Origin of the sequence: Aquirufa avitistagni (assembly GCF_042715545.1) — a bacterium.
In the GTDB taxonomy this organism is placed as follows: Bacteria; Bacteroidota; Bacteroidia; order Cytophagales; family Spirosomataceae; genus Aquirufa; species Aquirufa avitistagni.
Map to the genome: position 1 here is coordinate 234,040 of NZ_JBBKXZ010000004.1, position 45,969 is coordinate 280,008.

Here is a 45,969-nt window from a genome sequence, read left to right on the forward strand (position 1 = left end):
AAGTCGGTACTTTTTCTTTGCAACAAATCCTCAGTCGGAGTAAGGATCAGGCTCAAAGGTGTTTTGAATTCATGTGAAATATAGGAGTAAAACCTCATTTTGTCTTCTGTTGCTTTTTTTGCTAAAAGAGACACTTTTTCTATTTCATTTTTTTGTTCGAGAATTGCCAAATTCTGCTCTTCTAAAATTCGATTAGACTGCTGTTTTTCATTTAAAAGAAAATATAGAAAAACCCCTAAAACAACCATAACCGTAAGCAAAGCAGTTATAAAATATAAAAGGTTTCCTTGGGTTGAGTAGGTTTTATTCAAATCATTAATTTTTAATGTTTCCCGCTCAATTTCAACTTGTTGTTCTTTTATTTTCTGGATTTGGGATAACATAATATTGACATTATCCGATGTTATCACATTTGTCAAAAGCTTCGTTTCTTTATTATAGGCCTGTTTATTTAGAATTTTAACAGCGGTTTGGATTACCTCAGCGCCACCCGTAGGATACAATAAAGTGGCATTTAATGTGCCATTTTTAACCAATTGCATACCATTTATCACCGGAATTGCATCGATACCAACAAAGAATAAGTCTTTTGCTTTCCCTAATTTTTGGGCCGTCCGATAGGCAGATAATGCTAAAAAATCAGTGTGCGCGAAAATAATATTCGTTTCAGGGTGATTTTTTAATGTACCTGCTAATTTCTTATTTATATCTAATTCGATATTTTTGACTTCGAGAGTCGCCACTTTATTCAGTTCGGGATAAAGGTTAATAGCCTCATTAAATCCACGATTTCTTTCGATGGCAGGTGAAGAGGTCATTTCCAATTCTAATTCAATGACATTACCTCGACCTTTAAACTGACTAGCGATAAACTTGCCTGCCGTTTTTCCTATTTCATAGTTATCTGCTCCAATGAAGGCAGAATATTGTTCGGAATTAGTTTTTCGATCAACATAAATTACGGGAATCCCCGACTTATATATTTCATCGATAGCAGTGGAAAAGGACTTGGATTCGTTGGGAGAAATAATTAATAAGTCAATTTTTTGCTTATCAATTTCCTTAATCTGTTCTAATTGCTTTTTAGTATCACTATACGATTCAATGATTTCAAACTTAATATCTGGATGAAATGCCAACTCCCTTCTCATTTCACTATTCATCACATTTCGCCAATCATCGTGGCAGCATTGTAAAAAAACAATACGGTATTTGTATTCTTTTTTGAAGGAACATGAATTAGCAAGCAGAATAATAAAAGCTAAAAGAAGCGAATTAATAAAAGTCTTCATTCAATAAAGTTGGGGAATCCTTCCTAAATATACTTATGAAAAATAGACAAATACTATGAATAATGTTACAAAGTATGTTTAATCAGGAGACTTAGTGAAGGAATATTTACTTTAAATAAAAATAGAATTTATTTATAGCACCCCATTTAGCACCGGGCATAAAAAAAGTCCCTGAATATCAGAGACTTAAATTGTAGTTGGCGGTCCGGACGGTGGGAATGAAACAAATCTGACTGAACTCAAATCGGACTAAAACGTCAAAATATAATAGTATAAGTATTATATTGGTTAATCTGATTGTATCAAAATTGTATCAAATAAGGTCGTTCTGCTTCGGTTTTAGCACCGCCCCTATACTTCCAAAAAATATAAGTCCATTCTGGTTGATTAGGTTTTAAAAGAATTAATCACCCTTTTAATTGTAAGAAGTCTATAACCTCTTTTTGATTACTGCTCCTCTTAATAAGTAATATGTTCAACCATTATTTTTCGTACAACTCTTCCTCTATAACAGGATTCAGCCACACAGTAGATTCTTTTTTTGAAATACCATTCATCATGACACCTTGAATAAATTGTTTATTTAAAGAACCATGAGAATGAATGACACCAGGAAGAATTTCTACTAAATCCCCCTTTTTTAGTTGAATCATTGGCTTACCCTTTTCTTTAAAATATCCTTCTCCATCCACTCCAAAAATAATTTGTTTGCCAGTATGTTTATGCCAATTGCTTCGAGCTTTAGGTTCAAATAAAACCCTAGAAGCAAGGAAGTCACTTTCCGAATCGTTAACGAAATATTCTACCCAAACATCGCCAAAGAACCTTTCAGAGGGACCTTTTGACCAATTACCTTGCAAAGGTTTTTCTAAACTTTGAGCGGTAGTTTGAAATGATACTAAAATTGAAATCACCAAATGAATTATAATAACGACATTTTTCATATATCATCTACCCATTTAAATGTGGCTGAAAAGGCTGTTGGTAAAAACGCTTCCCCGTCGCCTGATACAATGCATTCGCCATCGCCCCAAAAATCGGAGGGAATGGAGGCTCTCCTAATCCTGTCGGATCAATTTCGTTTTTCACAAAATGCACTTCGATATTCTTCGGTGCCTCATTGTGACGAATCATGCGGTAGGTATCAAAATTACGTTGATCGGTGCGACCGTCTGTTAAAGTTAATTGACCAAACAAGGCATTTCCTATCCCGTCAATCGCCGCACCCTCGGCCATGTTTTTCGCCCCTTCCGGATTCACAACTACACCGCAATCCAAGGCTGTCGTTACTTGGTCAACCGTCACTTGGTCGCCTTTCACCTGTAAATCGATGACCTGTGCTGCATAGGAATTGTGGCAGAAATACGCTGAAACACCGCGTTTTTTACCCGCGTTTTCCTGTTTTCCCCAGCCTGATTTTTCGCGCACTAATTCCAACACGCCCATATAGCGGCTCGCATCGTAATCGTTGGTTTTGCCTACCGGGTTATCTTTAGCCCGCTGCAATAATTCCAAACGGAACACAATCGGATCCTTACCCATGTACTCCGAAATCTCATCCAAGAATGACTGTTCCGCCGCCGCGTTAAAGTTCGAACGAGGGGCACGGAAAGCGCCAATCGTAATGTTCGATGGAATCACAAAACTCTCCGCTAGGTAATTGTCAATCGCACCTGCCGGAAAACGATTCGCATGTAAAGGGGATTCAGGAACGCCACCACCTTTGGCATGAAAAGCAATCAGCTTCTTGTTTTCATCGAAAGCGGCGCGGTAGGTCAACTGGTAGGACGGACGGTAAATACCCGCACTCACATCATCCTCCCGCGAGTAAATTAATTTAACGGGTGCATTCGCTTGCTTAGAAATCAAGGCCGCCTCGATCATGTAGTGACCATACGCTCGCCGACCGAAACCGCCGCCCATACGCACTAATTCAATCGATATATTTTCTTTAGGGATACCTAAACGAGCCACGATCGATGGCATAATCCAATCGGGGATTTGGATAGGCGCAACGAAACGAACTTTGTCGCCCACATAATGCGCAAACGTATTCGTCGGTTCCATGATATTATGCGCCAAAAAAGGTGCGGTATAAGTCCGCTCAATCACGTGTTTCGCCTCCGCAAAAGCCTTATCTGGATCTCCATCTTTTCGCTCGATGACCCCCGGCTTTTTGCTCATTTCGAGCATTTGAGCATAATGTTTTGTCGTACTTTCTAGGCCCGATGGAACAGTCGTTTCACGATTATTCACGCCCATCTCTTTTCTTTCTGGCGCCACTTCCCACACGGCTTTGATTTTCTTTCGTGCGTTCATCACATCCCAAGTAGACTTACCCACGACGGCAATCACCTCGTTGAACGAACGCGTATCAAAACCCGCAAATTTATGGTCGTCTTTAAACACTTGGATCGGGAAAATATCCACGATTCCCGGCATCTTCTTCGCTGCGGTTGCATCGAACGATTTCAGTCGCATACCAAAAGCCGGGGGACGTTCGGTCATCGCAATTAACATCCCCGCCTCGCGGTAGTCCATCCCGAACAAGGGTTTTCCTTGTGCAATTTTGGGTGCTACTACATTCTTTTGTGGGGTACCGATTAAGCAGAACGATTGATTTCCTTTCAAGACGATGTCTTTGGGCACGGGTAATTTCGCAGCTGCCGTGGCAAAAGTGCCGTAGGTTTCAGACTTACCACTGAACGCATGCGTGACCATTCCGTTAGCGGTGGTCAATTCTGTTACTGGCAAATTCCATGCCTGGCTGGCCGCCGTCAAAATCATCTGACGCGCTGCTGAACCTACTGTCCGCAATTGCTTCCAAGCCATGCGAATACCTTGGCTACCTCCGGTGAATTGGCGCGGGAAAGCTTTTGGGTCGTAATTACCTTGTTCCACTTCCACTTGCTTCCAATCCACGTCTAATTCCTCTGCAATTAACATCGGTAAAGAGGTCATCACATTTTGGCCAAACTCTGGATTAGGAGAGAATATTTTGATCGAATTATCTGACGCAATTTTGATGAAACTAGTCACCTCTTGCCATACGGGTTCGATATTTAATTCCGCTAAGCTATCTTCTGGTTTCGCACTTGCGAACCAAGAAATACCTAACATCATGCCTCCCCCGGAGAGCGACGTTACTTTCAAGAACGAGCGTCTGCTGTAAGTTGAGTCTGTCTTTTTCATGATTTCGCAGCGGCTAGTTGAATGGCTTTTTTGATACGCGTATAGGTTCCACAACGGCAAATATTGCCCGTCATGAAGTTTTCAATATCTTCTTCCGTTGGATTAGGTGTGTTTTTCAAGAGAGCCGCGGCGCTCATGATTTGGCCAGACTGACAATAACCGCATTGCGCGACGTCCACATCCACCCACGCTTTTTGAACGGGGTGATCGCCTTTCGCTGACAAACCTTCGATAGTGGTGATTTCCATACCCGCTAAAGCCGAAATGGGCAATTGGCAGGAGCGAACAGCGTCGCCATTTAAGTGTACTGTGCAAGCGCCGCAAGAGCCGACACCGCAACCGTATTTCGTACCTTCCATGCCTAGGATGTCACGTAGCACCCACAAAAGGGGCATATTTTCATCCGCCTCTACCTGGTGGACTTTCTTGTTAATCTTAACGGAATATTTCTTGATCATAGTCGTGGTGAATTAGCAGGTTTGTGGTAAAGATATTCAATTTATCTTAGTGTTTAATCTGGTGCGTATCACGCACGCTGCTGAAGGTCAATGCAAGCAACTTCCAATCCTTGCCTTGTTTTTGATAAACCTCTGTAACCGTGAATTCAGTAACCGCCACTTGTTCCCGGACGATAGCATCTAATGTAATTCGATTCCAAACGATCGCTGTATTCCCTACAATCTCTATCGCAGTATCTTTCACTGTCGCTTTTTTATACCAAATGCGCCCCGTTTTAATGATGTCCAATTCTTCGTCTTTCTTCCATGTTCCGCTCATGTGAACGAATTTGGCTTTGGGATCGAACAGTTTTTCTAGTTTATCGACGTCCTTGTCTGACATCCATTGCCACTTGTCCATCGACAATTGGATCAATTCTTTTTCTGCAGCAGTCTGCGCAAAGGAAGATGAAATAGAAACGAGCAAGATGCTCAATAAAAATACTAGCTTTTTCATGTGTTTTATTGTTTTAATTTAACCGGTCGAGATAAATGAGAAAATGTTAATTGGGCCATTTTCCATGTATTATTATCCAATACATATACTTCAGTTACCATAAATGGATTCGTAACCACGTTGCCACCTACCTGCGCGACTAAATCGATATCGCTTAATAAAATGGCGGTATTCCGGTAGAATTTCACATTAGTAGAATAGACCTCTGCTTGTTTATACCAAATAAAACCGGCTTTGATGATATCCACTTCGCGCGCTTTCCCCCAAGTTCCTCCCATGTGCACAAACTCGCACTTTTCATCAAACAAATCCGCCAACTTATCGGCATCTTTGTTGGCCATCCACTGCCACTTATCTTTCGATAATTGTTTGATCGTTTCGTCCGAATTTGTTTGCGCGAAAGCATTGGTGAGTATCAAGAGCATAATACTCAAGAATAATGCGAATGATTTCATAGATTTATTGTTTAAGCTACAAATTTCAAACTTCCTTCGAACAACCAAGTAGATAAATTCCGGGATTTTCTACCATTTTTACGGATTGAGAATATTCGAAGTTTACATCTTTTCGATAATTGGTAAATTCGATCATTCTATTCAATTCCTATGGAAAAAAACTTACTCATTAATAATATTGCAGAATTCAACCACAATAACAATCATAAGACTCTTCATCCCCTAGTGTCTGTTTTGGACTATTCCAAAGCAAACCTCCGTGATTGGGGCGATGCAGATACCATTCGATTTCAATATGGTCTATATAGCGTTATATTAAAGGATGTCCAATGTGGCGACATTCGGTACGGCCGACATACCTATGATTACCAAGCCGGTACTTTAGTTTTTTTCGCTCCGGGTCAGGTGGCAGAAATCCAAAATACAAAGATTCCCTACCAACCCATGGGCCATGGATTAATCTTTCACCCCGACTTGCTGATAGGGACAAGTTTGGGTCGAAATATGTCCCAGTATAAATTCTTCAATTACGAATCCCACGAGGCATTACACTTATCCGATGATGAGCGCCAAATGATATTGGACTGTTTTGCCAAAATCGAATTCGAGCTCAAGCAACCCATTGATAAGCATTCGAAGAAGTTGATTGTCTCAAACATCGAATTGTTTTTAGGTTATTGCCAAAGGTTCTACGACCGCCAATTCATCACGCGGGAACATGTGAACAAGGGTATTTTGGAACGATTCGAAACCTTAATGAACAACTATTTTGAATCTGATCAAGCCCAAGTTTACGGCATCCCATCCGTTAGTTATTTCGCGAATGCCCTGCATTTGTCGGCTAATTACTTTGGAGATTTGGTCAAAAGAGAAACCGGTATAACGGCCAAGGACTACATACAAAACAAGACCATCGACGTGGCAAAAAACCGTGTATTTGAATCCGAAAAAACGATCAATGAAATTGCGTTTGAAATGGGCTTCAAATATCCACAACATTTCACGCGCCTGTTCAAACAACGCGTGGGTCAAACGCCCAATGAGTTTAGGTCATTGAATTAATTCTTAATACCTCATTTTACATTCTCCAATAAGGGATTCTGCTTTGATAACTACAGTTTAATGAGAAATTCAAATTAGGAAACCATATTCACAACAATTGTTAGATCGAGTGGGTAAATAGTTTATACTACATTAAATAAACTATCTTATAACTACCTTCATTCTCAAATTCCAGCATTCAATTATGAAACATACCTAATATCGAGATAAGATACATTAGGTCTTTCGGTGATCTTTCAATAATTCTATTTTCATTGGGGTCAAGATGAAAATATTCTTGCTGCCTAAACATCATACCATTGATGTAAATTAGAGTTAAATGATTTACATCGTTTTATTTTAAATGAAGTTCGATCTTTGGCAGGTTCAAACAAGGGTATCAAATTAGCTCTATGTTAATCAAATGATGTTTGTTTGTGTTAGTGGTGATAGGTTCGATAGAGTTATCAAATCTATTAACTTCTACATTATTTTATACTTCTAGTGATTTTGTTGAAATCCCATTTGTAGCACCCCATTTAGCACCGGGCATAAAAAAAGTCCCTGAAAATCAGAGACTTAATTTATAGTTGGCGGTCCGGACGGGACTCGAACCCGCGACCCCATGCGTGACAGGCATGTATTCTAACCAACTGAACTACCGGACCGTTTGGCATTTGGTGGCACAAAATTAGGAAAATTCTACTTGGATGCAATAGGTCTACTAAAAAAATAGTAAAAATATAGGCTTAAATTGAGCTAATTGCTTTATCCAATTGAAAATCACGGCTTTGCAAGATTACCAAATGAATGGTTACAGATCTAAAAAAAAATCAGTTACTCAATATTCTTTATCATTTAATCAAATCAAAAATTCCCTTTTCCCCCCTACCTTTGGCAAACCTTGGAGGATTGCCAAAGGTAAGTGAATAAAATAACTCGAGAAATGCATTTTCCTGCCACCTACGAATACCCGAATGCTCCATACTTTGCAGAATACTTGAATTTTCCCGCTGAGGCAAATCTCTTCGAAGTCTACGAAACGCAAACGGCTGAAATTCTCCATATCTACAACAAACTCAGCGAGCAAGATGGCAAGTATGCCTATGCCGAAGGAAAATGGAGTCTGAAAGAACTCCTCGGGCACATGGTCGACTCGGAGAGAATATTTACCTATCGGGCCTTGGCTATTTCCCGTGGAGAAATGCAATCCCTACCCGGTTTTGACGAGAATGAATACATGCAATATGCCGGTTTTGAAAACCAGACCTTGGCAGAAGTTATAGTACAATACCGCACCACACGAGCCGCAACCATAGCACTCGTTCAGTCCTTTACGCTTACGCAAGGGAATGCGATTGGGCTTGCCAATGGTCATAAAATCAGTGCCCGCGCATTAGCCTGGATGATCGCCGGACATGAAAAACATCATTATAACATAATTCAAGCAAGGTACTTGCCACATTTTTCTTAATTTTGACCATGCATTTTTATAAATACCAAGGAACCGGGAACGATTTCATCATCATCGATGACCGAAGCCAAACGTTTCAACTCGACACCACAGCAATTGCCCAGCTGTGCCACCGCCGTTTTGGTATTGGCGCTGACGGACTCATGTTGTTGCAAAATGAAACTGGCTACGACTTCCGTATGGTATATTTCAATGCAGATGGTACCGAAGGAACCATGTGTGGAAATGGCGGTAGATGTTTAGTTCGATTCGCAGCTGATCAAGGCATCGTAACAGATAAAGCACATTTTATCGCAATTGACGGTCCACATGTAGCACAAATATCAACAGATAAAATTGCGCTGCAGATGCAAGATGTGGCGAATATCGCCCAGCATGACGATGACTATTTTACCAATACCGGTTCGCCGCATGTGGTACGTTACGTCCAACAAGTACAATTCACGGATGTGAAGAACATCGGTGCCGCAATACGTTATTCGGAGGCTTATCTAGGCCAAAACGGAACGAATGTGAATTTCGCTGAGAAATTAGATCCCCAAACCCTCTTCGTTCGGACCTATGAACGTGGCGTGGAAGACGAAACCTACTCGTGCGGAACGGGCGTGACAGCAGCTGCTTTAGTTTCAAACGCCACCAAAGGCATGAGCAGCCCCATTCAAATCAAGACTTTAGGCGGCGAATTAGCCGTGCAATTCGAAGGTAATAGCACCGACGGATTTACTCAAATATTTTTAATTGGCCCAGCCAAACACGTTTTTACCGGAGAAATTTAGGATATGACATTTGACGCAACGACCCAAGCAAACATCGACCAATGGCTAAACGGCCCGTACGACGCCGAAACGAAAGCACAAATCCAAGCGATGGTCGCAGCCGGCGAACAGACCGCTTTGACGGATTCCTTCTACAAATCCCTGGAATTTGGGACGGGCGGGATGCGCGGCGAAATGGGCGTAGGTTGCAACCGCATGAACCAATACACCGTGGGTGCAGCGACGCAAGGTTTTGCAAATTACCTGAACAAATGTCTCCCAGGTCAAAAAATCAAAGTAGCCATCGCCCACGATTCCCGCAATAATTCCCCGGAATTCACGCGCATCGCAGCAAATATCTTCACGGCAAATGGCATTGAGGTTTACCTATTCCCTGCCTTACGCCCTACACCACAGTTATCGTTTACGGTACGCGAGTTGGGCTGCCAAGCTGGCCTAGTCATTACCGCATCTCATAACCCAAAGGAATATAATGGCTACAAAGCGTATTGGGCAGATGGCTCGCAGGTTGTAGCTCCGCATGACAAGAACATCGTGGCAGAAGTGAATGCCATTTCAACGGTTGCCGATATCAAATTTGAGGGCAATGATTCCCTCTTACACCTATTAGACGAGTCAAACGACACGGCCTATTTAAAAACCATCCAAGCGAATTGTCGGAAGCCAGACGTCATTCAGCGTCAAAAAGACCTCAAAATTGTCTTCTCTCCCATTCATGGAACGGGGATTACCCTAGTACCAAAAGCATTAGAACTTTTAGGTTTTGAGGCGGTAACGGTTGTGGAAGAGCAAGCGATACCCAATGGAAATTTCCCAACCGTCGTATATCCTAATCCGGAGGAAAAAGAAGCGATGACTTTGGCCTTGAATAAAGCTAAAGCTATCGATGCGGATTTGGTGATTGCGACAGATCCCGATGCGGATCGCGTGGGAGCTGCGGTGAAGAACCAACACGGCGAATGGGTACTGTTGAACGGTAACCAAATGGCCAGCTTGATCCTCTATTATCTATTAAAAGTGACGGATTTGAAAGGCAATGAATTTGTTGCCAAAACGATTGTAACCACCGATTTGATTGATAAAATGTGTGCGTCCAAAGGCGTCACATGCTATAATACCTTGACCGGATTTAAGTACATCGCACAAGTAATACGTGAGTTGGAAGGCAAAGAAAAGTTCATCGGCGGTGGCGAGGAGTCCTACGGCTACTTAATTGGCGATGCAGTCCGCGACAAAGATGCGGTTGCCTCGTGTGCCATGATCGCTGAATTAACGGCTTATGCCAAAGATCAAGGTAAATCGCTGTTCGACTTCCTGGCTGAAATGTACATCGAGAACAATTTCTATTATGAAGGCTTGATCTCATTGACCAAAAAAGGCAAAGCTGGCGCTGAGGAAATCAAGCAAATGATGATCAATTTGCGTTCGAACGTTCCTGCGTCTGTGGCTGGCTCTAAACCAGTAACGGTTCTCGATTACGAAGGGCTTGTTTCGACAGACCTTATCACCGGAAAGCAAACACCAATTGCTGTTGGCCGCGGCATCGAAGCCTCCAACGTGATCCAATTAATCCTAGCCGATGGATCAAAAGTCTCCGCACGTCCATCGGGCACGGAACCGAAAATTAAGTTCTATGTTTCGGTGAACGCGCCATTAGCATCAGCAGCTGATTTCGATATGACTTTCGCCAACTTACAAGAGAAGGTTGGGGTGATTCAGAAGGACTTAGGGTTAGTGTAAGCTCTTTGGCAAACCTTTCAGGATTGCCAAAGTTTGAGATGCGTAGCATCGATTCATATAAGTCACATGTACACAAACGAAATACTCGGCGCGAAAAGCGCCTCAAACTTTGGCAAAGCATCAAGCTTTGCCAAAGTTCTTACTCACCACCATATACGAGAATGAATAGCGAATTTATTTGGCAATGCGACAAGCTTTATTGAATGTTTACCACGCCAACAAACACCTCAAAAGAATACAAGCTATCAAAATAATCCATAAATTCAGCCAACAAAACCTATCCCTATGTTGACTGAATCTCAATTACTTGCTTATAAGCAAGATGGATTTATCCAGGTCGCCAACTTTTTTTCAAAGGACGAAATTGATTTATTATTTCAAGTAGCCACGGATGAATCCGTTGTTAATCACGCCTTTGACCTAAATGACCAATCAGGAAAAAAGACTAAACTCACGCTTTGGTTTACCGCGGGAGATGATTCTTTTGGATTGATGTCGCGCTGTAAACGGATGGTCACTTCCGTTCAAGGTATTTTAGGCGAAGGTGACGTTTGCCATTTCCATTCTAAAGTCATGCAGAAAGAACCGCGGGTAGGCGGTGCCTGGGAATGGCATCAGGATTATGGCTATTGGTATAAAAACGGATTCCTTTATCCTGAATCCATGGTTTCCGTGATGATTGCCTTAACGGATGCAACCGTCGAAAACGGTTGCCTGCAAGTACTCAAAGGGACACATCACATGCAACGGATCGAACATCACTTTGCGGGGGAACAACAAGGTGCCGACCAAGCATTCGTCGATGAAGCTGCCAAAGTTTCCGAACTTGTTTATTGCGAATTGAAAGCAGGGGATGTACTTTTTTTCCATCCTAATTTACTGCATCGCTCGGAGGCCAACTTATCCGATACGGCCCGTTGGTCCGTTATTTCAGCCTATAATTTAGCATCCAACATACCCTTTCGAGAAAAGAATCTTTCCTGCATAACGCCCATTTCAATGGTTCCGGATGAGGCAATTTTGGCGAGTGGAAAAAAGGCCGTTTTAGGGGCTGATTTCCTTGCCAAAGAAGAAGAAATTACACTAAACATCGACAAATAATGGCCAAAATATGTATTCTAGGAGGCGGGTTTATCGGCAGATTTTATGCTGAATCTCTGTGCGGTCGGCGCAGTAAAGACAGCGTCACCGTCGTTTATTCACGTAAAGAGGCGACCGCCTTACGCTTTGCGAAGGACTATAATGTCCCGCATTATTGCACTGAAATGGAAGATGCCATCGCCCATGCTGAATCCGAATTCGTTGTCATTGCCTTACCAAACTACTTACACGAAGAGGCAGTCATGCTTTGCGTGAAGCACAAAAAGGCTGTATTGTGTACCAAACCACTGGGACGAACCGCTGAAGAAGCCCTTCGCATGACCTTAGCTTGTGAAAAAGCCGGCATCTTTGCAGGGTATTTAGAGGACTTATGCTACACACCTAAATTTCTAAAATCAGTCAAAAGTGTGGAAGATGGCGCCATTGGACGGATTCTTTGGGCCAAATCCCGGGAGACACATCCAGGCCCACATGCCGAATGGTTTTGGGACATTGAAAAAGCAGGTGGTGGCGCCGTGCTCGATTTGGGATGTCACTGCATTGAAATTGCTCGGAATTTTATTGGCAAAGATGTCCTGCCTGTCGAAGTGATGTGTTGGGCAGATACCCAAGTAAAACCGATCGACGCTGAAGATCATGCCATCGGTTTAGTCAAATATGAAAATGGTGCGATAGGTCAATTTGAGGTATCCTGGACCTTCCGTGGTGGGATGGATTTACGCGACGAAGTGATGGGAACCGAAGGAACGATTTGGGTTAATTCATTTTTACGTACCGGTTTTGAGATGTTTACCAGTGGAAATTCGGCCAATTATGTGGCGGAAAAAGCTGAAACAAATGTGGGTTGGCAATTCCCCGTGGGCGATGAGGCGCATGAATTAGGCTACCCTACGATGTTCAATGATATGTTTGATGCTTATGAAAATGGCACCCAACCGCGTGAAACATTTTACGATGGTTATGTCGTAAATGCGATTATTGACGCAGCCTATAAATCGGCAAGAACAAAACTTTGGGAACCTGTTCAACTACCCGAATGGCGCGGAAAAAGAGGACTATCTAAACCATCTGTGTATCAATCTTACGATGAAAAACATTGGCTCATCAAAGAAGAGATTCTGCCAAACGGTGACAAAAAAATCATCTTAAAGGATAAGGAGAGTGGTGCAATTTCAGAGATAAATCAGTTGGCGGGATGATGTTTCACATCAAATCCCTAGGCTGAAGCCTAGGGTTACTAATAACCCCAGACTTTAGTCTGGGGAATCGGCGCGAAAAGCGCCTCAAACTTTGGCAAAGCTTGAAGCTTTGCCAAAGAAAAAACAAAGTCCAAAGGGATTATGCCAACTTAAACTCACTCGTAAAGTGGAATTCAATCTCGGGGTTATTCGTTTGGTTCATGCGCAAAATCCAGTCGGATTCCGCTAAGAACACGTAGTTACCGTCTTTGTCTTGCGCGATGTTTTGACCTTTCAAACGCACGAATTCTTGTAGTTTTTTCGGGTCTTCGGATGTAATCCAACATGCTTTGGTGACCGACATCCCATCGAAGCGACATTTGGCACCGTACTCATGCTCCAAACGGTACTGAATTACTTCATACTGAAGATCTCCTACCGTTCCTACGATCTTACGATTTCCCAATTGAGGTTGGGTAAACAATTGAGCTACACCTTCATCGGTGAGCTGATCAATCCCCTTTTCCAATTGCTTGGATTTCATCGGATCTAAGTTGATGAGTTCCTTAAAAATCTCTGGCGAAAAGCTCGGAATTCCTTGGTAATTCATCACCTCCCCTTCGGTCAACGTATCGCCAATTTTAAACGTACCCGTATCGTACAAACCAATTACATCGCCTGGGAATCCTTCCTCCACAACCTCTTTGTCTTGGGCCATGAAATTATATGGATTCGCAAAGCGCACATTCTTCTTTAAACGAATATGTTGGTAAAACGTATTGCGATGAAAAACACCCGAACAAATACGTAAAAACGCAATCCGGTCACGGTGCTTGGGATCTAAATTGGCGTGAATCTTAAATACAAAACCTGTAAACTTCTTCTCATTGGGTTCCACCAAACGAACATCCGTTCCACGCGCTTGGGTCGAAGGGGCGATTTTGGTGAACGTATCCAACAATTCTTGTATACCAAAATTATTGACCGCCGAGCCAAAAAACACCGGCGCCAACTCCCCACTTAAATATTCTTCTCGATCAAAAGTTTCGTAAACTCCTTCAATCAAATCTACGTCTTCACGCAGCTGATTCGCATCACGTTCACCCACACGCGCATCCAATTCAGGCGTTGCGATATCTACGGACACAACATTCTTTTCAATCTTCGTTTTATTCGCCGAGAACAAGTTTAAGGAGCGGTCCAATAAATGATAAACACCTTTAAAGTTTTGACCCATGTTGATGGGCCAAGTCAATGGACGCACAGAGATTTTCAATTTTTGCTCTAATTCATCTAGTAAGTCAAAAGGATTTTGACCCTCCCGGTCCATTTTATTGATGAATATAATCACCGGCGTCTTGCGCATGCGACATACCTCCATCAATCGTTCGGTTTGTTCCTCGACACCCTTGACACAGTCAATCACTAAGATCACTGAATCCACGGCCGTTAACGTCCGATAGGTGTCTTCCGCAAAGTCCTTGTGACCGGGTGTATCCAGGATGTTGATTTTGACATCATTGTACTCAAAAGTCATCACGGATGTCGCCACCGAGATACCTCTTTGGCGCTCAATTTCCATAAAGTCGGACGTTGCCCCCTTCTTAATCTTATTCGATTTCACCGCCCCTGCCGTCTGAATAGCTCCTCCAAAAAGTAGCAATTTTTCCGTTAGGGTTGTTTTTCCCGCATCGGGGTGAGAGATAATACCAAAGGTCCGTCGTTTGGCAATTTCCGCGTCAATCTTTTGCATAATGATAAATCAAGGTGCAAAAATACGCCAAAAATAGCTCTTTGGCAAACCTTTATCTCTTTGGCAAAGCTTAGCGCTTTGCCAAAGAGGCTTCGCGCTTCAAAAATAATCGGCGCACAAAGCGCCTCAACCTTTGGCAATCCTAAAAGGTTTGCCAAAGAGGCTTCGCGCTTCGCCAAAGAAAAAAACACCCCAAAGGTTTACCAAAGAGTACCCACAAAAAAAAAGCCCCTGCATCAGGGGCTTTTTCATTACTCTCTCGTATTCAAGTGCGACTTCGGTCGGCCGTACAAGAAGTAGACCACTAAACCGAACACCAACCACGCTAATGCGAAGACCTGTGCTGTCCGACCTAAATTTAAAATCAAAAAGGTATTCACAAGGATTCCCAAAGGAGCCACAATGTTTAACCCAGAAACCTTGAATGGACGATCACGATTCGGATCACGGAAACGCAAAATCCATACCGCTAAACAAACCATCGTAAAGGCAAATAGTGTACCAAAACTGGTCATATCACCCAATAAAGAAATTGGTGTGAAACCTGCAACAACCGATACCACCGCGCCTACTAAAATCGTCGATTTCCAAGGAGTCTTAAGCGTAGGATGAACCTCAGCGAAGAACTTTGGCAATAAACCATCTTTTGCCATGCCTAAGAAGACACGTGTTTGGCCTAACATCATCACCAACATCACCGAAAGCAAACCTGCCGTCGCTGCCGCTGTAATCACGAATACCGCCCAAGGCTGACCCGCTACATCAAATGCATACGCTACTGGCGCCTTTAAAGCATCCCCCGTGATATCCTTGTAATTCAACATACCCGTTAATACCAAGGAAACTGCGATATATAAAACCGTACAAATCAATAGAGACGCAATGATCGCAAATGGCATATCTTTCTTCGGATTAATCGCCTCACCCGCTTGTGTCGACACCGCATCGAATCCAATGTAGGCAAAGAAAATCGCAGACGCACCCGAGATGATACCACCCCATCCATACGCTGGCAACATTTCACCGTTCTCATGCTTCACTAAAGTCTCCTCAGGAATGAAAGGAGTCCAGTTCGCAACATCGATGTAAAAAGCTCCCATAATGATCACAAACAAGATCACGGCTACTTTCAAAATAACAATTAAGTTATTCGCACTTGCTGCTTCTTTGATACCTCGAACTAAAATCCAAGTCACAAACCAGACAATCACCAAGGCTGGCAAATTCACCGCTGCTCCCCCAAATGACACAGGGTCATTCGTTAAATTCGCCGGTAAATGAATCCCAAAGAGATGTAAAAGCTTATTGAAATAACCAGACCACGATACGGCAACGGTCATCGCTCCCATGGCATATTCGAGGATTAATCCCCAACCAATAATCCAAGCAAATAATTCACCTACCGTTCCATACGCATACGCATACGCGCTACCTTCTACCGGTAACATCGCTGCAAATTCCGCGTAACAAAGTGCGGCAAAAATACAGCCGATACCCGCAATAATAAATGAAATAGCTAATGCTGGTCCCGCATGAAAATGGGCTGCTGTTCCTGTTAATACAAAAACACCACCACCGATAATCGCACCGATACCAATCGCCGTTAGGCTCCATTTCCCTAATACGCGTTTGAGCTCACTTTTTTGCATGTCTTGCTCAAACATGTGCATGGGTTTCTTTCTCCAAATACTGTTGTCCATAGTCAATTAATTTAATGAAAAAGTAAAATGCCGGTCACTCTTTCAAGCAACCGGCATATGTCCTTATTTCTTTGGTTTAGATGATGTTCCTAAGTCAATTACAATAGGCGCCGCCACAAAAATAGACGAATATGCACCAAACACAACCCCGATAAACATGGCAAACGAGAAGCCACGTAATACATCACCTCCGAAGAACAACAACACCGTTACTACTAAGAATACCGTTGTTGCCGTCATCACCGTACGTGACATCGTGTGGTTAATCGACTCGTTAATTGTTTTGATCATCAAGGCCTTATTACCCAAATCTGGATTCACACCAATCTCCTCACGAATACGGTCAAATACAACCACCGTGTCATTGATTGAATAACCGATAACGGTTAACACGGCTGCAATGAATACTTGGTCAACTTCCAATTCAAATCCGAATAAACGAACGATACCCACCATACCCAATACCACTAAGGTATCGTGTAACAAGGCAACAATACCGCCCAATGAATACTGCCATTTACGGAAACGAATCAAGATGTAAATAAAGATGGCAATCAATGCATAGAAGATTGATACAAAAGATTGCATCAAAATATCATCCGCAACGGTCGCACCTACTTTCGATTCAGAAACAACTTTAGGCGCTGCTGATGCGAAGTCTTTCAATCCAGTTTCCAATGCCGTACGCACCGTGTTATTCGCAGTGATAGACTCATCTTCAACTAAGTAAGATGTAGTTACTTTCAATTTCGTATCACCGTTGAAGGTCTTCACCTCAACACCTTTTCCACCGAAATCATCTGCCAAAGCTTCCTTCACTTTGTCTGTAGGCACCGCTTGAGTAAACTCAACGACATACGAACGACCTCCTTTAAAGTCAACACCCAAGTTGAAACCACCTTGCATAAATACGACAATCGCTCCTGCAGCAATTAATCCCCAAGAGAACCAGTATGAATACTTACGCTTTCCAATGAAATCAAAATTCATGCCTTTGAACAAATCACGTGAGATAAATGTCTCAAACGTCATATCCTTCTCCTTACCTGCTTTGATTGCACGTTTTGCCATCCACTCCACAAGGATGTGTGAAATATATACGGCTGTAAATACCGACGTAACCAAACCAATACAAAGTGTTACACCAAATCCTTTTACCGAACCTGATCCGAAAATGATTAAGATAACACCAATCAAAATCGTCGTGATATTACCATCCAAAATCGCACTTAATGCTTTCTCGTAACCTACATTGATGGCATCCAACAAGCCTTTACCTGAACGTAACTCTTCACGAATACGCTCATTAATAAGTACGTTGGCATCCACCGCCATACCCAAGGTCAACACGATACCGGCGATACCTGGTAAAGTCAAAGCTGCTTGGATTTGTACTAATACGCCTGCAATAAAGAATACGTTGAAGAATAAGGCCAAATTAGCCATCCAACCTGGAGATCCATAGTAACCTACCATGAACACAATTACTAATACCAAGCCTAACAACATCGACATATATCCTTGGTTGATTGCCTCCGCACCCAATGATGGACCTACGAATGCATCTTCCACGATACGCGTTGGCGCTGGTAATTTACCCGCCTTCAATACGTTGGCTAAATCTTTTGCCTCCTCCACCGTGAAGCTACCTGAGATCGAAGAACGACCACCTGGAATCTCACCGTTGATAACCGGAGCAGAATACACATAACCGTCTAGCACGATTGCAATGCGACGACCGATGTTCGCGCCTGTCAAGTTTTTCCAAATACGTGCACCCGTTCCGTTCATGGACATGGTTACTTCAGCACGACCTGTTTGGTCAAAATCTTGTGCCGCATCTGTGATGACATCACCTTCCAATGGAGCCTTTTGGCCTTCCGCTTGCTTCAATGCTTCTAAAGATAAAATCTCATCTCCGTTCGTTGCCGGAATTCCTTTAGCCGCCCAAGCAAACTTTAAATTTGCTGGGAAGAATGCTCTCACATCCGCACGACGGAATAAAGCGTTCACACGTGCTGTATCTTTAACATACACACCAATACCGTTTCCAGTTTGAACGAATAATTTCGACAAAGCTGAACCTGTACTTGTATCCGCTTTTGCTTTCCCAGCTGAATCTTTCGCTGGAGCTGCTAATTGAGACGCCAATGCATTTGCAGTCGTATCTTTCGCTGCTGGAGTTGCTGCTGTTGCTGCTACTGCTGGAGCCTTTGCTTCGCGATCTAAAATAGCACCTAAGGCATTTAAACCTCCACCGTATTCGTTCAATTCATAACACTCAACAAATTCTAATTTCGCTGCACCTGATAATAATTTACGTGCACGCTCAGGATTTTCTACACCTGGTAATTCAACTTGAATACGGTTAGAACCTGGTAAACGCTGGATGTTTGGATTTGCAACACCAAACTTGTCAATACGTGCTTGGATAATCTTGTAAACGCGATCCACCGCACCGTCAATCTCTCCATCAATCACACGCTTCACTTGTGAATCCGTTGACGTAGATGAAATTTTTCCACGATTCACAGAATTTGAGAACACAGAAGCCAAAGTTTGATTTGGAGCAATACGAGCGAATGCCTCATAAAACAACTCGTTGAACGATGACGTCGACGTTGCTTGTGCAGCACTTGCTTCTGCCAAAGCCTTCTCGAAGTTTGGATCGTTTGATTGTCCTGAAAGTGCACGCAAGATTTCTACTGGAGAAACTTCTAATACCGCGTGTAAACCACCTTCTAAGTCAAGACCTTTTTGCAAGGCATATTGAGTAACTTCTTGTAACGTATATCCGATGTAAACCGGTTGCTTCCAAAGGGAATCAATGAAATGTAAACGCTTCGCAGCATCCACTTTGCCATCGGCAGTAGTGGCATACTTAATAGCTTGTTCTTTTAATTGGTTTGACTTCCATGTAAATGATAGGAAGAAAATACACAGGGCTGAAATAATGGTAGACAGCCAAATAATGGCACTTTTGTAACGCATAACTTTAAATTAAATGGTAAATAATAAATTGTAAATATTCTATTGGACGTTAGACGTTAGACAATAGACTTCTGACCACTGACCACTTATAACTGGTCACTGACCACTGCCTTTCAGGGCGCCAGCGTGGCTATAAATTGAGTTAATAAGATGCGCATGAACTGCGTCCGATGAATAACAGACGGCAATTTAATCGCTAATTGAGGAGCTAGCGCCGAGAAAATCTGAACACTCGGGAAGACAAAATCTTGTGGAAAATCAACGTTCGTGCTGGAGCTTGCTTGGTATACATGTTGCTCAGCTACCTGAAACGTCTTTTGATGTTTTTCTGTTTTTACCTGCGCATCATCTGCTTTTACCAAGGAAATTGGCTTTGCCACGAGCCAAAAAAGCACGGGCATAAACAAAATCAAATGAAAAAACTGAACCTTCTTTTGCATGATAGGGAGCAAAAATAGGATAATTTTCTCAGAAATCAATTCCGATGGGAATTTTCGTAAATTTGCCTCTCCAAAATCATACCATGTTCAATTATTTAGAACCATCCTATCTACATGCATTTATCCAATCGGCTTTAGCTGAGGATATCGGATCCGGAGATCACACTTCATTGTCCACCGTTCCTGCAGAGGCAAAAGGGGCGGCTCAATTGCTTGTGAAGGACCGAGGGGTAATGGCCGGTGTGGAATTATCTCTGCTGATTTTCAAGGAAGTAGATCCGGCTTTACAAGTTAATGTATTCATTCAGGATGGTACATGGATCGAACCAGGCCAAATCGTTTTAGAGGTTTCTGGTTCCTCTCAATCCATTCTAAAAGCGGAGCGTTTGGTATTAAACTGCATGCAGCGCATGTCGGGAATAGCGACCAAAACGCGTTCTATGGTACAAATATTGGAAGGTACACGGGCCAAATTATTGGATACGCGCAAGACGACGCCCAACTTCCGTTTGGCGGAAAAATGGGCCTGCAAGATTGGTGGAGCGGTGAATCACCGCTATGGTTTATTTGACATGATTCTTATTAAAGATAACCATGTTGATTTTGCAGGTGGGATAAAAGATGCGTTAGAAAAAGCATTCGCTTACAATGCGCAATTACCTAATCCACTCCCAGTTGAAATCGAAGTGCGCAATGAAGCAGAATTAGATGAGGTTTTGGCCATCGGTGGTGTGCAACGAATCATGCTCGACAACTTTAGTCCGGAACGCCTCCGCGCCGCCATCCGAAAAATTGACGGTCGGTTCGTCACCGAAGCCTCCGGCGGAATCAATGAAACTACACTACGCGCCTATGGTGAAACAGGCGTTGATTATATCTCGGTAGGTGCCCTTACGCACCAAATGAAAAGTTTAGACCTTAGCCTTAAAGCGAAATGAATTTAGTAGACGAAGCACAAGCTGTTGGGTATATCGCCCGCTCTACCCCGAAAGGTGTCGAATTGATTACAGAAATCCAGCGCCTGAAAAAGGAGAAAAACGCGGTGATTTTAGCGCATTACTATGTGGATGGTGAGATTCAGGAATTGGCCGACTATGTAGGCGATTCACTCGGTTTGTCCCAAGCCGCTGAAAAAACAGAGGCCGATTTAATCGTCTTTTGTGGCGTTCATTTTATGGGCGAAACAGCTAAAATCTTGAACCCTACAAAAAAGGTGGTAGTTCCTGATTTCAACGCGGGATGTTCTTTAGCGGATTCGGTACCGGTTGCGGAATTTGTGGCGTTAAAAGCGGCACATCCAGATGCGATTGTTGTTTCGTACATCAACTGCTCTGCCGATATCAAGGCGATGACCGACATCATTTGCACCTCATCCAATGCCGTTCAAATCGTCGAGTCTATTCCAGCGGATCGTGAAATCATCTTTGCACCCGATGCAAATTTAGGTCGCTACGTGGCACATAAAACCGGTCGGAATTTAATTCTTTGGGAAGGCGCTTGCATGGTGCACATCGACATTTCATTAGAGAAATTAAACACCCTGAAAAAGGAATATCCGGATGCGTTATTGATCGCCCACCCGGAATGCAAGGAAGTGATTTTAAAAGAGGCTGATTATGTTGGCTCGACTACTGCCTTATTAAAATTCGTAGAAACCTCTCCCAATTCAACTTTCATCGTTGCAACGGAAGCTGGCATCATGCACAAAATGAAGCAAGCGGTTCCGCACAAACATTTGATTCCGGCGCCGGCCAACGAGCAAAATACATGTGCTTGTTCCGAATGCCCCTACATGAAAATGAATACGCTGGAGAAGTTGTACAATGCTTTGTACTACGAACTACCTGAAATCAACTTAGAAGAATCCATCCGCGTTCCGGCCTATAAGGCCATGAAAAGGATGCTGGAAATTAGTCAATAGACGTTGGACTGTGGCCCTTTGGCAAACCTTTTAGGATTGCCAAAGGTTGAGATGCGCAGCATCGATTCCTAAACATGAGATTAAACCTCAGGCTGAAGTCTGGGAAATCGGTGCAGAAAAGCGCCTCAAACTTTGGCAATGCTGTAAGCTTTGCCAAAGAGACTAGCGACTAACTCGCTAGCTCAAACATCGCCTCAATCTCCACCGGAATATTATCTGGCAGTGTTCCCATCCCAACCGCGGAACGAACACCGATGCCATGTTCCTCTCCCCAAACTTTGGCAAACAATTCCGAACAGCCATTGATCACATAGGGATGACGCAAAAAATCATCCGTCGCATTGACCATGCCTAATACTTTAATGACACGTTTTATGCGATTCAATGAGCCCAATTGAGCCTTTAGCGTCGCCAATATCGTCAGTCCGACTTGTTGGGCCGCTAATTTCCCCGCCTCAATATCCATATCGGCACCGATCCGACCAATAATCAAGGATGCATCCGGCAAAACAGGTCCGTGTCCGGAAACATAATAAAATTCCCCTACCTGCAAACCGGGCTTGTAAACGCCCAAAGGTTTAGGAGCAGGAGGTAAAACAAGGCCTAAGGCCGCAAATCTTTCTTCTGGAGTACTCATGATTTGGTATGTAATTGTCTAATAATTTCAGCGATTAAGCCGGTCCAGCCTGTTTGGTGGTTTGCCCCTAAGCCCTTGCCCGTATCACCATCAAAATATTCAAAGAATAAATGAGAGTCCTCATGCAATTTTTCATGGCCATCATACATAGGCACGACGCCTTTGGCGTTGGGAATAAACATGGCCAACAACCTTTTGGAAACACCTTCGGCGGCGTCTTTGATGTTCATCATCTCGCCAGAATTCGTTGGAAATTCTACTTCATAATCCGTCCCATAATAAGCTGAAAACTTACTCAAGGAGTCTAGAATTAAGTAATTCATCGGAAACCAGATCGGGCCTCGCCAGTTGGAATTTCCACCAAACATATCTCCGGTAGACTCAGCCGGTGTGTAATCCACCTGCAATGTGCCTCCTTCAAAATTGAATTTATAGGGATTTTCTTTGTGGTACTTCGATAGGGTGCGTATGCCGTAGTCCGACAAAAATTCTGTTTCATCAAACATCCGTTTCATGATCATTTTCATACGGTGCCCGCGCAAGATGGACAACAACCGTGTCTCCCCTTTTCCAGGCTCATACCAGCGCGAAATCAAACCTGCCAAATCAGGGCGATTATTCAATACCCATTCCACACGCCGCTTAAATGCAGGCAGTTTCTCAAGCATTTCTGACGTTAAAACCTCAACGGCAAATAAAGGAATCAAGCCCACCATCGAACGCACTTTGAGCAATTCCGCACTACCATCCTCTTTGTGCAACATATCATAATAGAACTGATCATCCTCATCCCACAAATTCAACTTTTCCCCACCGATTGACTGCATAGCTCCTGCAATGTGCAAGAAATGCTCGAAGAATTTGGAAGCCATATCTTGATAAACTGGATTTTCAATCGCAATCTCACAAGCAATACGTAACATATTCAAGCTATACATGGCCATCCAACCGGTACCATCTGCTTGCTCCAAGTGTCCGCCCGTTGGCAATTTCGATGAACGATCAAACACCCCAATATTATCCATACCTAGGAATCCTCCACCAAAGATGTTGTTTCCACCCTCATCTTTCAAATTCACCCACCAGGTGAAATTCAGCAATAATTTATGGAAGATGCGCTCTAAGAAAACGACGTCTCCTTTGCCATTCATCTCCTTGTCGATTTCATACACTTTCCACGTCGCCCATGCATGTACCGGTGGATTCACATCGGAGAAAGACCACTCATACGCAGGAATTTGCCCGTTCGGGTGCATGTAATATTCGCGCAGAATAACGGCTAGTTGGCGCTTAGCAAAATCTGGATCCAACCGGGCCAGAGGCAAGGTATGAAAGGCTAAATCCCAAGCCGCAAACCACGGATACTCCCATTTATCTGGCATGGAAAGAATATTAGCCGCGTACATATGTCGCCAGGTACTATTTCTTCCCTGCCTCCGCGAGGCATCTGGCTTCGGCATCGCTGGATCGCCTTTGATCCACTCAAAGACATTATAGTAATACCATTGCTTCGTCCACAACATGCCAGCATAGGCTTGACGTTGTAGATTTTTTAAATTCGCATCTACTATCCCCGGTTGTAAATCCGCAAAAAAATCATCCGCCTCCTGCTTTCGCAAAGCAAAGATTTCATCAAAATCCGCAAATGGCTCGCGCAATGTTAGATTTGTCAAACGCAATCGGTACACTTTGGTGCCGCCAGCAGGAATCTTATCCGCATATTTAACCGAGGCTTTTGTCCCGATATGATTCGGATTTACCGTGTGCTTATTCTTATTGACAACATATTCATTAATCCCATCTTTGGTAAAATGTGTCAAATTGGGTGAATTGTATAATCGCTGAAAATTGGTTTCGTTTTCACAGAACAAAAATTCATCGGCCTCCTCCGCATAAAGTTTGAAGCGGCCCACAATGCGGTGGTCAATTTCAATAAATGAGTGACCTACGCCGGTCAACAACGGTTTGTAATTGTATTTTTCGTAACCCCAGCACCAGGTATTCCGGTACCAGATAGTTGGCAAAACCGTAATAGGAGCGGCTACCTTTGAGCGATTCACGACGGTTACTTGAATCAAAATATCTTGTTCATCTCCTTTGGCATATTCCATGGAGATATCAAAAAACTCATTATTGTCAAAAATCCCCGTATCCATCAGCTCATATTCGGGCTCATGGCGTGTGCGTTTCCGACTTTCATCAATGAGTTTTTGATAGGGGAAAGTTTGCTGCGGATACTTATACAGCATTTTTTGATAGGAGTGCGTAGGCGTCGAATCCTGGTAGTAATATAGTTCTTTTACATCCTCGCCGTGATTCGATTCACTGCCCGTCAAGCCAAAAAATCGCTCTTTTAAAATATGATCCCGGTGATTCCAAAAAGCAAAAGAGAAACACACATGTTGTTTATTATCTGAAATTCCACCGATTCCCTCCTCACCCCAGCGGTATGCTTTCGAGCGAGCCATGTCGTGCGATATGGTATTCCACGCATTTCCGTCAACTGAATAATCCTCCCGAACCGTGCCCCACTGACGCTCAGTCAAATAAGGACCCCACTTTTTCCAGCCTTTATTATCATTGCGAAGACTTAATCGTTCACGTTCGGCTCCTTGATTGGACATAAATTAAAAATGCTTAGGTGGTATGTGTATACAAGCTACAAATATAAAATTTTTGAGGGAAAAGTAATTTGGAGAAAAAGGACATTTGAAAACCGATGTAGCAGTTCTTCCGCTTTCTCATTATATTCGAAATTCAAAATCAACAACATGAAAAAACTAACCTATTTAATTTGTCTTTTGGCATTTACTGCCTGCCAAAGTGGAGACGCAAAAAAAGAATTGGCCACCCTCGTAGATACCTATTATGAGGAGCAATTAAAGTTGAATCCGGTGGCGGCCACTGCCAACGGTGACAATCGATACAATGATCAACTGAACATCGAATTCACAGATGGACATCGTGCCAAAATCAAGACACTTTTAGAGCAAACGCAAACAAGTTTAGCAAAGATCAATCGCGACAAATTGGACGCCAATGATCAAATCACGTTTGACATATTGAAACGCGACATCGAATTAGGTCTTGAAGGATTGACCTATCCAGACAACTTGATGCCGCTGAATCAGTTTTACGGTTTTCACTTAACCTTTGCGCAACTAGGAAGCGGCTCGGTGATGCAACCATTTGCCACGAAAAAGGATTATGAAAATTGGGAAAAACGGATGCATATCGGGGCAGCCTACATGGACTCTAGCATCGTTTATTTCAAAAGAGGTATCGCGGCAAATGTCGTTTTGCCAAAGGCCTTGGTAGAAAAAGTAATCCCACAATTACAGTCTTTCCAGGTAGTGGACGTTAAAAAAAGCACGTTTTACGGCCCTTTGAACGCTTTTCCAAAAGATTTTACGGAAGCCGACAAAGCTAAGTTCACCCAAGAATATACCCAGATCATCCAGTCGGAAATTATGCCAGCCTATGCGCGTTTGGCACAATTCTTACAAACGGAATACCTGCCTAAGTCGCGGCCAACCACCGGGATATCGGCGATTCCAAACGGAGCAGCTTATTACCAATACTTGATTAAAGTTTTGACGACAACCAATAAACCTGCAGATGAAATTTACCAAACAGGTTTGGCGGAAGTAAAGCGCATTCGGACGGAGATGGAGAAAACAAAGCAGGCGGTAGGCTTCAAGGGGACACTAGCTGAATTCTTTACCCACATGAAAACGGATCCTAGCTTTTATCCATACAAAACGCCAGCAGAGGTTTTGGCCGCTTTTCATGCCATTCACAAAAAGATGGAACCGTCATTGAAAACGATGTTTGGACGTGTACCTAAGACTCCATTTGAGATTCGTCAAACCGAGGCATTCCGTGCCGCATCAGCATCTGCCGAATATTTCCAAGGATCTGAAGATGGTAAAAGACCCGGCATTTTCTATGTACCTATTTTGGATGCGACCAAATTCAATACGACATCAGGCATGGAAAGTTTATTTCTACATGAAGCAATTCCAGGTCACCATTATCAAATTAGTTTACAGCAAGAAAATGGCGATTTGCCGAAATTCCGTCGGTTTGGAGGTAACTCAGCGTATGCAGAAGGATGGGCATTGTATACCGAAAGTTTAGGCAAGGAATTGGGGCTCTATACCGATCCATACCAATACATGGGCGCTTTGGGTGATGAAATGCACCGGGCGATTCGTTTAGTCGTGGACGCTGGAATGCACTCCAAAAATATGACCCGCGAAGAAGCCATCAAGTACATGATGGATAACGAGCCACTGAGCGAAGAAGGTACGATTGCTGAGATTGAGCGTTATATGGCCATCCCAGCGCAAGCCCTTTCCTATAAAATTGGCGCATTGAAAATTCGTGAGATTCGTGAACGCTTGAGCAAGGAATTAGGACCGAAATTCAAATTGTCTGATTTCCATGATGAAATCCTGAAGGATGGCAACATGCCATTGGATGTGATGGAAAACAAGATGAGCCGTTGGGCGAAGAGTTTGTAGGCATTTCGTTTTGATTCCCCAGGCTAAAGCCTGAGGTTATAAATAAAATCCGAAAACAACCACTTTATAACCCCAGGCTTTAGCCTGGGGATTTACCTATGATCAATCTAACCACAACATTTACCATCCCCCGTTCGCCCTATTTGATTCGGCCCAACAGCCGAATTCTTTGTATCGGATCCTGTTTTGCCGAAAACATGGGACAGCGGCTGGCTGATTTACCTTTAGAAGTTTCTAACCAAGCCTTGGGAACGCTGTTTCATCCCTTGAATATTCTAAGAGGCTTGAGTCCACAAACCCTGCAACATTCGGATTTGTATAAACAAGGTCACTTATTTGTCCATCCCGATTTCCATTCGCAATTCATGGGTGAAAATCCAGAAGAGTTTATTACAACATTGACCGAAATCAAAGCAAAGACCTTAACATTTTTAGCTTCAAGTCAATATCTGATTATCACCTGGGGCACTGCCTTTTATTATGAAGATCAGGTGCTGGGTAGGGCGATTGCCAACTGCCATAAACAGCCTGCCAACCGATTCATCAAAAAGCTAAGTACCGTAGATGAAATCTGTTTGGCTTACAAAAATTTCATACTTAAAAATCCACATCTCAAAATTATTATAAGCGTGTCGCCTGTACGACATACACGCGATGGGATGCCGGAAAATGCGGTTTCGAAAGCAACACTTCGATTAGCCGCAGATATCTTAGTGAGCAAATTTCCTGACCAGGTGATGTACTTCCCTGCCTATGAAATTATGCTCGATGAATTACGAGATTATCGTTTTTATCAAACGGATATGATTCATCCGACGGACCAAGCAATTGAATATATCTACAAGCGCTTTAAACAAACACATTTCGAAGATGGCCTGATAGAAATAGCGAAAAGGTGGCAAGAAATGATCGCCACCATTCAACATCGGCCGCATCTTTTGCAATATCCTCAACATTGTGAAATTTTAAGGCGACTCAGAAATGAAATTGAAATGGATCAATCAGGTCTGGATAAGTCCAAGCTTTACGCGAAAATAGACCAGCAAATATTGGCCTTATCTTGATAGAATGACGTATATTTGGCGTTTCAAAGGAAAGCAAGTTATATGGGCGAATTGAGTGTTACGAAAGAGATTATCATCGGTGCCTTAAGCACGGTACAAGAGCCAGATTTAAAAAAGGATTTGGTGACCTTGAATATGATTAAAGATGTGGAATTGGGCGTCGGCGAAGTTCGATTCACCGTTGTTTTAACCACACCAGCCTGTCCTTTAAAAGAAAAAATCCGCAAAGATTGTGAGGATGCCATTCATAATTTGGTCCATCCAGATTTAAAAGTGGTCATCAATATGACTGCGGAAGTAACAACGCTCCAGCAACAAGATCCCTTGATTCCAGGTGTTAAGAATGTGATTGCCGTTGCGTCTGGAAAAGGTGGCGTAGGAAAATCAACTGTTACGGCTAATCTAGCCATGGCCCTTAAAAAGGCTGGTGCCAAAGTAGGTATTTTAGATGCTGACATCTCAGGTCCTTCTATTCCTGTGATGTTTGGCGCAGAAGATATGCAACCCTTGGTGCAAGAAGTGAATGGAAAAAATCGCATTCAGCCGATTAACCAATACGGCATCAAACTCATTTCGATGGGTTTTTTGGCACCTACCGAGAGTCCAGTACCTTGGCGCGGGCCGATGATGACGCAAGCCTTACGTCAGTTTTTTGGCGATACCAACTGGGAAGATTTAGATTATTTACTCATCGATTTACCTCCGGGAACTTCGGATATACATTTGACATTAGTCCAATTGATTAAATTGACCGGTGCCGTTATCGTCACTACACCTCAAAAAGTTGCCTTATCCGATGCGACTAAAGGTTTACAATTTTTCAAGCAGGCAGGAATTAATGTGCCAATTTTGGGATTGGTAGAAAATATGGCTTATTTCACACCGGCTGAATTGCCGCAAAATAAGTATTACTTGTTTGGCCAAGACGGAGGTAAAGCACTTGCTGCGAAATACAATGTACCTTTCTTAGGTGAAGTGCCTTTGGTACAGGCGATTCGTGAAGCAGGTGATTCTGGAAAACCGATCGCCGCAGATAATAGTCCAAGTGCGGAAGCATTTACGTCTATTGCCGCGAGTTTGGCCCAACAAATTGCGATTACTAACGCACAATAACAACATGGAAAATCATCCTTTATACGCGAAAGTTCAAGGTGCACTCGATAGCATTCGTCCCTATTTAGTGGCCGATGGAGGCAATGTCGAGATTGTTGAAATTTCAGAAAACAATGTGTTAAAACTGGCTTTAGTAGGCAATTGCCAATCATGCAATATGTCGGCCATGACCTTTCGTGCGGGAATCGAAGAAGCCATCAAGCGCGAAGTTCCTGAAATAGTTTCCGTGGAAGAAATTAAAGACCTATGATGCGGATTGGAATTTTTTTTGGAGGCCAAGCACGTGAACGCGAAATAAGTTTCGCGGGTGGAAAGACGGCGATGGCGCACATCAATAAAGCATTATTTACGCCTGTTCCGGTCTTTGTAGACGGTTTAGGAAACTTCATATTAATTAAGGAGGAGTTGATTTATCAAGAATCAATTCGGAACTTCTTCCCTCCTGCCAAATACCAAACAGCCCCATTTTCGGTTTACACAGAATCATTGACTGATTTGAGTGACTATGATGCCATGATTGCATCGATTGGCACGAAGATTAGCCCAGCTGAGTTTTCGGCGCAATTTGATTTTGCCTTCATTGCGATGCATGGACCGGGTGCGGAGGATGGCAGCATTCAAGGATTATTAGAATGGTATAACATCCCTTATTCAGGTCCTAGTGTGCTTGGTTCGGCGATTGGAATCGACAAAGCCAAACAAAATCTTTGGTTGGAAAAGAGTGTCGGTTTAGATAAAAAGTATTTTGTGTTGCAGCGCGCTGACTATGAATCTTATGGTCGGGAGACGTTATTTGAACAAGTCAAAAAAGACATTGGCATTCCATTTGTGGCAAAAGCACCGCATCAAGGATCATCGATTGGCTTGGCATTTGTGAAGCAAGATTCATTAGATGATTTTGATCAAGCGATCAAAAAATGTCTATTTATACAAGAGATTCAACGGACGGATTGGTTGACTTATTCGGAGGATGACCAAGTTGCTTTGCTACAAAAAATGGTGAATTTGGATGAGGGGATTGGATTCCCTGTTCGTTTTAATCACCAAATCTATGCGCATCCATCCGCCTTGTTGACAGCTTTACGCGAATACTTTACGCATACGGTAACGAAAGCCAGCATCCATTCGATTCATTCGGAAGATGCAGTCTTATTGGAGGCCTTTGTGAATGGAAATGAATTCAGTTGTGGAGTGATTCAAACGCCTCGTGGTGAGGCAGTTGCACTTCCTCCTACCGAAATTGTCATCGACGAATCGGTTGAAGTATTTGATTTCAATGCCAAATACAAATCAAAATTGACGCGTAAGCGCATCCCAATGGATGCTTCGCTGAGTCATTTGCAACTTATTCAGGAGCAAGTGAAGCAGGCCTTTGATGATTTGGGATTTGGTGTTTGCACGCGCATTGATGGTTTTTTACGTGCGGATGGCGTGATTGTATTACATGATCCCAATACGATTCCAGGGATGTCGCCTTCTTCATTAATCTTCAAACAAATGGCTGAAATAGGCCTTACGGTGACAGATTCTATTACTTATTTCATTCGCCAATCCATTCGGGAGCGTTTACGTACCGGAAAAAATTACCACACTTTCCGGAAATTATTGGAGGGTTTAGATGCTGAAATCAAGAAAGTTTTAGCTGAAAAAGCTTTGCAGACTCCAGTGACGATTGTGATTGATTCGGAGGATTTGGAAGGAAGTTTTGAGTCGGCACGTGCCCAAGCCGCAGCGTTAGCTGCGCAAGGAAATGTTGCGTATCAAGTGGTCATGCCGGTTGAAATGGAAGAAGGGACAGTTGATTATCCTGTTCATGTGGCGCAATTAGCCAAAGAAAGTGGTAAAGAATTTTTTGAAAGTATTCATGCAGGCGTTCACCCACTGATTGCGCATACGCGTCAGGCAGGTGCTGAAATCACTGCTTTTTATACACACTAATATGGAATTAAATCCGTTACAATATCCGATCGGCAAGTTTGCCGCTCCTGAAATCATCACTCCGGCATTGCGTCAGGAATGGATTCAAACCATTGCTGAATTACCTGGCCAACTAGCCGCTTTATTGGACGGGGTAGATGAAACCTTATTAGAAAAACCTTACCGGGAAGGTGGGTGGTCGGCCCGCAAAGTGATTCATCACTTATACGACAGCCACATCAATAGTTACATCCGTTTCAAAATGGCGTTGACGGAGGAAAACCCAACAATCAAACCATACGACGAAAACACGTGGGCGGAGATGCCAGATGGCAATGAAGCTCCAATCGCCTGGTCGATTGAAGGCATCAAATACATTCACTTGCGCTGGGTTTACTTAATGGAAACGATGGATGAGTCGGACTGGTCCCGCACCTATTTTCATCCGGAGAGTGGGATTACCTATCGACTAGATAAAGTATTGGGGATTTATGCGTGGCACTGCGTGCATCATTTGAAGCACATTCAATCAGTATTGAAGTGAGAGGTAAGAGGTAAGAACTAAGAGGTGAATGTTTTACTCTCACCTCTTAACTCTTACTTCTCACTTCTTCTTATGCTTGTTCCACGGTGCCGTGGTATTCCTAGCCATATCGATGGCCAAACCGATCATCAATAGGGTAAATAAAATAATAACCCAGCGGAATATTTTTTGGTTTTTCATCTGTTCTGATTAAGCTTCAAAATGTAATGTAGCGCTGCCTTGGGTAACTTCTTCCCAAGCGTGTAAATTCGGCCACTGCAAATGAACACAATTTGCGGTTTCCATGTTTCGAGTTTCGCCTAAAAAATAGGAGGCGACATAGGAAATCGAAGGATTATGAGCAACCAAGTAAATGACAGGACTTTCTTGTTTAACTAGCTCCTGGACATACTGAGGACCTGTCGCATGGTACCAAAAGGCCGAAAACACCCCTTTTTCATCCGAGAGTACCTCAAACGTTTCACGCGTACGAGCAGCATCCGAAACTAACCAGATTCCTTGAGGCATAGCAGCGTTTTTCAACTTTTGCGCTAAGTCACTGGCTTCTTCAATACCTTGACTGGAAAGTTTCCGAGCTTCGTCGGGACTTGTATATGGTCCCGCATGGGCGTGACGGATGAGGATTAATTCGATCATGATTTGATTAATGGAAATTCACCTGCGGCATGTTTGGCACCCATCTTAATGTAGTGGTCAGCACCGTGTTTTAACGATTCGATCTGCGACTCAGATAAGGTTTTTACCACCTTCGCAGGCGAACCAAGGACCAAGGAATAATCCGGAATTTCCATTCCAGCCGTGACTAAAGCGTGGGCGCCGATGAGGCAACATTTGCCCACTTTGGCACGATTCAACACGGTAGCGTGCATGCCCACTAAGGAGCCTTCGCCGATTTCAGCCCCATGAACAATGGCGGAATGGCCAACGGTTACACGGGCGCCTATGATGGTTTTATCACCTTCATCAGCATGTAAAACGGCATTATCTTGAATGTTGCAGCCGTCACCCAAATGTATTTCCTCAACATCTCCACGGATGACCGCACCGTACCAAATGGACACGTCTTTTCCTATGATCACGCGTCCCATGACGCTCGCTGTGGGTGCAATAAAAATAGCCATCCGTTTCTTTTTTTGCCAAAGATAAACCATTTTGATAATTTGCTACATGAAGAAAAGTTTATATGAAGTTGGCAACTGGTCCCCCACCGATTGCATTTTATCTTTAGGTTGTGGGGCCGCATGGTGGGAAATCAAACAAACTATGGCGCAAGAGGCGGGGGAATTACTTCTATTAGATACCAATAAAGACGTTTTGAATTGGCCTGATTTGGATGAGGCCATCGCCTATTTTGAAGAACAATACGGAAAAAAAGCGACGACCCCTGCATCTATTTTCCATGCGGATGCAGGCCAAATCCCACTCTCAGATGAGACTGCTGATCAAATTTGGCTATTAAATTCGTTGCATGAGCTGGATAACTTGGAGGCTGTTTTAGCCGAAATAGACCGTGTTTTAAAGACAGATGGCTGCGTGATTGTGGAAGAAATCCTGTCGGGAGGCGTGCATGAAGGATGCGGGAAACGATTGTTTACACGTTCGGAAATCGTCGGCCTATTTGCTTCGCATGACTTACATGTTGTGTATGAAGGGTCTAAAGATGAAGAGGCCGACTACATAAAATTCGGCCGATGAGGCTTGATTCCTAGCGATGCTTTTCGCAAATTTGTAGCTTCATGAGCAGCATCGACAAACCTTATATTATTGGAATTACCGGAGGAAGTGCTTCGGGGAAAACGCTATTTTTAAAGCGCCTGATGGAGCAATTCCCGGATGATGACATCTGCTTATTATCACAGGATAATTATTATCGGCCGATAGAGCATCAGACTAAAGACCACAATGGTATCGAGAATTTCGATTTACCTGGGGCCATTGATGATGAGGCATTCGCTGCAGATATTGAGAAATTACGTGCAGGTGAGGTCGTTTCGCGCGCGGAATACACCTTCAATAATTCCACGAAAGTCCCCGACATGTTACATTTTTACCCCCGCAAAATATTAGTTGTGGAGGGTATTTTTGTGTTTCATTTTCCGGATGTGGCACGCTTATTAGATCTTAAAATCTTCATTGACGCTAAAGATAAAATCAAACTGGAGCGTCGGATCAAACGCGATAATGAAGAGCGTGGCTATGACTTACAAGATGTGATGTATCGCTGGAAATACCATGTCAAACCTACGTACGAGCAATATATTAGACCACACAAACGCTTATGTGATATCGTTATTCCAAACAACGATCATTTCGAAAAAGGCCTAGAAGTGATTGTTCACTTTTTACGCGGCCGGTAGGAGACCTGGCCTATCGCGTGTAATCCGGTACAATTTCATTACTGCCCAGCTGTACCGAAAAGTGCACGGAACTATCCGCATCATTCACAAACTTGATTTGCTCCAGCCATGGTAAAGTTAAACGCGAGTTAATAAACAACTTACCGGCGGTGCCTGGGAATCCCGTAAAATTGATTTGGCCATATTGATTAATTCCACCCGCCGCACGAATCACCCCATTCAGTGTAACAAAACGCGAAGAACTCGTTTGGAGCAATCCGGTATCCTCCACATTAGGGCGCTGGCCACCCGCAGGAATACTGAAATCTCCCTCCCAACCATTTACGGTTAATAACTTTCCAGCGGTGAAAGTCCCCGGAAGAGCGAAAGTCACCCGATGAACACCCGACGCAAAAAGTAAGCGGGAATTATCGGAAATATGTACCACACCTGTCGTTTCGGTAAATCCAGCTGTACTCAGCGTCCCGCCGTTGAAATAAAATGCGCTGGCATTTGGTAGAACTTCATTGGCTCCCAATGCTAAAAGACCTGATGTCACCTTCGTAAAGCCTGAATACGTATTATTTCCACTCAAGGTTAGTACCCCATCTCCGATCTTTTCCACCATGCCGGCACCCGAAATAATTCCAGAAATCTTGACATTCCCTAAGGCCGCAGCTTTCCCCGACATCAATAAAAATCCTGCCGTTGAAACTGATCCAGATAACCGCAACTCATCCGCATCTGCAGATACCACTGCAATAGCACCCAAAGTCACCGGCCCCGTCCAGGTATTCAGTCCAGATACACTCGCCAATGCCCCATCACCAGCAACCATCGACCCATTAATTGTTAAAGGTTCTGCCGCCATGGTCAGGCCACCGCGCATTTGTAAACTCGCTCCTGATGTTACCGTTGTGCCCGCGGCCGTAGAACCGAGTGCACTCGCTGATTCTACAAAAAGCTTACCCACTGAAACCGTCGTTAATCCTCCATAACTATTATTACCTCTTAATAATAATGAACCTGCACCATCTTTGGTCACGGTCGAAACGCCCGAAATCGAGCCCGAAACAACATGATTCGCCACGCCGCCAAAAGTCAAACCGATGGGATTCGCAATTGCTCCTGAAATCGTTAAAACGCCTGCATCCGAATTCATGCGCACCGCCGGTGTTCCTAACGTAATCGCCCCAGCATAGGTATTTGAACCGGTCAAATTCCGCAAGGCTCCCAAACCTCCACCCGTTCCATTCAAGGTCAACGGCTCAGCAGCAGACGTAATTCCACCGTCCAACTGTAAACTAGCAGCATCCGAAACCACCGTTCCCAACGATATAGCCCCTAATCCATTCGCATGTTTCAAGCGTATGATACCTTGCGAAATCGTCGTCAAACCGGTATAGGTATTTGCACTACTCAATTCCAAAATACCCGTTGGCCCACTTTTCACAAGTGCTATACCTCCTTCAATAGAACCCGCAAAAGCAGTCGTCAAATTCGGATTATTATAGCTCAAGGTCAATGTACCCCCATTTCGTATCGTTCCCGAGCCAGCAATCGAACCCACCGTCTCGCTAAATCCACCCAAATCCCACATCGCACCGGGAGCCACTGTCACATCCGCAAAATCCCAAATACTAGTCGCAGACATTAATTTCAAGGTACCTGCATTTACTTGCACGGATGGCGTATGCACTACAACGCCCCCAGTACTAAATCCTCCATAACTGTAATTTCGCAATAGGAATGCCCCCGAACCGTTCTTAACAAACCCGCCTGCTTTCACAAGACTCGTCGACGTCTGTCCCAAATTTTGCCCACTCGCTTCCGTCAAGGCATCCGTTTCTACCGTCAAAATTCCCGGAAAAGCATTCGATAAATTTGTTCCCGCCTGCGAGGTGATGTTGGCATTCGCCGTAATCCCCAAAGGCCCAATCAACGTTATATTTCCTCCATTTCCCCCACCTGAATTCGTAAAGGTCGACGCATTATTCCCTCCCGTTGCCGTCAAAGGTCCATTTAACATGATACCTCCCACTGCTTTTAAGGTGATATTTCCAGCACTTCCAGCCCGCGAGGCAGAAATATTCGACGTTAAATTTCCAGCAGATGTATTGATTGAACCAGCCGCAGATACGGTAACATCCCCAGTCAAGGATTCAAAATAGGCCTCAATGCCTGGATAGGCAAGCGCCGCAGTCGTAGAACCTAAGGTCATTGCTGCAAACACGTTTACAGTCCCACGTGCCGTCATCATTAATTTTCGAGCGACAGCCGATGCATTAGATGCCGATAAGGCCCCGGTGACAATGATTGCACCCGACTGCGTTCCTGACCCATTCGATGTCAAAACAGACACATCACCCGTAGCCAATTTAGTCTGAACTTCGACCACATTTAATATCGCATTATCCGCATTGGGAGTGAAGGTATGTACGCCTCCAGTCAACGCGCTCCAAACACCATTACTCGGCGTTGCCGTACTCAAAATCACATTACTAAAGCTCGTGGGCTTGACCACCATGTTATCCCCTGGGACAATTTCAAAGGTCCCATCTGTTAACATGTGCGCATAATGATTCGTAGGCGTTGGACTCTCAAACAAGATTTGGTCAAGCACATAGGTACTCACGGATGAGGCGAATTTTACTTGGCCAACCGTCCCTGACGTCTGATTCGTGTAATCACCCTGCCAGCCTAGGATACTCAATCGCTTGAAATCGAACAGTTGGCTGACACCTGAAAAGGTCAAATTATGCATGTTTGTTGTCCCCAAATCCAACATAGAATTGGCCGTTAAATACAGCATTCCTAGCGTATTGGAATAATTATTTGTCGCCAACGTTCCTCCATTGAAATAGAAAGCACTGGCAAGTGGAAGCGCTTGGGCAATTCCTAACTGAATCTTTCCAGCAGATAATCGCGTTAAGCCTGAATAACTATTTGCGGCATTCAATGTGAGTCGATTTGAACTAATTTTCTCTAAAGAACCCGCTCCAGAAATCACCCCGGTAACAAGTATATTACCTACGCCCGTCGAAGAACCCAAAGTCAAAATAATTGGATTAGAAACGGCCGACAAACTTAAATCGCTTTCCGCATTGATGTACACGGATGAGCCTCCGGTGGTGATAGGTCCCGACCAACTATTTGCTCCATTGATGGATCGCAAAGCGCCTGTTCCCGTAGCCGTTACGCCACTTAAGGACAGCGATTCACCACTGACCGTAATTCCGCCATCCAACACCAAACTCGTTCCTGAATTTACCGTGATCAACCCGCCGGCTGCACCCAACGCATTGTTTTGTTGGAGCACCAGCGCTCCCGCCGATACCGTCATCGTCCCTGTAAAGGTATTATCGCCACTCAAGATTAAAGTTCCCGCCCCACTTTTCGTCACATTTGCCGTACCTGAAATTCGTCCCGCATAGGTTTGCGCAATCGCCCCATCCCAAGTCAATGTACCTACTGAAATAAGATTACCTGAAAGTGTCAAACTTGTACCGGCTCCACCTATCGTCACATTCCCACCCATTGTCAGGGTGCCCTGCATTGTAAAATTCCCAGCGTCCACCCGAATGGATGTCGCTGTGGAACTTGTTGTCAAGGAGCCGAGCCAACTATTATCCCCGCTCCTACTAATTAATGCGCCTAATGAACTCAATCCAACGCCCGATAGTGTTATATTTTCGGATATCTGAACCCCACCTGCGACTTGTAGCACTGCACCCGACGCTACGGTTGTGGCCCCTAAAACATCTCCCAACGCATTATTATTCGTTGCCAAAATACCTCCCGCATTCAACAAAGTTGGCCCCGAATAAGTATTCGCATTTGACAAGGTTAAAATTCCCACCCCATTTTTAGTCAAGGCCAAAATCCCGGAACCATTTTCCAAAATACCCGAATATGTACTTGCCAAATTATTCGCTCCCACGGTCAATAAACTCGTGGCCGCACCTCCATTGCGGATAAGCCCTGCACCAGCGATGTTACTTAGGGACTCATTGAAATCCCTCATTTCAAAAATACCTGAAGCATTCACCGTCAAAATACTCGTATTCGTGATGGACTCGGACGCGCCTAATCGCAAAGTACCCGCATTCACGGTCGTATTTCCCGTGTAAGTATTTGCACCTTTAAGCACGAAAATTCCGGCACCCTCTTTGGTCAGATTTAGGCCATTGAATATTCCGGCCGACTGCCCGTCGTTTACCCCACCACCGATAGTTGGCGTCGTGTTTTCCGTTTGAACAATCACAGATCCTCCAGTTCCATGGAAGGAAACGCCGCCCCCAGAAGTTCCGCCGCTATTTGATACATTGGCCAACATCGTAATTCCTGTCGTGCCCTTTAACAAAATAGCTCCACCATTTCCGCCAAAAGCAGAAGAGGTATTATTCCCCCCAACCGCAGAAATGGCCGACGAAATCCGCAAGTTTTCCGTTGCCTCCAAACTAATTCCCCCTGCCGCCTGGATTGCCGAACCCGATGAACTAGAAAGTGTATTCGTTGTTAGCGTACCTAACACACTGATGTTTTTTTCTGCTCGAAAAATCAGATTGGTGCCTCTACCCGTCGCACCAACCGGACTGTAATTCAAATTTTTATTGATCCAAATATTGGCTCCTGCATTCACGGTTTGCGTATTGGATACCGTTGGTGTACCAAAAGCCACTATGTCCACATCAAATAACACGGATCCAAACTGCGTACCCGTTGGGCTGGCCGTATTGATCACCACGGAATTCGTAGCCAAGAATCCTCTTAATTCCGTCGCATTAATCATCGCATTGTCATCGGAAGGGGTAAACGTATAGACACCAGACGCCAATACAAAAGCTCCGTTCGATCGCACTTCATCTGAAATTCGAATATTACTATGGCCAGTCACATTCGTAACATCTGCCATGGGAACTAATTCCCCTGTGGCTAATTGTGTTGTATAATGGGTACTAGGACCTGCGGCGTTATAGAAGCGAATTTGATCCAGTTTTTCTCGAATTAAGAAGGGTGAATTCCCCCAGAAAATCTGCCCATCTGTCCCGCTTGTACCAGAACCATACGGACCTACCCAGCCGTTGATGCGTAATTTCCGGAAGTTAAAATCCCCCATCGCGTTGAAGGTTAAGGCGTGCACACCCGAACCTAAGGTAATCTGTGAATGATTCGTTACGTGTAAAGTCCCAATGGTTTCTTGAAAGCCGTTTGTCTGAAATTCCCCACCATCCAAAAACATGACGCCCGTGCTGGCAATGGATTCATTGGCGGCTAAACGTAAAATTCCAGCGCCCACTTTGGTATACCCCAAATAAGTATTTTGCGCACCAAATTCCACCGTACTCAATCCTGTTTTATCAAATGCCCCAGCACCTGAAATGATTCCATTGAAGCGAAGAGTCGTGGCGCTCGTTGGCAAACCTACATTCAAAATAGTCCCCGCGTTCACCACATTTCCGCCAATCACTAAATCAGATTCCGGAAGAATCGTGTTCGTCGTTCCACTCAAATTAATCGTTCCATTCCAAGCATTTGCTCTAGCTTGTGACACCAAAATAGCCACACCCGATGCCGAACCCGTCAGATTCAATACCTCACTCGCCACCGTAATGTCACCGGGTAAAATCAATTTGGCAAGCGCAGCAATGGTAGTTGCCCCAGACCCTGTGCCAAGTGCCTGGTTGTTGGCAATCGTCACCGTACCCACCTCCACCGAAACAGCACCCGTAAATGTATTCGCATTTGAAAGCGTAATATTTCCTAGCCCGCGTTTGGTTAGCGAACCCGCCCCGCTGAAAATTCCGGATATACTAGTTTCCGAAATACCATTCACAATTTGGCCTGCCGCCGCATTGATATTGCCCGCAATATTCAATTGCGAAGTACCGGTTCCTACATAAGTCAAAACGCCCGTAGGCACGCTGATATCTCCGTTCAAATTCAGGCCCGTAGATTCGACTTTGATCGTCGCCGCAGAGCCAACCGTCACCGTTCCCCCAATGGTTACATTTCCCGTTTGAACTTGCAAGGCACCGCTGGAAGAAATTCCAGATCCAGCGATTGTGAAGTTTTCTATTCCAAAATTCAATGGACCTTTTAATTGTGCGACAGCACCTGAAAGTACGGATACCCCACCCATATTTGACCCAAAGGCATTGACTTGGGAAGCAATCCAAGTTCCTCCGCTAACGGTGGTGGCACCCGAATAGGTATTGGCGAATGTTGGCTCAAAAGTACCCGTTCCCATTTTAGTGAGGGATAAAACTCCAGCACCATCTTCGATTAAGCCCGTAAATGTGGTATTGATATTATTGGAACCAAACGTCAATAAACTAGCACCTGATAAACTACTGCGAATCGTTCCTGCACCGCTAATACCCGCGAGCGTCTCACTCCACCCAGCCATATCGAAGGTTGCCCCGGATGCTAGGACCATGGCACTCGTATTCGGCAAGGATTCTGATGCTCCTAAAATAATCATTCCCGCATTTAAGGTGGTGGTACCTGCATAAGTATTTGCTCCTTTCAATTGCAATATACCCAACCCATTTTTGATCAGGGAGGCTCCGGAAATAACACCGGCTGTTTGTCCGCTATTTTCAACAAAATCTAAGTTGGTATTTTGCAAAGTCACATTCCCACCAGCGCCCGCAACCACTGAAATTCCCCCTGCTGCAGAAATATTCCCTGCTAAAGTCAAGCCCGCAGCTTGAAAAGTTAGGGCACCTCCCGCACCGCCAACGGCAGAACCGCTGGTACTTGTATTCGCCCCACCGGCCGAAGAAATAGCACCGGTTGTAGCTACATAGAGGCCAGATCCAGCGACCAAAGTGATGGCTGGACTAGCCAAAATGGTGTTCGAAGCAACATTCGACGAGGTAGGACTAACACTCAGTGCCGCATTGATCAGGATATTTTGTCCCGCCGTAAAACTGACACTCGGCGCACGATTCGTTGTGGATGCCGTAGACCCTAAAACCAAGGATTTATTCACGTGGATATCACGCGAAGCCGCGACCGTAAATGCACGTACCGTCGCATTATTATTTGTCACAGCAATCGCCTCATCGAATAAAATAGCACCGGCCTGTCCCCCACTTGCCAAAGCCGTATTAATGATGACATTGGACGTCCCCAAATTCGTTTGTACCTCGAGGTAATTTATATTCGCATTATCATCGTTCGCCGTAAACGTATTTGTCGTGCCAGCAAGTGCCCAAGAACCATTAATGGTAGGCTCATTCGAAACCCGAATATTGACTTGACCCGAAAGTACATTGGCCGAACCCGTTGGGATAATTTCACCATCCGACAACTGCAATGGCGCATATTTGGCATTACCGTTTGACTCATCGATGAAGCGAATCTGATCTAATTTATCACGTACTAAGAAATTAGAATTTTGAATAAATATTTGACCGGAAGTACCCGGCGTACCCCCGTTGTACACGCCTTCCCAACCGCGGATATTGAGCATTCTAAAATAGAACGTACCTAAGGTTGTTGCTCGCAAAACATGGGGCGTTCCTGCCCCTAAGCGAATACTCGAATTTGCTGTAATATTAAAGGTCCCCAGCGTCTCATTAAATCCATTGACGTTTAATTCACCGCCATTCAACGTGAAAACCGTACTCGGTATCGCGTCAGAAACCCCTAGTTTCAAGGACCCGCCATTGACTTGGGTATAGCCCGAATAGGTATTTATACCTTGTAGGGTTAATTCATTGGTTCCTGTTTTTTCCAAGGCACCCGTACCGGAAATAATGCCGCTGAAGAGTACATTGGCCGCTCCGGTACCCATGGTCCGGCCGACGGTTAAACTCGTACTATTGTTCAGGATATTTCCAGAAATCTCCAATGCTGATTCGGCATTGATGTAAACCAATGAACCTCCCAGGGTCACATTTCCTGACCACGAATTTGATCCATTGATACTGCGCAACGCGCCGTTTCCAGTTGCGGAAGATCCACTTAAATTCAAGGTTTCACCCAATATGGAAAGTCCACCATCCAAGGTCAAATTCGCACCTGAACTGATTGTTGTTCCGGCAGCATTTGTGCCCAGCGCCGTGGCATGTTTGACAATCAAATTACCTGCGGAAACGGAAACGGCACCACTGTAAGTATTGGCTCCACTTAATTCCAAAAAGCCTGCATCTGATTTCGTTATACCTCCCGCTCCGGATAAAATACCCGCAAATTTCAAACTGGTCCCTTGCACGGCAGTTGTCAAGGTTTGATTTAGCGTCACATCGCCGGTCTGGTTCCAGGTACCCGCAGCGATGACAAACCGACTTGCAGCGGCTGTAACTATTGGACCTGACCAGGAAACATCTCCACTAACTAAAAGTAAGGCTCCGGCAGAAGAAATACCCGTTCCTGAAATAGTCAAAGCTTCATTAGCCACCGTCATGCTACCTTGAATTTCCAAGGCCGCACCTGAAGCGACAACAGTACCTTGAGCGTCACTTCCCAAAGCACCCACATGGGTCATGATAATTTTACCAGCAGAAATAGTTGTTAAACCAGCATGCGTATTGGCCTTTGTCAACCACCAATTACCCGTACCTTGTTTGGTTATATTGACCGTTCCCGTTCCATCACGAATGACCCCATTATACGTTGAAGTCGTGTTGTCAATGCCTGTATTCAAAACAGAACTCGCCACGCCAAAACTCTGAATATTTCCTGTCCCCGAAATACTACCGACGGTCTCGGTGTAATCACCCAATTCCAATACATTGGCCGTGGTCGAAAGCGTCACAGCACTCAAATCCGGAATAACCCCAGCTGCTCCCAAACGAAGCGTTGAACCTTCCGCAACCACCGTCGTTCCGGAATAATCATTTGCCCCCTTGAATTGGTAAATACCTGAACCATATAAAGTTAGGTTAGCCCCACTAATCTTACCGATTTGGCCATCATTTTCACCCCCCACTGTTAGGCTAGTCGCATTTGTTTTCAATAGAACATTCATCGAGGTTCCCAAAAAGTTTATTCCTGAAACCGAGGATCCTCCATTCGCTAATAGATCCCCACCTATACTTAATCCTCCAAGCGCTCTTATGGAAATAGCTCCTGCGTTGCCGCCTCGATAACCAGAAAAGGTATTATTGACTCCCTTGGTGATGATGGATTTACCTGAAGCCAGGCTGAATGATCCATTCGCCGTAATCTCAATATTGGCACTCGGAAATGGAGTTCCTCCATAAGAAACATCAGCCGCTGAGGTTGTAAAATTTGCATTAAAATGGACATCACCCGCACTATTTAAGCGTAATTCAATTCCGCCAACTGTCGTAGGTTGAGTAGAAAATAAGCTCATCGGCTGATTGAGTTGAAAATCAGCACCCGCATTGAATGTCAAGTAACGATCCGCCACACCCGTGTAAACAGGGGCAATCGGCTCATCCACCACAATAATCCCAGCTTGAGTTGCACTCCCCAAACTCGTGTTGATAACCACCCACCGAAAATTCGTAAATTTTCCGGCCAACAAATTCAAATCCCCTGAATTGATATTAGCATTTTCATCGCTTGGATTAAATGTATTCACATTTCCCGCTAAGGACCAAACCCCATTCGACGTAGGTTCATTTGAAATGCGCACATTTGCCCTTCCCGTCGTGGCATTTGCAGTACCGGTTGGAACTACCTCCCCACTAGCTACATGTACAGGTGTATATTTGTCCAATGCTGCCGAATAGAAGCGGATTTGATCTTTTTTATCTTGCGTAAGAGTAGCATTCGAACCGATAAAAAACTGACCTGCCGTCCCACTTGTCCCAGCAGAAAAATCTCCCTCCCAACCATAAATTTTCAACATTTTAAAATTGAAGGTTCCTAGTGTATTTACCCGCAAAGCATGTGGCGTAGCGGACCCAAATAAAATAGAAGAATTGGCACTGACATTCAACGTGGCGAAGGTTTGATCAAACCCATTCGTCTGTAATTCTCCCCCGTTTAAGGTTAGCGAATTCGTATGACTTATGGCATCTGCGATACCTAATCGCAACGATCCTGCTGTAATTTTACTTAAGCCCGTATACGTGTTTGCGACATTCAATAATAGAAATCCACTACCTGTTTTTTCCAAAGCACCCGCTCCGGAAATCGGTCCATTGATCGTTAAATTTCCGGTACTTGATGCGCTTCTACCGACGGTCCAAAGTGTACTTGCATTTGTAATATTTCCGCTAATATTTAGATCGGATTCAGTATTCCAAAATACACTTGTTCCATTCAACGTGATATTTCCGGACCATGAACTCGCACCGTTTTTGGCCAAAAATGATCCATTTGCAGAAATAGCATTACTCGTCATTGTCAAAGGTTCACCCGTCACATTAAGCGTACCATCCAAAGTCAAATTGGCCATCGCCCCTAGCGTTGTACCCGCCAAATTAGAGCCGAGCCCTAATTCATTTTTGATAATCGTTTGGCCATCATTCAGCGTAGTCAAACCATTATAGGAATTTGCCCCATTCAAGGTCAAAATGCCAGTATTATTTTTTCGCAAGGTGGCATTCCCTGTCGCGATTTCTCCGTTAATCGTTAAATTTCCAAGCGTGTTAAATATAACATTTGTATTTGCTCCTTCCAGAGCGGGTCCAGTTAGTGGACTTACCGATAAACTTGCTCCCGTATTCACATAAATGGAAACTTCCCCTAATAGATTAATTTTTCCAATCCACTCATTGTTACCTGACATAGCTTGCAACGCCCCCGTAGCAAAAGGTAAATTGATAAACAACGGTTCATCCAGTACACGAACGTCGTATAGTTGGAGCAAACCACCATCAGCAATGGTAGACCCTTGAATAGAACCCAATGATAAGGCATGTCGGATTGCCAAAACACCAGCTGAAATGGTCGTTGTCCCAGTAAATGAATTAGCACTTAATTCTAACGTAGCGGTTCCACCCCCAACCTTTTCCAAATTAACAACGCCAGCACCATCCTCAATTAACCCACGAAAAGTAGCTGAATTAGTCCCGAATGTCAACTTAACTGGCACAGCAACACTGTTGGTTACTTTACTTGTTAGCTCACCACCCAACGAGGCCAAAAAGACAGAATTACCATTTAAATCCAATACAGAGGCAGATGATAGCGTGAGATTACTTGCCAATGGTATTGCCTTGGAGGCTAATAAAACAAGCCGACCTGCTTTCACGTTGGTCGTACCCTTATATACCTGAATTCCACTTATTCCTAATACTCCTACACCTTCTTTATTAAAATTATTTCCATATAAGATTCCTCCCACCAAGCCATCATTCACCCCGCCACCCGTAGTCAATACTCCATTGCCATCACTCAAACTAATATTACCTCCAGTCCCTATCCCAATAGATCCCGCTCCCGCATTCACATCCGAACGTAAACTCAAGCCCCCAAAGCCACTTATACTAATATTACCCCCATTGCCAGCCGTGTAGCCCGCTCCAGCTCCATCACCCCCAGCACTACTCAATACCCCACCATAATCCACATAACTCCCACTGCTACTCACACTCAAAATACCGCCAGAGCCGCCAACATATCCACTACCTCCGCCACTTTGAATACTCCCCCGTAACAACACCCCATTCACACCACTCAAACTAATGCTACCTCCAGATCCTGCAACCGTATAATAATTACCCCCACGATCCGAATTGCCGCCTACACTATTGAGCACACTTCCCACAGCCATCTCAATCCCCCCACTCACCACATAACTCTGTGAGCCGCCAACTCCACCATTATAATCACTAGAAACAACCACATTACGCCAGCCCTTACTCAATACCTGACCACTGCCACTCAATACCAAATC

At 44.1% G+C, this 45,969-nt stretch carries 31 protein-coding genes and 1 tRNA gene (1 of these 32 only partly in view); 16 read left to right on the forward strand and 16 right to left on the reverse strand.

Annotation, left to right across the window (positions count from 1 at the left end):
- The 6 genes from U0R10_RS11170 to U0R10_RS11195 all read right to left on the reverse strand — a co-directional run.
- On the reverse strand, positions 1 to 1,292 hold the beginning of the coding sequence (locus tag U0R10_RS11170; protein WP_377984057.1) for a substrate-binding domain-containing protein. Its footprint begins 1,414 nt before the window's first position; 1,292 of the gene's 2,706 nt are visible here — the first part of the coding sequence; the start codon lies at positions 1,290 to 1,292; its stop codon lies off the left edge, out of view.
- A gap of 482 nt (positions 1,293 to 1,774) precedes the next feature.
- Positions 1,775 to 2,236, reverse strand: coding sequence for a cupin domain-containing protein (locus tag U0R10_RS11175; RefSeq protein ID WP_377984058.1), 462 nt, complete (start codon positions 2,234 to 2,236; stop codon positions 1,775 to 1,777).
- 7 nt (positions 2,237 to 2,243) lie between these two features.
- Complete coding sequence (locus U0R10_RS11180) at positions 2,244 to 4,484, reverse strand: xanthine dehydrogenase family protein molybdopterin-binding subunit (RefSeq protein ID WP_377984059.1); 2,241 nt, start codon at positions 4,482 to 4,484, stop codon at positions 2,244 to 2,246.
- Complete coding sequence (locus U0R10_RS11185) at positions 4,481 to 4,939, reverse strand: (2Fe-2S)-binding protein (protein ID WP_377984092.1); 459 nt, start codon at positions 4,937 to 4,939, stop codon at positions 4,481 to 4,483. Before U0R10_RS11185 ends, U0R10_RS11180 begins: the two co-directional genes overlap by 4 nt.
- Before the next feature lie 49 nt (positions 4,940 to 4,988).
- Positions 4,989 to 5,438 carry a nuclear transport factor 2 family protein gene (locus tag U0R10_RS11190; protein WP_377984060.1) on the reverse strand — a complete coding sequence of 150 codons (450 nt, stop codon included), beginning with the start codon at positions 5,436 to 5,438 and terminating at the stop codon, positions 4,989 to 4,991.
- A gap of 5 nt (positions 5,439 to 5,443) precedes the next feature.
- On the reverse strand, positions 5,444 to 5,893 hold the full coding sequence (locus tag U0R10_RS11195) for a nuclear transport factor 2 family protein (RefSeq protein WP_377984061.1): 450 nt from the start codon (positions 5,891 to 5,893) through the stop codon (positions 5,444 to 5,446).
- 150 nt (positions 5,894 to 6,043) lie between these two features.
- Here U0R10_RS11195 and U0R10_RS11200 point away from each other — a divergent pair, with 150 nt between their 5' ends.
- Positions 6,044 to 6,955, forward strand: coding sequence for a helix-turn-helix domain-containing protein (locus U0R10_RS11200; RefSeq protein WP_377984062.1), 912 nt, complete (start codon positions 6,044 to 6,046; stop codon positions 6,953 to 6,955).
- Between the two features lie 570 nt (positions 6,956 to 7,525).
- Here the strand turns inward: U0R10_RS11200 and U0R10_RS11205 are convergent.
- Positions 7,526 to 7,602: transfer RNA gene (locus U0R10_RS11205), tRNA-Asp, on the reverse strand.
- A gap of 278 nt (positions 7,603 to 7,880) precedes the next feature.
- On the opposite strand from U0R10_RS11205, the gene U0R10_RS11210 reads away from it, so the two are divergent.
- The 5 genes from U0R10_RS11210 (at position 7,881) to U0R10_RS11230 (ending at position 13,224) form a co-directional block, all read left to right on the forward strand.
- Entirely contained in the window at positions 7,881 to 8,408 is a 528-nt protein-coding gene (locus U0R10_RS11210) for a DinB family protein (RefSeq protein WP_377984063.1), read from the forward strand.
- 8 nt (positions 8,409 to 8,416) lie between these two features.
- Entirely contained in the window at positions 8,417 to 9,184 is a 768-nt protein-coding gene (dapF, locus tag U0R10_RS11215; protein ID WP_377984065.1) for a diaminopimelate epimerase, read from the forward strand.
- Between the two features lie 3 nt (positions 9,185 to 9,187).
- Positions 9,188 to 10,924: a phospho-sugar mutase gene (locus tag U0R10_RS11220; protein ID WP_377984066.1), complete on the forward strand. Its 1,737-nt coding sequence runs from the start codon at positions 9,188 to 9,190 to the stop codon at positions 10,922 to 10,924.
- 285 nt (positions 10,925 to 11,209) lie between these two features.
- Positions 11,210 to 12,025 carry a phytanoyl-CoA dioxygenase family protein gene (locus tag U0R10_RS11225; protein WP_377984067.1) on the forward strand — a complete coding sequence of 272 codons (816 nt, stop codon included), beginning with the start codon at positions 11,210 to 11,212 and terminating at the stop codon, positions 12,023 to 12,025.
- A complete protein-coding gene (locus U0R10_RS11230; RefSeq protein ID WP_377984068.1) occupies positions 12,025 to 13,224 on the forward strand; it encodes a Gfo/Idh/MocA family protein in 1,200 nt (399 codons plus the stop codon). Before U0R10_RS11225 ends, U0R10_RS11230 begins: the two co-directional genes overlap by 1 nt.
- 139 nt (positions 13,225 to 13,363) lie before the next feature.
- On the opposite strand, the gene U0R10_RS11235 is transcribed toward U0R10_RS11230, so the two are convergent.
- The 4 genes from U0R10_RS11235 to U0R10_RS11250 all read right to left on the reverse strand — a co-directional run bounded on the left by U0R10_RS11235 (position 13,364) and on the right by U0R10_RS11250 (position 20,087).
- Positions 13,364 to 14,956, reverse strand: coding sequence for a peptide chain release factor 3 (locus U0R10_RS11235; RefSeq protein ID WP_377984069.1), 1,593 nt, complete (start codon positions 14,954 to 14,956; stop codon positions 13,364 to 13,366).
- Between the two features lie 251 nt (positions 14,957 to 15,207).
- A complete protein-coding gene (locus U0R10_RS11240) occupies positions 15,208 to 16,656 on the reverse strand; it encodes an APC family permease (RefSeq protein WP_377984070.1) in 1,449 nt (482 codons plus the stop codon).
- Positions 16,657 to 16,719: 63 nt separating this feature from the next.
- A complete protein-coding gene (gene secDF / locus U0R10_RS11245; protein WP_377984071.1) occupies positions 16,720 to 19,647 on the reverse strand; it encodes a protein translocase subunit SecDF in 2,928 nt (975 codons plus the stop codon).
- A gap of 113 nt (positions 19,648 to 19,760) precedes the next feature.
- Positions 19,761 to 20,087 carry a hypothetical protein gene (locus U0R10_RS11250; RefSeq protein ID WP_377984072.1) on the reverse strand — a complete coding sequence of 109 codons (327 nt, stop codon included), beginning with the start codon at positions 20,085 to 20,087 and terminating at the stop codon, positions 19,761 to 19,763.
- An 83-nt stretch (positions 20,088 to 20,170) separates the two neighbouring features.
- Here U0R10_RS11250 and nadC point away from each other — a divergent pair, with 83 nt between their 5' ends.
- Positions 20,171 to 21,025 (forward strand): carboxylating nicotinate-nucleotide diphosphorylase, encoded by an 855-nt coding sequence (gene nadC, locus U0R10_RS11255; RefSeq protein ID WP_377984073.1) that lies wholly within the window; start codon positions 20,171 to 20,173, stop codon positions 21,023 to 21,025.
- Positions 21,022 to 22,008, forward strand: a complete 987-nt coding sequence (nadA, locus tag U0R10_RS11260) for a quinolinate synthase NadA (RefSeq protein ID WP_377984074.1) — start codon at positions 21,022 to 21,024, stop codon at positions 22,006 to 22,008. The genes nadC and nadA overlap by 4 nt, the downstream gene beginning before the upstream one ends.
- 169 nt (positions 22,009 to 22,177) lie before the next feature.
- Here nadA and U0R10_RS11265 read toward each other — a convergent pair whose 3' ends face one another.
- Together U0R10_RS11265 and U0R10_RS11270 are read right to left on the reverse strand one after the other, a co-directional pair.
- Positions 22,178 to 22,645, reverse strand: coding sequence for a RidA family protein (locus tag U0R10_RS11265; RefSeq protein WP_377984075.1), 468 nt, complete (start codon positions 22,643 to 22,645; stop codon positions 22,178 to 22,180).
- Complete coding sequence (locus tag U0R10_RS11270; RefSeq protein WP_377984076.1) at positions 22,642 to 25,269, reverse strand: MGH1-like glycoside hydrolase domain-containing protein; 2,628 nt, start codon at positions 25,267 to 25,269, stop codon at positions 22,642 to 22,644. Before U0R10_RS11270 ends, U0R10_RS11265 begins: the two co-directional genes overlap by 4 nt.
- 147 nt (positions 25,270 to 25,416) lie before the next feature.
- On the opposite strand from U0R10_RS11270, the gene U0R10_RS11275 reads away from it, so the two are divergent.
- The 6 genes from U0R10_RS11275 (at position 25,417) to U0R10_RS11300 (ending at position 31,809) form a co-directional block, all read left to right on the forward strand.
- Positions 25,417 to 27,171, forward strand: coding sequence for a DUF885 domain-containing protein (locus tag U0R10_RS11275; protein ID WP_377984077.1), 1,755 nt, complete (start codon positions 25,417 to 25,419; stop codon positions 27,169 to 27,171).
- 98 nt (positions 27,172 to 27,269) lie between these two features.
- Positions 27,270 to 28,235: a GSCFA domain-containing protein gene (locus U0R10_RS11280; RefSeq protein ID WP_377984078.1), complete on the forward strand. Its 966-nt coding sequence runs from the start codon at positions 27,270 to 27,272 to the stop codon at positions 28,233 to 28,235.
- Between the two features lie 42 nt (positions 28,236 to 28,277).
- A complete protein-coding gene (locus tag U0R10_RS11285; RefSeq protein ID WP_377984079.1) occupies positions 28,278 to 29,348 on the forward strand; it encodes an Mrp/NBP35 family ATP-binding protein in 1,071 nt (356 codons plus the stop codon).
- Positions 29,349 to 29,352: 4 nt separating this feature from the next.
- A complete protein-coding gene (locus tag U0R10_RS11290) occupies positions 29,353 to 29,598 on the forward strand; it encodes a NifU family protein (protein WP_377984080.1) in 246 nt (81 codons plus the stop codon).
- Complete coding sequence (locus tag U0R10_RS11295; protein WP_377984081.1) at positions 29,595 to 31,286, forward strand: D-alanine--D-alanine ligase family protein; 1,692 nt, start codon at positions 29,595 to 29,597, stop codon at positions 31,284 to 31,286. Before U0R10_RS11290 ends, U0R10_RS11295 begins: the two co-directional genes overlap by 4 nt.
- Before the next feature lies 1 nt (position 31,287).
- Complete coding sequence (locus U0R10_RS11300; RefSeq protein ID WP_377984082.1) at positions 31,288 to 31,809, forward strand: YfiT family bacillithiol transferase; 522 nt, start codon at positions 31,288 to 31,290, stop codon at positions 31,807 to 31,809.
- Between the two features lie 189 nt (positions 31,810 to 31,998).
- On the opposite strand, the gene U0R10_RS11305 is transcribed toward U0R10_RS11300, so the two are convergent.
- Both U0R10_RS11305 and U0R10_RS11310 read right to left on the reverse strand, forming a co-directional pair.
- Positions 31,999 to 32,445 (reverse strand): SixA phosphatase family protein, encoded by a 447-nt coding sequence (locus tag U0R10_RS11305; protein WP_377984083.1) that lies wholly within the window; start codon positions 32,443 to 32,445, stop codon positions 31,999 to 32,001.
- Positions 32,442 to 32,960 (reverse strand): gamma carbonic anhydrase family protein, encoded by a 519-nt coding sequence (locus U0R10_RS11310; protein WP_377984084.1) that lies wholly within the window; start codon positions 32,958 to 32,960, stop codon positions 32,442 to 32,444. Before U0R10_RS11310 ends, U0R10_RS11305 begins: the two co-directional genes overlap by 4 nt.
- Positions 32,961 to 32,976: 16 nt before the next feature.
- Between U0R10_RS11310 and U0R10_RS11315 the strand changes: the two genes are divergently transcribed.
- Together U0R10_RS11315 and udk are read left to right on the forward strand one after the other, a co-directional pair.
- Entirely contained in the window at positions 32,977 to 33,504 is a 528-nt protein-coding gene (locus U0R10_RS11315) for a class I SAM-dependent methyltransferase (protein ID WP_377984085.1), read from the forward strand.
- Positions 33,505 to 33,554: 50 nt separating this feature from the next.
- Positions 33,555 to 34,166: a uridine kinase gene (udk, locus tag U0R10_RS11320; protein WP_377984093.1), complete on the forward strand. Its 612-nt coding sequence runs from the start codon at positions 33,555 to 33,557 to the stop codon at positions 34,164 to 34,166.
- Between the two features lie 10 nt (positions 34,167 to 34,176).
- Here udk and U0R10_RS11325 read toward each other — a convergent pair whose 3' ends face one another.
- Complete coding sequence (locus U0R10_RS11325; protein WP_377984086.1) at positions 34,177 to 45,960, reverse strand: beta strand repeat-containing protein; 11,784 nt, start codon at positions 45,958 to 45,960, stop codon at positions 34,177 to 34,179.
- Positions 45,961 to 45,969 lie beyond the last annotated feature (9 nt).

Coding starts and splice junctions, on each gene's coding strand:
- U0R10_RS11175 (WP_377984058.1), bottom strand. CDS start 2,236: ATGAAAAATGTCGTTATTATAATTCATTTGGTGATTTCAATTTTAGTA.
- U0R10_RS11180 (WP_377984059.1), bottom strand. CDS start 4,484: ATGAAAAAGACAGACTCAACTTACAGCAGACGCTCGTTCTTGAAAGTA.
- U0R10_RS11190 (WP_377984060.1), bottom strand. CDS start 5,438: ATGAAAAAGCTAGTATTTTTATTGAGCATCTTGCTCGTTTCTATTTCA.
- U0R10_RS11195 (WP_377984061.1), bottom strand. CDS start 5,893: ATGAAATCATTCGCATTATTCTTGAGTATTATGCTCTTGATACTCACC.
- U0R10_RS11200 (WP_377984062.1), top strand. CDS start 6,044: ATGGAAAAAAACTTACTCATTAATAATATTGCAGAATTCAACCACAAT.
- U0R10_RS11210 (WP_377984063.1), top strand. CDS start 7,881: ATGCATTTTCCTGCCACCTACGAATACCCGAATGCTCCATACTTTGCA.
- dapF (WP_377984065.1), top strand. CDS start 8,417: ATGCATTTTTATAAATACCAAGGAACCGGGAACGATTTCATCATCATC.
- U0R10_RS11220 (WP_377984066.1), top strand. CDS start 9,188: ATGACATTTGACGCAACGACCCAAGCAAACATCGACCAATGGCTAAAC.
- U0R10_RS11225 (WP_377984067.1), top strand. CDS start 11,210: ATGTTGACTGAATCTCAATTACTTGCTTATAAGCAAGATGGATTTATC.
- U0R10_RS11230 (WP_377984068.1), top strand. CDS start 12,025: ATGGCCAAAATATGTATTCTAGGAGGCGGGTTTATCGGCAGATTTTAT.
- U0R10_RS11235 (WP_377984069.1), bottom strand. CDS start 14,956: ATGCAAAAGATTGACGCGGAAATTGCCAAACGACGGACCTTTGGTATT.
- U0R10_RS11240 (WP_377984070.1), bottom strand. CDS start 16,656: ATGGACAACAGTATTTGGAGAAAGAAACCCATGCACATGTTTGAGCAA.
- secDF (WP_377984071.1), bottom strand. CDS start 19,647: ATGCGTTACAAAAGTGCCATTATTTGGCTGTCTACCATTATTTCAGCC.
- U0R10_RS11250 (WP_377984072.1), bottom strand. CDS start 20,087: ATGCAAAAGAAGGTTCAGTTTTTTCATTTGATTTTGTTTATGCCCGTG.
- nadC (WP_377984073.1), top strand. CDS start 20,171: ATGTTCAATTATTTAGAACCATCCTATCTACATGCATTTATCCAATCG.
- nadA (WP_377984074.1), top strand. CDS start 21,022: ATGAATTTAGTAGACGAAGCACAAGCTGTTGGGTATATCGCCCGCTCT.
- U0R10_RS11265 (WP_377984075.1), bottom strand. CDS start 22,645: ATGAGTACTCCAGAAGAAAGATTTGCGGCCTTAGGCCTTGTTTTACCT.
- U0R10_RS11270 (WP_377984076.1), bottom strand. CDS start 25,269: ATGTCCAATCAAGGAGCCGAACGTGAACGATTAAGTCTTCGCAATGAT.
- U0R10_RS11275 (WP_377984077.1), top strand. CDS start 25,417: ATGAAAAAACTAACCTATTTAATTTGTCTTTTGGCATTTACTGCCTGC.
- U0R10_RS11280 (WP_377984078.1), top strand. CDS start 27,270: ATGATCAATCTAACCACAACATTTACCATCCCCCGTTCGCCCTATTTG.
- U0R10_RS11285 (WP_377984079.1), top strand. CDS start 28,278: ATGGGCGAATTGAGTGTTACGAAAGAGATTATCATCGGTGCCTTAAGC.
- U0R10_RS11290 (WP_377984080.1), top strand. CDS start 29,353: ATGGAAAATCATCCTTTATACGCGAAAGTTCAAGGTGCACTCGATAGC.
- U0R10_RS11295 (WP_377984081.1), top strand. CDS start 29,595: ATGATGCGGATTGGAATTTTTTTTGGAGGCCAAGCACGTGAACGCGAA.
- U0R10_RS11300 (WP_377984082.1), top strand. CDS start 31,288: ATGGAATTAAATCCGTTACAATATCCGATCGGCAAGTTTGCCGCTCCT.
- U0R10_RS11305 (WP_377984083.1), bottom strand. CDS start 32,445: ATGATCGAATTAATCCTCATCCGTCACGCCCATGCGGGACCATATACA.
- U0R10_RS11310 (WP_377984084.1), bottom strand. CDS start 32,960: ATGGTTTATCTTTGGCAAAAAAAGAAACGGATGGCTATTTTTATTGCA.
- U0R10_RS11315 (WP_377984085.1), top strand. CDS start 32,977: ATGAAGAAAAGTTTATATGAAGTTGGCAACTGGTCCCCCACCGATTGC.